This window comes from Amycolatopsis sp. NPDC047767, assembly GCF_040704195.1.
Classification (GTDB): Bacteria; Actinomycetota; Actinomycetes; order Mycobacteriales; family Pseudonocardiaceae; genus Amycolatopsis.
On record NZ_JBEYSJ010000003.1, the window covers coordinates 280935 to 337578 of the forward strand.

Here is a 56644-nt window from a genome sequence, read left to right on the forward strand (position 1 = left end):
GTTGCCCCGGCCGCTGCGCGACGCGCTGTCCGCGCGCTCGACGGCGTTGGACGCAGCCGCGGCCGAGCTCGCGCGGCTGCCGGGTGTCACGTACTCGGCGATGACACCCGACCTGCTGCACGAGGGCACGTTCGCCGAGGACCGCTTCCACCCGGGGCCGATCGGGTACCGCGATTGGGCCGCGGCGCTGGCGCCCGCGGTGGTCGCCGGCCTACCCGGGGTCACGGTCGATCCGCATCCGAGGGAGCCGCGCCAACCCATCTGATCAGCGGAGACGAAATGTTCCCAGAAATCTTCGCTCTCCGTGTATCTGGGGGGACCCTTGTTGCGTCCTATGGGGCAGCCGAGGGAAAAGGGAGACCCAGATGCCCGCCGAGTCCACCGAAGAGAACACGCCGACCACCCCCGCCCCGCCGGTCACCACCGGCAAGCCGCCGCACGGTGGCGGTGGCACGACGCAGCCTGACGGCGCTTTCGACCCCTACGACGAGCCGACCACCTCGAAGTAGCGAGACCGGGCGGCGCCCGGGGGCCGAGGGGGCTGCCGGACGCCGTCTGCCGGGCGGGTTCAGGGGAGGAGCCGCCCGGACGGGTTCGATGGGGAGCGGACCCGTGGAAGAGGGAGGGGAGCGCCGGCCGGTGCGGGTGCACGCCCGCGCCGGTCGGTGCACGAAGCCGCACCACCGGGCCGACCCACGGGGGAGCCGCCCCGGCGCGGCTACAAGGGCCGGTCCACCGGATCGGCCCACGGAGGCCCGGTGCGGCTGGCGATCCGGTGCACCACACCAGATCGGGTGAGCGGCCAGGGCGGATCACGGAGCGGGCCGGAGGACCAACCGGCCCGGGTCGGCGGTCTGGCGCACCACGCCGGATCGGGTGATCAACCGGACCGGAGGACCAGACCGGTCCACGACGAGCCGGCCCGCCACCGCGGACCACGAGGACAGGAACCGGCACACCACGCCGGCTCACGGCGAGACCAGGTGACTGAGGACCGACCCACCAGGTCGGGCCACGGAAGCCGGACCCGACGAGGGGGAGGACCGGCGTACCGAGCCGGCACGACCGAGGACCGACCCGCCAGGCCGGAGCACCGCGACACGAGGGACCGACCCGCCAGGTCGGCCACCGGCAACTGAACCGCGAGGACGAGGACCGGCGCACCGAGCCGGCGCACCGAGACGGCGAGGACCGAGACCGAGGACCGAGAACCGAGGACCGGCCCCACCAGGTCGGGCCGCGGAAACCGGCCGCAAGGGGCTGGCCCACCAGGCCGGCCCGCCCACGATCGGACCACCCAGCACCCGACCGTGAGCCACCGATCCACAGCACCGATCACCACCACTCCGCAGCACCACTCCGCAGCACCGACCCACCACGACGGCCCACCACCCGAGTAAGTGACCCGATGTATCCCAGCCCTTCCTGCCTGCTCCTTCCCCGAGAAGGCCCCCGAGACAGACCCGCGACACCGCCGCCGAACCCAACGCGCCTCGAGAGCGAGGCAGATACGGTGACCGACGTGCAAACCACCGAGGTAGACCCGCCATGGGAAGGCCTGACCGGCGTCGACCTGCACGCTGCCTGCATGGAGGCGGCGCGGGCCGGTGACCGGCGGGCGATGGCGAAACTCGTCGAGGAGCTGACGCCGCTCGTCTGGCACGTCGCGCGCGCGAACGGGCTGAACCGCCAGGTCGCCGAAGACGTAGTGCAGACGGTGTGGCTCGCTCTGTTCAGCCAGCTGGAGAAGCTGCGCGATCCGCGCGCGCTGGCCGCGTGGCTGATCACCACCGCGAGACGCGAAGCTGCCCACCCGTACGGGCGCCGCGTCCAGCCGGTGCCGTTGAGCGAAGAGGTCGCCGAGAACCTCGAAAGCACCCACCCCGCGCCCGAGGACGAAGCCGTGCGCGCCGACAACGACCGACGGGTCTGGCGCGCCTTCCTCCGGCTGCCCACTCGCTGCCAGGAACTGCTTCGCCTCACCGTTCTCGCCGGCCGCGCCGAATACCAGGCGGTGGCCGAAGCGATGCGGATGCCGCGCGGCAGCATCGGACCCACCAGGGGTCGTTGCCTCGACACGATGCGCGATCTCCTCGCAGGAGAAGGGGGTGGCCGATGAACGACATCGGCGCGCCGGGAAGTGGCAGCGCTCTGCCGGACGACGAGACGCTGCTTGCCGATCTAGGCCGTTTCCTCGACGAACTGGACCCGCCACCGGACGATCTGGTGCAGCGGGTCCAGTTCGCGCTCGAACTGGAGAACCTCGACGTCGAGGTCGCGCGGTGGGAGCGCGCCGGCGAGCTCGCCGGCGTCCGCAGCACGGCCACGGGCACGATCACGTTCACCGTCAGCGACCTGACGGTGATGATCAACTTGACCCGCGTCGGCAAGCTGCACCGGATCGACGGCTGGCTCGCGCCCGCCGGCGAGTACGAGGTGGAGATCCGCGTGGCCGACGAGGGCACGTTCGCCACCGTCGCCGACGAGGGTGGCCGGTTCGTGCTCGAGAACGTGCCGTGCGGGACCACGCAGATCCTGGTGCACCTCGGTGAGGGGCCGCGGCGCCGGACTGTCGTGACTCCCACGGTCGTGCTCTAGAACCCGGACGGGCGTTACGGCGTGTCGCTGGAGTGTGCTCAGATAGAGGGTGTGTCCGAGCAGCAATCCGCCTCCGATCGGGTGATCGCGGCGGCGGCTGACTTCTACACGAGGGGCCGCGCCGCAGCCGCCGACTTCCGGCCGGGCGCCGCGGTACGCCTGTTCCACCAGGCGCTGAACCGGCTCGCGCGGGCTCCCGAGCCGGTGGGCGACGTCCTCGAGCTGCACACCCGCGTGCTCATCAGCCTGGCCTCGGCCGAGGCGGAGGTCACGTCGACCGAGGCGGGCCTGGCGCACCTCGAGGTCGCCGAAACCGTGCGGCTGCGGCTTCCGGAGGGCGCGGTGCGCGGCTCGTTGCGGCTGATCATCAGCCTGCAGCGCGCCGTTGTCGTGATGCGCGCGGGCCGCTCCGCCGACGCGCTGGCCCTCTACGACCTCGTGCTGCCGTCCATCGAGTCCGAAGTGGACGACGGCTTCCTGCTGCTCGTGCGGACGCTGAACAACCGCGCCCTCGTGCACATGGCGATGAACAAGCCGGACGCCGCGCACCGCGACCTCAGCCGTGCGCTCACGCTCGCCGTCGAGCACGGTCACACGTTGCTCGAAGGGAAGATCCGGCAGAACCTCGGCGACCACGCCCAGCTCGTCGGCGACGTGCCCGAGGCCTTGCGCAACTACGAGGAAGCGGCGCGGCTCTACGGCACCGTCAGCCCCGGATCGCTGCAGGTCGTGCGCCTCGACCAGGCGCGGGCGCTGCTCACCGCGGGCCTCGGCGAGGAAGCGGCGCGCCACCTCGACGAAGCGCTCCCGCAGCTGCGGGCCAACCGCACGGGCCAGTACGTCGCCGAAGCGGAAGTCGCCCGCGCCGCCGCCGCGCTGCTGGAGGGAGACTTCGAGCTGGCGCGCAAGTTCGCGTCCGCCGCGCGCCGCCGGTTCCTGCGCCGCGGCAACACGACGTGGGCCGAGATCGCCGGCCTCGCCCGGTTCCGCGCCGACGCGCACAAGATCCTCAGCACGCGGGGCGCCCGGTCGACCCCGCGGCTGCCCGCCGAACTCGTGGCGCTGGCCGAACGCCTGTCGGGGCTCGGGGTGCGTGACGAGGCGGCCGTCGCGCGGCTGCTCGCCGTCCGGCTCCTGTTGCGGCGCCGGGAAATCGACGAGGCCGCGAAGGTGCTGGCCCGGGTGCCGAAGCCGCGCGAGACGACGCCGATCGACCACCGGATGCTGTTCCGGCTGTGCCGCGCGGAGCTGGCCGTGGCCACGGGCCGGCCGCGGTCCGCGCTCGCACAGGCGCGCGCCGGGCTTCGTGAGCTGGGCATGATCCGCGACCGCATGGGCGGGCTCGACCTGGTGTGCGGCACGGCCGTGCACGGCGAAGAACTGGGCCGGCTCGCGATGCAGCTCGTGCTGCGCCGCGCCCGCAACAACGCCGCGGGCGCCCGCCGCATGTTCGCGTGGCTGGAGCGCACGCGGGCCCAGGTCTACCGCTACGAACCGCTGCCGGTGATCGAGGATCCGGTGCTGTCGAAGCACATCACGGAGATGCGGCACCTGCAGCGCACGATCCAGCGCGCCCGCGCCGAGGGCGAGCCCGTGAAGGCGCTGGAGCAGCGCTATTCCGCACTGCAGCACGAGGCGAGCCGGCTCGGCTGGCACACGAGCCCGTGGGGCCGGCCGCGGCCGGTCGCGACGCCGGACGAGGTCGTGGCGCAGCTCGGCGACCGTGTGCTCGTGAGCCTGGTGCCGTACAACGGGCAGCTGTACTCGGTGGTCGTCGACCGCGGGTCGTTCCGGCTGCTGAAGCTCGGGCCGTACCACGACATCGTGGAGACGGCGAAGCAACTGCACGCCGACCTCGACGCCCTTGCACCCGACCACCTGCCGCCGATGCTGGCCGAGACCGTGGCGGCGTCCGCCGTCCGGCGCGCGGACAAGCTCGACGCGCTGATCTCCGCGTCGCTGGTCAAGACGCTCGACGACCGCGAACTCGTGATCGTCCCGATCGGGCAGCTCTACGCGATGCCGTGGGGCGCGCTGCCGTCGCTGCGCGGCCACGCGGTGTCCATCGCGCCGTCGGCCACCGCGTGGATCACCGCCAAACGCGCTACCGACGCCGACGCCGTGCTGCTCGCCGGCGGTCCCGGCGTGCCCGGCGCGGTCGGCGAGGTGAGCAAACTGCGTTCGGTCTACCCGGACGCCCGGCTCGTCGACGGCTCCGGCGCCACCAGCTCCGCCGTCCTCGCCGCGCTCGACGGCACCCGCCTGGCCCACCTCGTCGCCCACGGCGCCCACGAGCCGGCCAACGCGTTGTTCTCCCGCCTCGAACTCGTCGACGGCCCGCTGTTCGCGCACGAGACCTCGCGCCTCGCGAACCCGCCCGAACGCGTTGTCCTCGCGGCCTGCGAGCTGGCGATGAGCCACATCCGCCCGGGTGAGGAAGCCCTCGGCTTCGCCGGCACGCTGCTCGCGAGCGGCTCTCGTACGGTGATCGGCGCCGTCGCCCGCGTCGGCGACCGCGCGGCGGCGGACACGATGGCGGACCTGCACCGGCGGCTGTCCGACGGTACGCCGCCCGCGCTGGCGCTGGCGGAGGCGATCGCCGTGGACCCGCTGCGGCGACCGTTCGTCTGCCTGGGCGCGGGCTGACCGACTAGCCCAGGAAGTCCGCGAGCGGAACCGGCGTCAGGCCGTCTTTCTTGGCCTGCGCGAGAAAAGCTTCGTAGTCTTCCTTGAACGTCTTGCGGAAGTGCATCAGCACGATGTCGCCCGGGCGCAGCTTGTCGCCGACCTGGAACTGGACGTGGCCGTCGTTCACGGCCGCGGACCACAGCACGGCGACCCGCATGCCGCAGAGCTGGGCGGCGTGCAGCGTGTTCTGGTCGTAGTTGCCGAACGGTGGCCGGAACAACACGGGCCGCACGCCGAGCTCGCGCTGGAAGTCGTCGGCGTCGTCGCAGATCTGCTTTTGCTGGTAGGCCAGCGGTTTGCCCTTGAGGTTGGGGTGGTCGACGGTGTGGTCGCCCAGCGTCGCGCCCGTCGAGTCCAAAATGGACTTGAAGTAGGCCTGGTGGCCCTTCACGTAACGCTGGTTCAGGAACAGCACCGGGTGCCCGCCCGACTGCTGGATCAGGCCCGGCGCCGAGGGGTCCTTGACGGCGCCGTCGTCCATGGTGATGAACACGTACGGCTTCGTGGTGGTGATCCGGCGGACCACGCCGACCTTGCCGTCGGCGATGGCGGGTGCCTTCTGCTGCACCGTGCCGAACGGGTACGGCCCCGGCGGAACCGTCGGGTGCACCGCGCCGGGCGCGGGGTTCGGCTGGCTGGGCGACGGCGCCACAACCGGTGCCGGCGCGGAACAAGCCGCCACCGCGAACAACCCGGCCACCACCACACCCAGCTTCGTCACACGCTTCACACGAGGGGAGACGTCGCGCCCGGGGCCGGAGTTGAACCGCTGTGGCCCAGCGCACCCCGGTCAGCGCCCGGAGTCGGCCGCTTTGACCAGTTGTGCCGACAGAATCCGGATCGCACCGCGGAGCGCGGCGGCGGCGAAGGCTCCGGTGCCGGGCACGGACTCGGTGAACGAACCCGTCCAGCGCAGGTCCGTGCCGCCCGCGGAATTGGGGGTGAAGAACACCTCGGCGCGGTAGTCGCGGACCGGCCCGGAGCCGTCGAACGTGTAGACGTGGCGCCGGTCGGGCTCGTACTCCACCGTTTTCTCGCGCAGCAGCACCGGCCACAGTCCCACCTCGCGGACGGCGCCGACGCCGTTGGGATCGTCGTCACCCCGCCGTGCCCAGCGGGCCTGAACGATCAGCGGCCGGCCCCACGTCGACCACAGCGGACCCTCGGTTTCCAGGCGGAACAGGACTTCCGGCGGCGCCGTGCTCACGCGGTTGACCTCGAACGAGAACGTACGGCCCGGCATCGTCGGCCCCTTCCGTCTTGTTGACAGGGTGATAATTAACCCGAGACGCTCAGCGTAGGTCAAGATGGGTGCGTGAGCCGCCCCGACTTCGCCGCGCCGCACTGGCTGGTCCAGCTCCTCCGCTCGAAACCGGTCCCGGTGCCGTGGAACATGGTCGCCCGCGCCGTCCTCGCGCTCGCCACGCCGCTGGCTGTCGCGTACGCGGCCGGCGACATCGCGGTGGGTGCCCTGGTTTCCACCGGCGCGCTGCCCGCCGTGTTGTCCGAGGCCGCCGGGCCGTACCGCTACCGCGCGCGCCGGCTGGGCGGCGCGACGCTCGCGGCGGCCGGCGGGTACCTCGTCGGCCTCCTCACGGGCGCGGTGCCGGCGTGGTCGATCCCGGCGATCGTGGTGATCGCCGCGGTGTCGGCGCTGATCAGCGCGGCCGGCAGCAACGCGTCGGTGGCGGCGCTGCAGATGTTCGTCTTCTGCGTGCTCGGCACCGCGCAGCACGCGACGGGCCTGAAGGTCGAAGAGCTGTTCGGCTACTTCTGCCTCGGCGCGGCCTGGAGCCTGTTCGTGGCGCTGGTGACGTGGACGGTCCGTGGCACCAGCCCCGAACGCACCGCTGTCGCGCAGGTCTACATCGAGCTCGCCGCGATGCTGTCGGCCACCGACGAGCCGACGTCGCGCGTCGCCCGCAACCAGCTGACCACGGCCATGAGCACCGCGTACGACCGGCTGCTCACCGCGCGCTCGTGGCTCTCGGGTCGCGATGCTGCGTACCGCCAGCTGCTGAACCTGTTGTCCGCCACCACTCCTGCCGTCGAGGCGTCCGTGGCGATGGTCAACGCCGGGCACCGGCCGCCGCCCGAGGTCATCGACTACCTCGCCGGCGCGGCCGCGTCCGTGCTCGCGACCCAGCCGCTGCCTGCGCCGCCGCCGATGCCCGAGGACGACCTCGACCCGGTGGAGTCCGCGCTCTACGCCGGTCTCGCGCGCATCGAGAAAGGCGACGACCGGCAGCGCCGCAAGCCCGCGTCGCCGGCGCAGCGCTTGCGCGAATGGCTCGGTTCGCTCGCTTCGGGTCCCTACACGTGGCTGGCCGCCCTGCGCCTCACGGTGTGCGTGGCGGTCGCCGAGGTCGTGGCGCTGCTGGTGCCGTTCGAGCGTTCGTACTGGATCACGCTGACGGTCGGCGTGGTGCTGAAACCCGACTTCGGCTCGGTCTTCGGCCGCGCGCTGCTGCGCGGCATGGGGACGATCGCCGGCGTCGGCCTCGGCGCGATCGTGCTCGCCGTCGGCGCGCGCGGCTGGGTGCTGGTGGTGCTGATCGCCCTGTTCGCGGGCGGTGCCGCGATCGGGAAGGTGCGCAACTACGGCATGCTCGGCACCTTCGTGACGCCGCTGATCATCCTGCAGATGGACCTCGCCCAGACGGGCAGCTGGTCGGTCGTCCTCGCGCGGCTGCTGGACACCGTCACCGGCTGCGTGATCGTGCTGCTGATCGGCTACCTGCTCTGGCCCGGCTCCCGCCGCCCGCGTGTCGGCGGCCGGCTGGCGGACAGCTTCGACACGGTCGCGGATTACGTGCGTGCGGCCTTGGTCCTCAACTCGACCCCCGAAGCGCGACTGGCCCGGTCACGCTCGCGCCGCGCCGCCTACCGCGCTCTCGCGGACCTGCGCACGGCGTTCCAGCAGGTGATCGTGGAGCCCTCACCCGCGGGCCGGCACGCCGTGGCATGGTGGCCGGTGATCGCCGGGCTGGAGCGCGTGGCCGACGCCGTCACGGAGGTCGCCGTGACACTCGGCCGCGGCGTGCCCGCCCCGTCGCCCGCGGAGATCTCGCTGATCACCGACGCCTTGGCCGAGCTCGCAGCAGCCGTGCGCGAACAGCGTGAGCCCGGATCCGTGCCCCTGCCGGACAGCGCCCAGCTCGCCGGCGTCGTCGACCAGCTCGGCTCGACCTTCGACGCGGTGCGCGGTCCGGACCTCGTCGAGACCACGCCGCTGCGGCTGGTGCGCCGGTTCCTGCCCTACCACCGGCGCACCTGACCGGCCGCCTACTGCTGCGGGGGCTGCTGCTGACCGTCGCCGGGCTTGTCGGTGCCGGCGAGCTTGCCGAGGAAGTCCTTGGCCTTTTCCACCCCGCCGTCGATCTGCGCGTCGTGGCCGCTCGTCTTGGCCTTGGCGAACCCGGCCGCCTTGTCGAGGCCCTGCTCGATCTTGTCGCTGTTGTCTCGCAGCGCCTCGGTGGCTTTGTTCTTGAGCTCGTCGAAGTTGATGCCCATGCTCGCTCCCCAATCCCGGAGTTCAGACGCCCCCATCGTCACACAACGGACGCCCCCGGCAACTCCGGCGAATTCCCTGGGGTCAGTTGACTTCCCCGGCGGCCACGCCGTCTTCCAGCGCCGTGATGCGGCCGCCGCGTTCGCCCAGGCCGATGAGGGCTTCGCGGGCGTCCGGGGCGGACAGGGTGATGCGGACGCCCGAGCGGGCGGCGTCGTGGGCGGCGGCCCAGGCCAGGGCGCCGTCGTGGCCGGCTTTGATGGTGGCGGCGAGGCCGCCGGTGGAGGCGAGCGAGCCGCGGGCGGCGCCGAGGCGGCCGAGGGCCTCGTCGACGATGGGCAGGAGCGCGTCGCGGTTGCCTTCGGTCATGGCGCGGACCAGTTCGGGGCTGGAGCCGGCCACGCGGGTGCCGTCGCGGTAGGAGCCGGCGGCCAGGGACATCGCGAGCGGGCCACCCTGGGCGCCGATGGTCGCCAGGATCGCGGCGAACAGGTGGGGCAGGTGCGAGATCCGCGCGACGGTCTCGTCGTGCGAGTCGGCGGGCAGCGGCACGGCGAACGCGCCGACGTCGAGCACCAGCCGGGTCACCTCGGCCCACGCCTCCAGGTCGGTGTCCTCCTCGACGCCGACGACCCAGGCCGCGCCCTCGAACAGCGAAGCGTTGCCCGCGAGCCAGCCCGACTCGGCCGTGCCCGCCATCGGGTGCCCGCCGACGTAACGCGTGTACGGCGCGCGCCGGCGCACGGCGTCGAGCATCGGGCCCTTCACGCTGACGACGTCGGTGAGAATGCAGTGCGGTGCGTGCTGCGCGACCAGCCGCAGCAGGTTCTCGACGGCCGGCAGCGGCACGGCGAGCACGATCAGCGCCTCGGCCGACTCCGCCCGGTGCAGCGCGGCTTCCACGTCGGTGGTCACGTCGTAGCCGGCGCGGCTGGCGGCGTCGGCGTCCACTTCGGACACCGCGGCGCCCCACGTGGTCCTGCCGCCGGCCACGCTCGCGCGCAGCAGCGACCCGCCGATGAGCCCGAGCCCGATCACGCACACATCTCGCACGGGCCTCATCCTGCCAGTGGCCGCAACCCGGCTACAGCGTGGCCGCCAGGCGCGTGCCCTGGTCGATGGCGCGTTTCGCGTCCAGCTCGGCCGCCACGTCGGCGCCGCCGATGAGGTGCACCGGCGTCGAACCCAGCGCGTCGGCCAGGTCCCGCACGGGCTCCTGACCGGCGCAGACGACCACCGTGTCCACCTCCAGCAGCCGCGGCTTCCCGTCGACGGTGACGTGCAGCCCGGCGTCGTCCACCCGCTCGTACGTGACGCCGGAGATCCGCTCCACGCCCTTCGCCTTCAGCGCGGCCCGGTGCACCCAGCCCGACGTCTTGCCCAGCGACGCCCCGATCGGCGTCTTCTTGCGTTGCAGCAGGTAGACGGTCCGCGGCGACGGCGAAGGCCGCGCCACCCCGAGCCCACCCGGGGCCAGGTCGGGGTCCGTGACGCCCCACTCCGCCATCCACTCGTCGCGATCCAGGGGCGACGACGTGAGGAACTCGCTCACGTCCACCCCGATCCCGCCGGCCCCGATCACGGCGACCCGCGACCCGACCGACGCGCCACCTCGCACGACGTCCACGTAGGACACCACCTTCGGATGGTCGATCCCCGCCAGCGTGGGCACCCGCGGCACGACGCCCGTGGCCAGCACGACCTCGTCGAATCCGGTCAGATCCGCCGCCGAGGCCCGCCGCGAGAGGTGCACCTTCACGCCCGTGACCTCCAGCCGCCGCGCGTAGTAGCGGATGGTCTCGGCGAACTCCTCCTTGCCGGGGATCCGCCGCGCGATGCCGAACTGGCCGCCGATCTCGTCGGCCGCCTCGAACAGCTCCACGCGGTGGCCGCGCTCGCCCAGCGCCGTCGCGGCCGCGAGCCCCGCCGGGCCGGCACCCACGACGGCCACGTGCTTCGCCCGCCGAGCCGGCGACAGCACCAGCGTCGTCTCGTGCCCGGCGCGTGGGTTGACCAGGCACGACACGGGTTTGCGGCGGAACGCGTGGTCGAGGCAGGCCTGGTTGCACGCGATGCAGGTGTTGATTTCGTCGTCCCGGCCCTCCGAAGCCTTGCGGACCCACGCCGGGTCGGCGAGGAACGGCCGCGCCAGCGACACGAGGTCCGCATCGCCGCGCGACAGCACCTCTTCGGCGACCTGCGGCATGTTGATCCGGTTCGAGGTGACCACCGGGATCGACACGTGCGGCTTGAGCTTCCCGGTCACCCACGTGAACGCGGCGCGCGGCACCGAAGTCACGATCGTCGGCACACGCGCCTCGTGCCAGCCGATGCCGGTGTTGATGATCGTCGCGCCGGCGGCCTCGACGTCTTTCGCGAGGGCCACGACGTCGTCCCAGCTCTGGCCGCCTTCGACGAGGTCGAGCATCGAGAGCCGGTAGATGATGATGAAGTCCGGTCCCACCTTTTCGCGCGTGCGCCGCACGACCTCCACGGCGAACCGGCGGCGCTTTTCCGCGGAGCCGCCCCAGCCGTCGGTGCGCTTGTTGGTGCGCTCGGCCAGGAACTGGTTGATCAGGTAGCCCTCGGAGCCCATGATCTCGACGCCGTCGTACCCCGCCTCGCGGGCGAGGGTCGCGCAGTCGGCGAACGCGCGGATCGTCCGCCGGATGCCGTATCCGGTCAGCGCACGCGGGCGGAACGGGTTGATCGGCGCCTTGAGGCTCGACGCCGAGACGCTCAGCGGGTTGTAGGAGTAGCGGCCCGCGTGCAGGATCTGCAGTGCGATCTTGCCGCCGGCCTCGTGCACGGGTGCGGTGAGCTGCCGGTGTTCCCCGGCCTCCGCCGTCGTCGAAAGCTTCGACGCGAACGGCAGCAGCCAGCCCGTGCGGTTCGGCGCGAACCCGCCGGTGACGATCAGGCCGACGCCGCCGCGGGCGCGCTCGGCGTAGTACTCGGCGAGCTGCGGGAAGTGCGCCGCGCGGTCTTCGAGGCCGGTGTGCATCGAGCCCATGAGCACGCGGTTGCGCAAGGTGGTGAAGCCGAGGTCCAGGGGTTCGAGGAGATGCGGGTAGGGCGTCATCGGGCGTCCTTCTCGTCGTGGTGCAGTGCGGTCAAGACCTCGTCGAGCCACTCGACCTGGCCTTCTTCGGCCCGGATTCCGCCGCGCAGCACGAGGTACTGGTGCCGGGCGCGGCCGCTCACGGGTGCGGGGAAGTCGCGTTTCTCGATCCGGCGGTACGCGTCGAGCCGCTCGGCGTGGGCGGCGCGGTGCCGGGCCAGCTCTTCGGCCACGGCCTGTTCGTCTCCGAACGACGCCCCGCGCAGCTTCACCGCCAGCTCCTGCGGCCCGGCCGACGCGTTGGGCTCCGCGAGCCACCGCCGCAGCTCGGCGCGGCCGGATTCGCTGACGGTGTGCACCTTCTTGTCCGGCCGCCCGTCCTGCGCGACGGTCTCCACGGCCACCCAGCCGGCCTCTTCCATCCGCTTGAGCACGCGGTAGATCTGCTGGTGGGTGGCGCTCCAGAACAGGCCGATGGACTTCTCGAAGCGGCGCGCGAGCTCGTAGCCCGAACCCGAGCGTTCGGACAGCGAGACGAGGATCGCGTGCTCCAGTGCCATGGCGCTCAGGGTGCTATGCAACTAGGTGCATTGCAACCCGGTGCAACGCAGGTCACCCGGCAGGGTGGGGCAAATCGGGTCGACGAATGGCGTGAACCGACCAGGATGGACACCGTGCACCCGGTTCTGGAACTGATCAACGAGCGGCTGGCGTCGGGCAGCGTGCCGGGGGAGCGGAGTGACGACCGCCGCCTCGTGCTCGCGATCGAAGGGGGCAGCAGCCGCGGCACGTACTCGAGCGGCATGGTCCTGGCCCTGGACGAGATGGGCGCGACACCCGCGTTCGACGCCGTCTACGGCTCGTCCGCCGGGGCTCTGAACGCCGCGTGGCTGCTCTGCGGACGCTCGCAGACGGGCGTGCGCACCTGGTGGAACCCCACCGTGATGCGCCGGATCATCAACCCGCTCCAAGCGCTGCGGGGCAAGTCCGTGATCGACCTGGACTACCTCGTGCACCAGGTGTATTCGGTGCTGGAGCCCATGGACTTCCCGGCGATCCTCGCCAACCCCGTCACCTTCCACCCCCTGGCGACCGACGCGGACACCGGCGAGTCCACCGACCTGCACCCGTTCATCTCCGAGGTTGCCGACATCAAAACCGCCCTGGCGGCCTCGTCGTGCATGCCCGTCCTCGCCGGCCCGCCCATCGCGATGGGCGGGCATCGCTTTGTCGACGCGGGCGTGGCGGAGCCGCTGCCCTTTCGGACGGCCCTCGCCCAGGGCGCGACGGACGTGCTGGTCCTGCGGACGCGCCGCTCGGACGAGCTCCCGGCCCCACCGCCCCGGGTCCAGGACGTCGTCGTGCCCCGCTTCCTGCGCCGCCACGCCCCGGGCACGATCAACGCCTGGCGCGACCAATACGCCCACGACCTCGACGACGAACGCCTGCTACGCGAAGACCCCCGCCTGGCGAGCATCCGCCCACCCGCCGGCTCCCCGGCCGTCGGCGCCCTGGAACGCGACCCCTCCGTCCTGCGCCGCGCGGTGGAACTGGGGCGGGACGCGGTGTACAGCGCGTTGGAGCAGCTGAGGGAAGCTTCCTGAAGCTCAGCTCCGACGCGCTCGCCGGCGAACGCGTTCGATGCGCTCCTCGGCGGCTTCGGGCGTGGTCATTCCCTTCCGCGCCCGACGCGCGAGGCGGTACACGACGTCGTCGGCCAGTGGCGCGTCGCGGAACTTCCGCCAGCGCTTGGTGAACCAGTGCGACTTCTTGACGCCGAGTCGCTCGTCCGCCTGCTCGGCGGCTTCGAGATCGACGGGACCGGCTGCCGCGTGCGTCACCAAGCGGTCGTGGCGCCGGTCAGCGCGGTTGGGCGTGCGCTTGTTGCGGTGGATGTTCTTGCGTGAGCTCTTGTCGTTCTCGCCGTAGTTGTTGCGCCGGTCCTTCTCGTAGCTCAGGGCCTTCTTCTCCTGCGGGCTCTTGCGCACCACTGCGTCAGACCGCCACGACGTGGTTGGCCCTCGACTGGACCACCAGCCGCTGCGCGCCCAGCGAAACCGCGAGGTACAGCAGGATCGAGGCGCTCCCCAGGCCCTTGGCCGGGCTGTTCGCGTCGATCACGAAGTCCAGTCCGATGTGGACGGCGATGGCGACCACCCACAGGACGACGGTGAGCCACGTGCCCTGGCGCCAGAGCTGGCTGTCGGCGCGCCAGAGGCGCACGGTGTAGGCGCGGACGAGGCCGAAGAGGGCCGCGACGACCAGGCTGCCGATGAGCAGCAGGACGGCGGGCGTGCCCGGGGTGGTGCCCTTGAAGAAGGACGCGAGGGAGACCACGCCGAGCACCGCGAGGATGAGCAGGACGGTCGGTTTGCGGTCTTCGCGCACGAGGCGTTTCTGCGTCTGTCGCCAACACAGCCACGCCAGCACGACGAGTCCGATGAGGATGTTGACGGTGTTGCTCACGGTGGTCCCCTCCAGGCAGAACTCCAGGTGAGCACCAGCTTGGCGGGCGGCGGGCCGGGAAGCGTCAAACCCAGGGTTGATCCCGGGTCGGTTTCACCCCACCGGGGGCGGCGAAAACGGTCAGAGCGACGGTTTCCGCGCCACCCCGCCGATCACGCGCGACTCCGAAGGCGCCTTCGCGAACACGGAGTTGCGGTCCGGGTGCCACGCCGGCGCGTAGACGAGGCCGGGTTCCAGCAGCGGCCACCCGCCGAAGAACCGGGAGAACTCCGCCATGGTCCGCAGGACGCCGGGGTTGGTCGTGGACTCGTAGTACTCCAGGAGGTCGGCCAGCGCCTGGCGTTCGTCGTCGTCCACGGGGTTCTCGTTGGTCATCTGCGAGAGCACCAGCAGCGAACCGGGCGCGACGCGTTCGCGGTAGAAGGACAGGATGCCGTCGGGGTCCTGGTCGTCCTTGATGAAGTGCAGCACCGCGTTCACGATCAGCGCGACGGGCCGGCGCACGTCGATCACGTCGGAGTCCATCACGCGGTCCCACAGCTCTTCCGGCTGCAGCAGGTCGGCGGCCACGGCTTCGTGGCGCTCCGGGTCGGCGGTCTGGTCGAGCAGGATCTGCGAATGCGCGAGCGCCACGGGCTCGTTGTCGATGTAGAGCACGTTCACGTCGTGCTCGCGGCGCTCGTTGTCGGCGACCTCGTGCACGTTGCCGGCCGTCGGCAGGCCCGAGCCGATGTCGATGAACTGCCGGATGCCGGCGCGCACGGACTGGCGCACGGCGCGGCCCAGGAACTGCCGGCTGGTCAGGCAGTAGTCGCCCATGAGCGGCAGCCGCGCGCGCACCTTCTCGGCGAACTCGCGGTCGATGGCGTAGTTCGTGTGACCGCCGATGAAGTAGTCGTAGATCCGCGCCGCGGACGGCCGGTCGATGCTGCCTTCGACAGCGCGCAGGGCTTCGTCTTTTTCGATCATCGCCGTCCTCACCGCCGGAGTTCGCGCCCATGCTAACCACGGCCGGCGGCGCGCGGATCAAGCCGTGGTCAGGGCCTCCCGATAGGCGTTCACGGATTCCGTCAACTGGTCCATCGAAGTGCGCAGCCGCACGATCGTGTCGAGGTCGAAGCCCAGCGCCCGGCCGATGTGCGGCGGGATCCGCTCGGCCTGTTCACGCAACGCCTCGCCTTGGTCGGTGAGCGTGATCCGCACGGACCGCTCGTCGTCGGCCTGGCGCTCACGCGTGACGAGGCCGGCCTTCTCCAGGCGCTTCAACAGCGGCGACAACGTGCCCGAGTCGAGGTTCAGCGCGGCGCCGAGCTCCTTGACCTGCTGGGCGTCGTGCTCCCACAGCGCCAGCATCACGAGGTACTGCGGGTACGTGAGGTCGAGCGGTTCGAGCAGCGTCCGGTAGAGCGACGTGACGGCGCGCGACGCGGAGTAGAGCCCGAAGCAGAGCTGGTCGTCGAGCAGGAGCGAGCCGGTTTCGCCGGGATCCTGGCTGGTCATGGGTACCTCCTCTGCAAGGTGTAACTCTCGATGATCCCCGAGATGTGCCCGTCCGGGCAACTCAAGTGCCTTAGATCTCATTGTCCTCCGTTTAGTTGTGCACAACTGAGTTGCGTAATAACTTCTTAAGAGTCAGCAACGGACACCGCCTGGAGGAGACCCGAGATGACCACCCCGAACCCGCAGAACCTCGCCCTCGAACCCGCCGCGCAGGCGTTCTCCGAGGCCACGGCCGCGCACCCGTTCCTGTTCGAGCTCCCGCCGGCCGAAGGCCGCAAGGCCGTGGACGGCGTGCAGGACGGCCCCGTCGAGATGCCGCCCGCCGACATCGAGGTCGTCCAGGTGCCGGGTGGCCCGAACGGCGACGTCGAGGTCCGCATCGTCAAGCCCCAGGGCGTGACCGGTCCGCTGCCGATCCTCGTGTACGTCCACGGCGCCGGCTGGGTCTTCGGCGGCTTCCACACCCACGAGCGCCTGGTCCGCGAGCTCGCCGCCGGCACCGGCGCGGCCGTGGTCTTCCCCGAGTACAGCCTTTCGCCCGAGGCGCGCTACCCCGTCGCGATCGAGGAGAACTACGCGGTCGCGAAGTGGGCCGTCGAGCACGGTGCCGAGAAGGGGCTCGACACCTCGCGCGTCGCCATCGCCGGCGACTCCGTGGGCGGGAACATGACCGCCGCGCTCACGATCATGGCCAAGCAGCGCGGCGACGTGCGCTTCCTGCAGCAGGTGCTCTTCTACCCGGTCACCGACGCCAGCTTCGACACCGAGTCCTACCGCCTGTTCGCCACGGGCTACTTCCTGCAGCGCGACGCCATGAAGTGGTTCTGGGACCAGTACACGACCGACGAGGCCCAGCGCGCCGAGATCACCGCGTCGCCGCTGCGCGCGTCGCTCGAAGAGCTCGCCGACCTGCCGCCGGCGCTCGTGATCACCGGCGAGGCCGATGTGCTTCGAGACGAGGGCGAGGCGTACGCGGCGAAGCTGCGCCAGGCGGGCGTCGCCGTGACGGCCGCGCGCTACGGCGTCGCCATCCACGACTTCGTGATGGTCAACGCGCTGCGCGAGACCGGGGCCGCCGATGCCGCGATCAAGCAGGCGATCAGCGTCCTGCGTACCGCCTTCGGGGCCTGAAACCGCAGCTGAGACGCCCGGCGGGCTACCCTCTTGATCTTGTGACGGCGCTCACCTGATCACAACGGGGGTGGCCCGCCGAACGTTTCTTGTACAGGGGTTTGTACAGCGGGTTCGATCTTCCGGACACGCGCCGGAGGAGGGGGTCCCGTGCACCTGAGCAGCATCCGGCTGGACTCGCCGGTCGAAGTGATCGTGATCGGCGTGCTGGCCGTGCTCGCGGTCGTGGCCGTCCCGTGGTTCTGGGACCGCTGGCGCAAGCGCAAGCAGCTCGGGCGCAGCGCCACCGTGCTGACGGCCGTGGTGCTGGTCGTGGTGAGCGTTTCGCTCGTGGGCAACCTGATCGGCGGCTTCTTCCCGACGCTCGGCTCGTTGCTCGGCACGGGCGTGTACGCGGCCGAAAGCGTCGATGCCGAGGCAGGCGACAACGGCGCGGACCTCGACAGGATGCGCGACCTCGGCGTGGTCCACGCGCGCGAGGGCAAGGGGACCGTGCTGCACATGAAGGTCACGGGCCGGCGTACCGGGCTGGTGCGCGACGTCGCCGTGTACCTGCCGCCGCAGTACTTCCAGCAGGCGTACCACTCGCTGAAGTTCCCGGCGATCGAGTGGATCCCGAACTACCCGTCGGGCCCCGAGGTCGCCACGAGCGGCTACCACCTGCCCGAACAGCTCGACGCGGCGATCGCCAAGCACGTGCTGCCGCCCACCGTCGTCGTGATCCCCGACCCGACGGGCGTCCCGAAGGTCGGCCACGACACCGAATGCGTCGACGAGGTCGGCGGCACCCCGAACGACACCTACCTCGCTGCCGACGTCCGCGAGTGGGCGATCCAACGGCTCGGTCTCAACCCGGCGCGCGGCGCGTGGACCATCGCGGGCTGGTCCTCGGGCGGCTACTGCGCCATGAACCTCGTGACGCGCCACCCGCAGTGGTTCGCGCAGGCGGTCAGTGTCAGCGGCTACGACCGGGCCCAGGTGGACTCCGAAACCGAAGACCTCTTCCACGGCCGCCACGACATCGACGACGCCAACAACGTCCGCGTGAACGTGCGGCTGCATCCGTCCCCTGTGGACATTCTCGCGATCTCGGGGGACAAGGAGAACTACGAGAGCTTCGCCATCGACCAGATCCGCGCCGCCGCGCAGGCCCCGATTCGCTTCTCCTCGTGGCGCATCCCGGATGCGGGCCACAACATGAACACGTTCAAGTCACAGCTCCCGGATGTCCTGGCGTGGATCGGCGCGCGCATCCCCGCGCCGTCCGCGGCCGGGCGGCAGGTCGACGTCAGCGGCGGTGTGCGGCCGTGGCCGCTGCCGAAGTCGGGGGCGCGCGGCGCGTTGTCCGCGATGGACGAGTGACGGTCACATTCCCAGCAGTGGCAAGAGGTTCTTCACGACGGACGTGATCTGCGCCGACGCGGTGGCGTAGCCGACCGACTGCGGCTGTTCGGTGAGGACGGTGACGAGGTAGCGGTCGTTCTTGCCGACGGTGCCCGAGGTGTGGAGCATGCGGGTCGGGCGGCAGCAGGACCAGCCTTGCTTCACGGCGAAGTTGCCGGCGCCCAGGGCGTCGGGAATGCCGAAGTACTGGCGGAAACCGTCGGCGCCGAACTCGGTGGCGCCGTGCAGGGCGGCGAGGATGATCGTGCGTCGTCGGCGGGGGCCTTGGTGAACAGGTAGCGGTAGATCTTCGTGATGTCGCCGGCCGTGATCTCCGTGTCGCCCCAGCGGCCCGGGCTGGCGGGCGGGTGCGTTCCGGTGAGGCCCATGCGCTGGATTGCGCTTTCGACGATGTTCGTCTCCCCGTTGGCAACCCACAGCGCGCTGGCGGTGTCGTCGTCGCTGCGGGACAGCATTTCCTTGACGACACCGGCCTGCGTGCCGTTCTCCAGAGCGGACACCGCGATCATCAGCTTCACCAGCGACGCCGTCGTGTAAGTACGGTCCGCGTTCACCGAAAGCAGGGTGGTCCCCGCCGTGCGGTCGTAGACCACGACGCTCACGTGCCCGCGCGGGACGAGCGCCTCCAATGCTTGGGCGGTCGTCCCGCCGGACTTGGCGCCACCGGACGACGGAGTGGTTTTGCCGGACGGCGTGGGCGACGGGGAAGACGGGGTATCCGGAGCCACGGAATCGGTCGAGCTCTCCGTGCCGGCCGCCGCGACCGGTGTCGGTCCCAGCGCGGTGACGATGTGGCGCTGCGGCTCCGCCACCACGAGCACCAGCGCGACGAGTGCCCCCAGGCACAGCCCCACGAGGAAGAGGATGTTCACTTTGCGCATGACCGGACTTGTCCGGTCACCCGTTCGGTGTTGCCGAATCGGGGGCCTTTTGTGGCATTGATCTCGAACAAGGCCGAATTCGGTGACGCTCCGGGGGCCTGCGGGCAAGCACCGGCGTTTCACTCCGGGTGAAGACGGGGTACTCCCTCCGCGTGAGTCAGCTCACCACGGGAAGGACTGAAGTCATGGTTCATGCGCACGGAGCCCGGATCCGGGTGGAGGGTCTGCAGCCCGCGCAGGTCCTGGCCGCCCTGGTGGGCATCGCGTTCCTCGTCTACGGCGTCATCGGCTTCGCGCGGACCGGCGTCGGAGCCTTCACCGGGCACCACGACGCGGGCTTCTGGCGGTTCTCCGGCAACCCGATGAACAACCTCGTGCACGTCGTGACCGGCGTGATCGGCGTGCTGCTCGCGTTCGGTTCCGGTCGCGCGCGGACGTTCGGCTGGCTGCTCTTCGTCGGCTACGGCGTGCTGTTCGTGTGGGGCCTGATGATCACCGGGATGGTCGCGGCCAACCCGTTCGCCGTCGCCGGCAACCCGCTGGACCTCACGACGCCGGACAACTGGCTGCACCTCGGCATCGCCGTGCTGGGTCTGGTGATCGCGATGGCGCCGGCGCGGCGCAAGGTGCGGCTGCCGGAAGAGGACGTGGAGCCGATCACGGCGGATCGGGCTCAGACGAGCGTGATCGAGCGGGTCGAGGACGACGACCACACGCCGACGCGGGAGACGACGCGGGAGACCCAGACCCGGGAGATCCCGGCCCGGGACAAGCGCGGCCCAGGTCTGGCGCACTAGTCTCCCGGCGCGCCAACGTTTTCAGGCCGAAGGCCCGGCAACCCCCGCGGTTGCCGGGCCTTCGGTGTTCGGGAACCGCCCCTCCTTCCGCCGCCCGTGGCCGGTTGTCCAAGCGACGCGCTGTCGGGGCGCGGCGCCGGGTCTGGGGTCAGTAGCTGTACGGGTCGCTCGGCGCGGCCGCCGGGGCGCTGGTGGCCGGGGCGCTCGTGGTCGGCTTGGCGGGCGCGGTTCCGGTGCTCGTCGTGGTGCCGGACTTGCAGCCGTTGGGCTCGATCACGAACCAGGTGCCCTTCACGCCCATGCCGTTGGCCTGGCCGGGCGCGGTGTCCTTCGAGTACCGGTACAGCGGCCAGCCGCCGAGCGTGGCCTGCGTGGTGCCGTCGGCGCGCTTGACGCTGCCGAGCAGCTTGGCGTCGATGCCGTCGAGCGCGACGTCGCCGGTGGTCAGCACCGGCGGCCACAGCTTGGCGCAGTCACCGTTGCAAGTGGACTTCGAGGGTTTCTTGCTGTCCTTGGTGAACAGGTAGAGCGTGCGGCCGTCCTGGTCGACCACGGCCGCGCCGACGCCGTCGACCTCGCCGGCGCTGAGCTTCACACCGTCCGAAGTGGACTTGCCGGCTTTGCCGCCGGTCGGCGTGGCCGCGAACCAGGTGCCGTTCACGCCCTGGCCGGTGGCGTCGCCGGGCGTGGTGTCCTTGGCGTAGGTGTAGAGCGGCCAGCCGTTCACGGTCACCTGCTCGGTGCCGTCGGCGCGGGTCACGCTGCCGACGAGGCTCTTGTCGACGCCGTCGAGCTGCACGTCGCCCTTCGACAGCAGCGGCGGCCACGCCTTGGCGCAGTCGTCCACGCACGCGGACTTCGGCGGTTTGGCGGTGTCCTTGTCGAAGCGGTAGAGGGTGTGGCCGTCGGCGTCGGTGAGGACTTTGCCCAGCCCACCGACGTCGGTGGCCGCGAGTTTGACGGCCGTCTCGGTCACGGCCGCGGCGTTGCCGACCTGACCGCCCCCGGTCCCGCCGCCGGGCGCCGGCGCGGGTGGAGCGGTCGTGCCCGAGCAGGCGCTCAGCAGCGTGAGCCCTGCGGCCGCCGAGACGACGATGACGCCCGTGCGGAACCTGCGAAGCATGGAACTTCTCCTTGGGTACGTGGTCGCCGCGCCAGGCGCAGCTGCCGGTACCCCCCGCGTTCCGCGAGGAACGCTTCCCACCCTCCTACACGGGAGGTCGCGCGAAGCGGTTCAGCAGAAGTAGCAACTACTTTCCGTCACCTTCGAGGGCGAGGTCGACCAGTCGCCCGGCCGCGCCCGTGTACTGCGCGGGATCGAGGAGGTCGTCGAGCTTCGCGGGGTCGAGGACGTCGGTGACCTCGGGAACCTCGGCGAGAACCTCCCGCAGCGGCCGGTTCTCGCCGACCGCCCGCTTCGACGCTTCGCCGAGCACGTCCTTCGCCCGCGCCTTGCCGAGCAACGGCGCCAGCGCGGCCGACAGCCGCTCCGACACGATCAGCCCGTGCGTGAGGCCGACGTCCGCCCGCATCCGCTCCGCGTCCACGGTCAAGCCGCGCGCCAGCTCGACGGCCGTGTGCGCGGCCCCGCCCGTGAGGCGCAGGCACTCGCGCAGCAACTGCCACTCGGCCTGCCACACGCCGGCGGACCGCTCGTCCTCGGCCAGCCCGGACTGCGTCACGCCCGCCGCGAGCACCGGTACCTGCAGCGCGGCCGAACGGATCAGGGCCGACAACACGGGGTTGCGCTTGTGCGGCATCGCCGACGAACCGCCGCCAGTGGGTTCGGCGACCTCACTGATCTCGGTGCGCGTGAGCACCTGGACATCGACGGCGAACTTGCCCAGCGCCGTGGCGGTTTGGGCGAGCGCGGCCACGAGATCGGCGACGGGCGTGCGGTTCGCGTGCCAGGGCAACGTCGTGGTGGCCAGGCCGGTCTCCTCGGCGAAGGTCTCGACGAGCCGTTCCGCGTAGTCCGCGGTGCCGTCGCCGTACTCGACGTACGCGGCCAGCGTCCCCGCCGCGCCGCCCAGTGACACGGGCAGCTCGAGGAGGCGCACCCGCTCGGCCGCGTCGAGCACGTACTGCCGCCAGCCCGCGGCCTTGAGCCCGAACGTCGTCGGCACGGCGTGGGCCGTGAGCGTCCGGCCGGGCATCACGGTGTCGCGGTGCGCCCGAGCCAGGTCCGCGAGGGCCGCGGCGGTGGTCGCCAGGTCGTTGCGCAGCAGCTCCAGCGCATCCTTCGCGACGATCATCAACGCCGTGTCGACGATGTCCTGGCTCGTCGACCCGCGGTGCACGTAGTCGGCGTGCTCGGCACCGACCGCCGCCGTGAGCTCCTTGACCAACGCGACAACGGGGTTCGCCGTCGCCCGCGCCGCCTTCGCCAACGCCGGCACGTCGATCTCCCGCGCCACCTCGGCGGCCTTCGCGGTGATCGCCTCCGCCGCCCCGGCCGGCACGGTTCCCAGCCGCGCCTGGGCCCTCGCCAGCGCCGCCTCGGCCGCCAGCATCGCCCTCACCACGGCGTTGTCCCCGGTCACGGCCTCGACCGGTGTTCCGGCCCGCACGGGCGACAACAACCCGGAATCAGGATCGACGCTCATGGCGCCCAGCATCGCACGCAGGCCCCGCCGCCACCGTGCTCCTGTGCGGAGCCTCGCATCGGGTCAGTGGCCCACCGTCCCGTCGAGGGATTCGCGCAGCAGGTCGGCGTGGCCGTTGTGCCGTGCGTACTCCGCGATCTGGTTCACCAGCAACCAGCGCAGCGTGAACGGCTCACCGGTCACCAGCGACGTCCCCTGGTCCTCCAGCGACGAAGCCGCCGCGACGATCTCCCGCGAGCGGGCGCACTCCGCGCGCCACAACGCCATGGCTTCAGTGACGTCGCCGTCGAGGGAGTCGAAGTCCTGGTTGGGGTCGTCGTCGGAGTAGTGGAGCAGGGGCACGTCCTCGCCGGCGAACTGTTGCCTGAACCACCACCGCTCGACGCCCGCGAGGTGCCGCAGAATCCCGTGCAGGGAAAGGCCCGACGGGGACACGGCCTTGGTCGACAGGGCCTCCTGGCCGAGGCCCGCGCACTTCAGCGCGAACGTCTCGCGGTGCCACTCGAGGAACGCGACCAGCGTGTTGCGCTCACTCGCGAGCCGGGGTATCGCCTCTCGCGTGCCTTCGGCCGTGGGCGAGAAGTGCTGGGGAATCTCCATCCGCCCACGGTCTCACCCGGCACCGACAATTCCGGCTCACCGGGCAACGAGCCGCGAAACCGCCGTGGCCAGGGCCGTTCGCTGCGAATCCGGCCACAACGCGGCGTTCCCGGCCTGCGCGATGTTGCCGTACGTCAACGCCAGGATCAGGTCGAGCAGAGTGGCGGCCGGCAACGACGCCGACACCGTCCCCGAAGCCTGCGCCGCCGCGATGCCCGCCACCTTGTCGGCCATCGCGCGCTCGACGGGAGCCAGCGACGGCAGCAGATCCGGCCGTTCGAGGGCCTGCCACAGGTTGAGCCGCACCATCCGCGGATTGGCGCGGTAGAAGTCGAACACCTGGCACGCGTACCCCGGCAGGTCCGCGGCGTCGAACGTCACCGCGGCCTGCGCCTGCAGCACCTTCTCCGTCAGCACGGCCTCGAACAGCCCGTCCTTGCTGCCGAAGTACGCGTAGATCATGCGCTGGTTCGCGCGGGCCCGTTCGGCGATGCGGCCGACGCGCCCGCCCGCGAGCCCGGCCTCGGAGAACTCCTCGATGGCCGCGTCGAGGATGCGGCGGCGGGTGGCGGCGGCGTCGCGGGCCGGAGCCTCAGTCACGGGCGTCCACCGAGCGGCTCAGCTCCTCCCACCGGTCCAGCTCGGCGAGTTTCCGCTGCTCCGCGGGCCGGATGAAGTCCACGGCCTCGCCCGAGAGCGGCAGCCACAACGGCGGGTCGGTCAGCTCGAACACACTCAGGATCATCGCCGCCGCCCGCGCCGGTTCGACGCCCGGGGCCCGCCCCGTGGCGTGGGCCGTGCGCATCGGCGCCAGCACGGAGGCGTACGCGGCGCTCGGCTCGGGCGCGTCCATCGACGAGTACAGCGACGTCGCCATCGACCCCGCCTCCACCACCGTCACGCGGACGCCGAACCCGGCCGTCTCCAGGGCCAGCGCCTCGGAGAACCCCTCCAGCGCGAACTTCGCCGTGACGTACGGCCCGAGCCCCGCCGCCGGCGCCAGCCGCCCGCTCACCGACGAGATCTGCACGACGTGCCCCGCGCCCTGCGCGCGGAACACCGGAAGGGCGGCGCGGCTGACGTGGATCGCACCCCACAGGTTCGTCTCGACCTGGTCGCGGAAGTCGGCGAGCGGGGTGTCCTCGAGGCTGGAGACATTGGCGTACCCGGCGTTGTTGACCACGCCGTCCAGCCGGCCGAACTCGTCCACCGCGACCTGCACGGCGCTCGCGGCGGCCTCGGGATCCCGCACGTCGAGGGCCACCGCGCGGGCAGATTCGGGGTAGGCCGAGACGAGGTCCGCGACTGCGTCGGTTTGGCGTGCTGTGGCCACGACTTGGTGGCCGGCATTGAGGGCGGTGACCGCGAGTGCCCGGCCGAGGCCGCGGGAGGTTCCGGTGATGAGCAGGGTGCGTGGCATGGTCGTCCTTTGGGTAAGTAACTGGATACTTACTAACGTAGCGGAGGTTCCTCCGGATTGCCAGGGATGGGTCTGTCCTCGCAGGGCGTGTTGCGTTGGGCGTGCACCCCGAAGCTGGATTGTGTTGACGGCCGGTGACGCGTTGTCAAGGCGGGAAAGCGTGCCTTGACAACGCGTCGCCGGCCGCAAAGAGGCTTCGGATCGGGGTGCGGGGACGGGGCTGGCTACATGCGCCCCGCGGTGAGTTAGGGCCCGTTGCGTTGGCGGGGTGGTAGTCCGTCGCGTTGGTGGGTGGTTGTTCCTTGCGCCGGTGGGCGGTCGTCCGTCGCGTTGGTGGGTGGTAGTTCCTTGCGTTGATGGGGTGGCGGGCCCTCGCCGTGGGAAGTGCGGCCCGAAGCGGCAGCTCAACGCAAGCTGTCGTGCTCGGCCGGGGGTCAGCTCTGAACGGTCGCCCGGAGTACCTTCCGAAGGATCTTGCCGGCGGCCGACTTCGGGATGGCGTCCACGAATTCCACCTGCCGCACCTTCTTGTACGGGGCCACCCGTTCGGCCACGAACGCCTGCACCGCGGCCGCGTCCAGCTCTGGTGACCGGCGTACGACGAAGGCCTTGGGTACCTCGCCGGCCTCGTCGTCGGGGACGCCGATCACGGCGGCGTCGGCGATGCCCGGGTGTGTCAGCAGCAGGGCCTCCAGTTCGGCGGGCGGGACCTGGAAACCCTTGTACTTGATCAGTTCCTTGAGCCGGTCGACGACGTGGAACACACCACCGTCGTCGACGGTCACGATGTCGCCGGTGTGCAGGTAGCCGTCGCTGTCGATGGTCGCGGCGGTGGCGGCGGGGTTGTTGAGGTAGCCGCGCATGACGTTCGGGCCGCGTACCCACAGCTCGCCGCGTGAAGCGTCTTCGCCGGTCACGGGGTCGACCACGCGGGCCTCGACGCTCGGCATCAGCAGCCCGATCGACCCGCGGTCGACGTCGGGCCGGTCGGCCGGGATGCCGTGGGTGCAGGGGCTGGTCTCGGTGAGGCCGTAGCCCTGCAGGACCGTGACGTTCAGCCGCGCGGCCAGCTCCTGGGCGATGCCGGCGTCGAGCGGCGCGGCGGCGCTCATCACCACGTCGACGCAGCCGAGGTCGTAGTCGGTGACGAACGGGACCTTCGCCAGCGCCAGCGCGATCGGCGGCGCGATGAACAGGTGGTCCACGCGGTGCTCGGCCACGGCGGCGAGGAAGCCCTTGAGGTCGAACCTCGGCATGGTCACCACGGTCGCGCGGTTGAGCAGGCTGATGTTCATGATCCCGTTCATGCCGTAGATGTGGAACAGCGGCAGCACGGCGATCGCGCACTTGCCCGGGCGCAGCTCGGTCAGCGGCTGCATCTGGCTGAGGTTCGCGGCGACGTTCCGGTGCGTCAGCAGCACGCCCTTCGGCAGCCCGGTGGTGCCCGAGGAGTACGGCAGCACGGCGAGGTCGTCGGCGGTCGGTTCGGGCGGCACGGAGGCGGAACTGGTCAGCAGGTCGTCGAGCGACGGCACGCCGTCGGCCGCGTCGAGCACCACGAGCTCTTCGACGCGTACGCCTTCTTCTTTCACGGCGGCGCGCGCGGTGCCGAGCCCGGCGGACGTGGTGAACAGGATCCGCGCGCCCGCGTCGCGCAGCTGGTGCGCCAGCTCGGCGGGGGTGTTGAGCGGGTTGGCGGGCGACACCGCGGCGCCCGAGCGCAGCACGCCGTGGAACACCACGGGGTACTGGGCGCAGTTCGGCGCGGCGAGCACGGCGACGTCGCCCCGGCCGATGCCGCGTTCGGCCAGCGCGGCGGCGAGGCGTTCGACGCCCGTGGCGAGTTCGCCGTAGGTCAGCCGCTTGCCTGAGCCGGCGTCGATGACCGCGGGGTACGCGGCTTCCTCGGGAGTGAGCGAACCCAGCAGCAGACCGGGCAGGGATCCCTCGGGGATGACGACGTCGGGGTAGGTGCTGCGAATGACCATCGCTCCTCCTGGGCAGGCCGGGGGTTCAGCGCACGGGCTTGGGTTCCTTGGGCAGCCCGAGCAGCAGGTCGCCGACGATGCCGCGCTGGATCTGCGAAGAGCCGGCGTAGATCGTCCCGGCGCGGGAGTTGAGGTAGACGCTGGTCCACGACGCGGTCGAGTTCGGCGCGCCGGGATCGTCGGTGTGGTACCAGTTCGGCGACGGCCGCCCCGACGGCGTCAGCGCGTCGAGACCCAGCACGTCGAGCGCGAGCTCCGTGACCACCCGATGGTACTCGCTCCACAACAGCTTGAAGGCCGCCGCGCGCGGCCCGGGCTCCTCGCCGTCGATCAACTGCGCGGCCGTGCGGAGGCCGTGGCAACGCAGCTGTTCCACCTGCACGTGGCACCACGCGACGCGGCGGCGGATGTCCGGATCGGTGTCCAGCCCTCGCTCGCGGACCAGGTCGACCAGCCGGTCGAGCTCGGCGCGGAAGCGGATCGGGGCGTGCAGCGCGGTTTCGCCGCGCTCGAAGCCGAGCAGGGTCATCGCGACGGTCCAGCCGCGGTCGACGTCGCCCACCACGAGGTCGCGGTCGGTGGTGGCGTCGGTGAAAAAGACCTCGTTGAAGTCGGTGCCGCCGGTGATGTTGCGAATCGGCCGGATTTCCACCCCGGGCTGGTCGAGGGGGACCAGCAACATGCTGATCCCCTTGTGCGGCGCCGCTTCCCGGTTGGTGCGGGCCAGCACGAACATCCAGTTGGCCACGTGCGCGCCCGAGGACCACAGCTTCTGGCCGTTGAGCCGCCAGCGGTCGCCGTCGGGCTCGGCGCGCAGGGCGAGCGACGCGAGGTCGGACCCGGCGCCGGGCTCGGAGAAGCCCTGGGCGAACACGTATTCGCCGGAGACGATGCGCGGCAGGAATCGCTGGAGCAGCGCGGGTTTCGCCCAGTGGAGCATGGTGTTGCCGAGCATGCCGATGCCGAACGCGTCGTTGTCGGAGCCGAACGGGATCCCGGCGGTGGACAGTTCTTCCACCAGCACCACGAGTTCGGCCGGGCTGAGGCCGGCACCGCCGTATTCGACGGGCCACGCGGGCGCGACCCAGCCGCGTTCGGCCAGCGCCGCGCGGGCCCGGGTGCGGAACTCGGCGTAGGCGTCGCCTTCGAGGCCGCCGATGCCACGCCAGCCGGGCGGCACGAGGGCGGCGACGAACTCGCGGACCTGCTCGCGGAAACTTCCCACGCGGCCTCCTGCCTGGGTGACAACTCTGTCCTGACCTCAACAGTTGCGTAGATAGACCCGATAGTCAATGCTTCGATACGGGCCTGGTTCTTCGAGGAGGCGTGATGGGTTACGCGACGACGGACGAACAGCGCGAGCTCGCCGCGTCGGTGCGGCGGATGCTCGCCGACGCCGCGCGCACGGCGCCGCTGCCGCCCGCGTGGGAAGCCGTGGGCGCGGGTCTCGACGGGGCCCTGTGGAAGACGTTCGCCGACGCCGGTCTGCTCGGGTTGGGCGTGCCCGAGGAGCGCGGCGGGTCCGGTGGTGGTTTACGTGAACTGTGTGTCGTGGCCGAGGAAGTCGGGGCCGCGTTGCCACGGATCCCGTTCGCCGCGGCGGTTTCCGCGGTGGCCGTCCTGAGTTCTGTGCACAGTGTGGACAACATTGTGGATGGTTCGGTCTTGGCGGTGTCGGCGTGGGAGACGTTCCCCGTGTTTCCCGGGCACCGTTCGCCGTTGCGACTGAGCGGGTCCACTGTGGACGGCGTGCTGCGCGTGGTGCCGTTCGGCCTCGACGCGGACGTGCTCGTGGCGGCCGTCGAGGGCCGGTTCGTGCGGATCGACCTGACGTCGGCCGGGGTGCGGCGGGAGTCGGTGGGGGCGTTCGACGTGATCGAGCCGGCCGCGGCGGTTTCGCTGTCTTCGGTGCCGGCCCTCGAGCTGCCCGGGGCCGACGTGTCGGCGCGGGTGCTCACGGTGCTCGCGGCGGAGCTGGTCGGCACGGGGCGGCGGGCGCTCGACGGAGCGGTGGAGTACGCGAAGCAACGGCAGCAGTTCGGGCGGCCGATCGGGTCGTTCCAGGCGCTCAAGCACCTGCTCGCCGACCGGTTCGTGCAGCTCGACGCCGCGCGGCTGCTGGTCGAGTGGGCTGCCTCCACCGTGGATTCCGGCGTCGACGGCCTGGCCGCGGCGCGCACGGCCGTGGCCGCCGCGAGCGACGCCGCCGACGCCGCGACCCGTGACGCCCTGCAGGCCCACGGTGGGATCGGCTTCACCTGGGAGCACCCGTCGCACGTGCACCTCAAGCACGCCCGCGCGCGGCGCCAGCTGCTGGGCTCCACGGCGCGCCAGCTCGACGCGGTGGCGGAGCACGTGTTCGCCTGAAACCTGGGTGCCTCCTTGATCCGGTTCGGGTAGGTTTCCGACCCGGAAAGAGGGGGAAAAATTCATGCGGGTTGTCGTGATCGGTGCTGCGTTGCTCGTGGCGTTGGCGGCATGCAGTTCCGGGCCGCAGGCGAGTGCGCCGGCGGGGCCTGAGGCGCTGGGACCCGACGGCTTGCGCGGCCTCGCGCCGGGCGTCGCCAAGGCGGCCACGGGCACCACGCTCGCGGCCGAGCCGATGTCGGGCTTCGACGGCTGCAAGGCGTACACGTTCGCGGGCGGGCCGGCGCCCGAGCCGGGCGCACTCGAGGCCGAGCAGCAGGCCGTGGCCAAGGCCGACGACCTGAACCGGAAGGCCCGGGACGCCGACGCGCACGTGCTGGATCCGGGGCTGCGCGGTTCGGCGGCCGACTACGCGAAGTCGGCCGCTCAGTCGGCCGCGGCCGCCAAGCTGAGCGCGCAAGCGGCGGCGGCCACCGTCGTCGTCACCGAGCTGCGCGAGGAACGCGCGGCCGAGCTCGCGGCGGGTGGCGGGGCGGTGTTCGCCGGGGACAAGGTGCGCTCGGTGGTGGCTCCGCCGCAGGTCAAGACGCCGGAGGGAGCCGGGGCGGGCACGCCGCTGGCCGATCTGCACCGGCTCTACGACGCCAAGGGACTCAAGCCGACGCCCGAAGGTCACTTCGCGGTGGCCGTGCCGGGTCACCCGACGTGGACGTACGACTTCACCGCCGTCGGTACGAAGGTCACGTACGTCGCGTTGCTGGACGCCTCCGTGAAGTGCCGCTGACGGTCAGTTCTCCGGGTACGAGGGGACACTCGCGACCGGCTGTCGTCGACCGGGTGGCACCGCGCGTGGTCTGATCGGCTTCAGGAGTCCTTGCTGAAGGAGAGCGCGTGACGAGGTTTGAGTTTCCCGGGTCTCAGGGCACGTCGCTCGCGGCGCGGCTGGAGCTGCCGGAGGGCAAGCCCAGGGCGTACGCGCTCTTCGCGCACTGCTTCACGTGCAACAAGGACGTGCTCGCGGCGACGCGGGTCGCGCGGGGGCTCACGGCGTTCGGCGTGGCCGTGCTGCGGTTCGACTTCACCGGGCTCGGCGGGTCGGAGGGCGAGTTCGCCAACACGGACTTCAGCTCGAACGTCGGCGACCTGGTCGCGGCCGCGAACCACCTGCGCGACGAGTACGAGGCGCCGCAGCTGCTGGTCGGGCACTCGCTGGGCGGGGCGGCCGTCCTGGCGGCGCGGCACGCGGTGCCGGAGGTGCGGGCCGTGGCGACGATCGCCGCCCCCGCGGATCCGCAGCACGTGGCGAAGCTGCTGGGCGACTGCCGTGACGAGATCGAGCGCCACGGCGAGGCCGAGGTGGTGCTGGCGGGGCGGCCGTTCCGCATCCGCAGGCAGTTCCTGGAGGACATCGCCGCGCAGCCGCAGGCCGAGCGGATCCGCGGGCTCAAGGCGGCGCTGCTCGTGATGCATTCTCCGGTCGACGCCGAGGTGGGTGTGGAGAACGCCCGCCTCATCTTCGACACCGCCCGCCACCCGAAGTCGTTCGTCGCGCTCGACGGGGCCGACCACCTGCTCACCGGCCGCGCGGACGCCGCGTTCGCCGCGGACATCCTCGCCACCTGGGCCAAGCGCTACCTGGTCTGACCCACGCCCCCAATGTGGCGTTCGGTGCGTTGAGCGCACCGAACGCCACATCGGGTGCGTTCAACGCAACCAACGCCGCATCGGGGTGGGTCAGCCGAGCACGTCACGCCACTTGTCGGCGAGCGAGGTCAGGAACGCCGGGTCGCTGGTGGCCACCTTGGGGAAGGTGGCCAGGCGCTCGAAGGGGCGGCAGGCGTCGATGATGGCGCGGCTGTTGTAGGCGGGAGAACCGTCCACGTACAGCGGGTCCAGCTTGCTGCCCCACGTCTGCTTCATGATCTCGATGTCGCGCGACGGGTCGCTGCGGGTCGACATGGCCCAGATGACCTCGTCCGGGTCGGCGGGGTCGACGTCGTCGTCCACGACGACCACGTAGCGGTTCATGTACGCCGCGGCGGGGCACTGGGCGGCCAGGTACGCGACCTGCCGCGCGTGTCCCGGGTACTTCTGCTGCAGCGAGACGGCGATGAACAGCCGCCCGCCGCCCGATTCGTGTGCCCACGCCTTCACCACACCCGGCACGCCGGTGGCGGCGAGCTCGTCGTGGATCATCGCCGACTTCATCACGGTCCGCATGTACGAGTAGTCGTGCGGCGGTTTCCCGGGCGGCGCGCCGAGCAGGATCGGGTTGTCGCGGTAGTACATGCGCGTGATGTCGATGGCCAGGTTCGGCCGGCGCTTGCCCGAGTAGTACCCGGTCCACTCGCCGAACGGGCCCTCGTCGCGCTGGTGGTCCGGCCGCAGCCAGCCCTCGATGGCGATCTCGCTGCCGGCGGGGATGGGGAGCCCGGTGTCGGGGCCGAGCACCACCGGCACCCGAGAACCCAGCACCGCGCCCGCGTACTCCAGCTCCGAAACGCCGCCCGGCACCTCCGTGCCGCCGAGGACCAGCAACAGCGGGTCGTGGCCGAACGACACCGTGACCGGCGCGCGGCCCTCTTTCTCGAACCACGCGCGCACGTTCTGGTCACCGTGCTTGCCGGGGACCATGGCGACGGTGACGCCACGGCCGTCGTCCTGGACCTCCATGCGGTAGCAGCCGCCGTTGTGGACGCCGGTTTCCGGGTTGGACGTCACCACGAAGCAGCCGGTGCCGATGAAACGGCCGCCGTCGTCCGCGTGCCAGCGGGGCACGGGGAAGTCGAGGAGGTTGACCTCGGATCCGGGCACTGAGTTGGCCAGCAGCGGCGCGTCCGTCACGGGCAGCACGGGGAAGTCCCGCGCCGTGGCCGACCACTGCGACGGCTTGCCGCGCAGGGCGTCCACCACGCCGACGGAGTCGAGGTCCTCGCCGAGCCGCAGCGTGCGGCCCAGCCGGCGCGGTGAACCCGTGCTGCCCGTCAGGACGCGCAGGCCACTCGCGTAGCCCTTGATGTCGTCGAACAGCAACGCGGGCGGCGGGTCCATCCGGTAGCTCAGCTCGGCGATGCCGCCCAGCTCGAGGTCCCAGTCGGCGCCCTTCACCTCGCGCAGCTCACCGTAGCCGGCGATCGCGTCGAGGTGGGTGCGGAGGCTGAGGAGGGGTTCGTCCGTCACTGCGTGCCGCCGAAGAACGAGGCGAGCGTGGGCCACAGGTCCGGTCGCTCCAGCAGGCTGAGGTGCCGCGTCTTCTCCAGCACCCGCAGCTCGGCGTTCGCGATACCCGCCGCCAGTGCCTCGGACATCGCGGGCGGAGTCGCGTAGTCCTCCTCGCCGACGACCACGAGCGTCGGGGCCTTCACGTCGCCGAGGCGGGTGCGTGCGTCCAGACCGCCGAGGGCGCGGCAGGCCGCGCCGTGAGCCGCGGAGTCGGTCTTGAGGAAGATCTCGCAGACGCGCTCGACCTCGTCCGGGTGGCCGGTGAGGAAGGGCTCGGCGAACCACCGGTCCCGCTGGAAGTCGAGCTGCTTGTCCCGGGGCACCGTCGTCGCGCGCTCGGCTCGCTCCGCCCAGACGGGCACGGCGTCGTCACCGTAGTAAGCCGTGCCGTCGGCCAGGACCAGCCGGTGCACGAGTTCGGGCCGCGTCGCCGCGAGGGCCAGCGCGGTGCTGGCGCCCATGGACAGGCCGACGACGTCGGCGGGACCGGCGTCCGCGGCTTCCAGAACCGCCGCCGCGTCCGCCGCCATGTCGTCGACGGTGAAGTCGGCACCGTTCCAAGTGGACTCGCCGTGGCCACGTGCGTCCAGCGCCAGGACCTGGGCCTTGTCCTCGAAGAACCGCGCGACCGGGTCCCAGACCGCTCCGGACAGCGCGAGCGGGTGCAGGAGCAGCAGCGGCCGGCCGGACGTGCCCGTCCGGTGGACGTGCAGCGTGCCCTGCGAGGTTTCGACGTTCACGCGGTGGCCCTTTCGTTCCTGGCGGCCCGGCGCGTGGCCGCGGCCTTGATCGCGGCGTGGATCTCGGAGTACGTGCCGCAACGGCAGATGTTGCCCTCCAGGTGCTCCACGACCTCTTCGTCGGTCGGCTGCGGGTTCTCACCCAGCAGCTCGTGGGCCATCATCACGAACCCGGGGATGCAGTAGCCGCACTGCATCGCGCGGTTGGCGACGAACTCGTCCACCACCTCGTCGTCGTCCGGCAGGCCGTCGGCGGTGGTGATCTCGGCACCGTCGAAGCGCGCGGCCCGCGAGAGGCACGTCGACACGCTCTTGCCGCCGACCAGCGCCGTGCAGGCGCCGCACGCGCCGACCCCGCAGCCTTCGCGCACGCTCGTGGTGCCGAACTCGCGGCGCAGCACGTCGAGCAGCAGCTCGTCGTCGGCCACGCCCAGCTTGCGGCGCAGGCCGTTGACCTTCAGTTCGATCTCCCTCACGGCTGTTCCTCCAGCGCGGTCAGGACGCGTTCGGGCGTCAGGGGAAGCGTGGTGATGCGCACGCCGGTCGCATCGCGCACGGCGTTGGCGATGGCCGGCGCGAGCGGGATGATGGTGGTCTCGCCGACGCCCTTCGCGCCGAACGGGCCCGTCCGGTGTGGACTCTCGATGATGATCGGCGTGAGCTTGTCCGGCATGTCCTTGATGGACGGCAGCTGGTAGTCCAGCAGCGTGCCGTTCACGATCTGGCCCTCGTCGAACACCATCTGGTCGAACAGCGCGTGCCCGATGCCCATGATCGCCGCGCCGGAGAGCTGCTGCTCCACCATCGCGGGGTTGATCGCGCGGCCCACGTCACCGGCCACGGCCAGGTGCTCGATGTGGATGCGCCCGGTCGCCGTGTCCACGGTGAGCTGCACCGCGGCCGCGCCGGCGAACCAGTGCTCGGTGACCTGCGGCGACAGGCCGTTCTCGTGGTCGTACGGCTGCCACGACGTGGTGAAGTTGGCCTCCGCGGTCAACGTCGTGCCCCGCGCACCGAAGTGCCCGTGCAGCAGCTCCGACACAGAGACGGTTTCCTGCGTCTGCGCGCTGACGAGACCGTCGGACGTGAGCTTGATGTCCGTCGCCTCCACGCCGAAGCGCTCCGCCGCCAGCTCCACGAGCTTGTCGCGCATGTTCTCCGCGGCCAGGCGCACGGCGTTGCCGGTGTGGTAGGTCGAGCGGCTGCCGGCGGTGATCGTGTCGTACGGCGTCACGTCGGTGTCGGCCTGGATCACGCGCACGTCGCCCTCGCCGAGGCACAGCACCTCGGCCGCGATCTGCGCCATGATCGTGTCGCTGCCCTGGCCCATGTCGATGGTGCTGATCAGCAGCGACGCCGAGCCGTCCTGGTTGAGCTGCACCACGGCGTTGGAGATCGTCGGCGTCAGCACGGCCTTCACGCCGACCGCGACTCCGCGGCCGCGCACCAGCGTGCCCTCCTGCTTGACGAACGGCGTGCCCCACTCGATCGCCTCGGTCACGGCGTCGAGGCTGCCGAGGAAGTCGGCGCTGTGCATCGGCGTGCCGACGGGTGCGATGTCGCCTTCGCGCAGCATGTTTCGGCGCCGGAACTCCACCGGGTCCTCACCGAGCTGCCGCGCGAGCTCGTCGGCCAGCGACTCGTGCGCCCACGTGACCTGCGGCACGCCGAACCCGCGGAACGGCCCGGCCGACGGCTTGTTCGTGTACACGCACCGCGACCGCACGCGCACGTTGTCCACTTTGTACGGACCCGGCGCGACCAGGCCCGACTTCGCGGTGATGCGCGGGCCGACGTCGGCGTACGCGCCGGTGTCGTAGCGAACGTCCGAAGTGGACGCCACGATCATGCCGTTCTCGTCCGCGGTCATGCTGCCCGCCACCGCGCAGCCGTGGCGCGTGGTGAGGAGGAACGCCTCTTCGCGGGTCGCCGTGATCTTGACCGCCGCCTTCTGCGTCCACGCCAGCGCCGCGACCAGCGGTTCCAGGCGGTCGTACATCTTCGCGCCGAAGCTCCCGCCCAGCGGCGCGGTGCGCACGCGGACGCGGTTCAGCGGCAGGTCCAGCAGGTCGGCCAGCGACTGGCGCACGTACGACGGCGTCTGCGTGGTCGCCATCAGCTCCAGCCGGTCACCCTCGCACCAGGCAGCCGCGTACGGCAGCTCGATCGGCACGTGGTGCGTCGGCGGGCACCAGAAGTCGTACGACACCGTGGTGCCGCTGACGCTCGACGGGTCGCCCTTGCGCAGGTTGTACTCGTAGTTGACGTTCGTGTCGCGCTTGCCGCGCAGGTGCTTCAGGTCGCCGAACACGATCGACGGCCGCAGCTCGTCGTGCACGAACGGTGCGCCCTGCACGGCCTTGTCGACGTCGTGCACCGGCTCGAGCTCGTCGTAGGAGACCTCGATCAGCTCGGCCGCCTCCCGCGCCTGCTTGACGCCGTGGGCGATCACCGCGGCGATCGGCTCGCCGACGTAGCGCACCTTGCCGTAGGCGAGGCACGGCTGGTCGGAGAACGCCGGCCCGGTCATGAGCCGGTCGCCGAACTCCGCGTACAGGTCGGCGCCGGTCACCACGGCGACCACGCCCTCGGCCGCGAGCGCGCGGCTCGTGTCGATGGCGGTGATCGTCGCGTGCGGGCGCGTGCTGCGGTGCACGGCGACGTCCAGGCACGGTCGCACGGGCTGGTCTGCCGCGTAGCGCAGCTCGCCGCGGACCTTGGCCCGGCCGTCGACACGCGCCCAGCGCTCACCGACGGCGGCGACCGAAGATCGAGACTCGACGGTGGTCATCGCTGCCCTCCTTCCAGGACTTGCGGATGGCTTCTTCGACGGCCACGAGACCGAGGCGCCGTTTGTAGTCGGAACTCCCGCGCACGTCGGGAAGCGGGTCGAGCAGTGGCGTCGCGGCGTCCTTCGCTGCGGTGACGACGTCGTCCACCGACGTGTCGGTCGCTGCCTCGAACTGCAGGAACACGGGCACGTGGCTCAACGCGCCGAGGCCGAGCCGGACGTCGCGCTTGCCGCGCGAGCGTTCCACGACGAGCGCCGCCGCCGAGGCCGCGGGCCAGTCGTTGGCCGCGAGGCTGGAGAGCTTCGCGAAGTGCGCGCCGGCGGATTCGGGCTGGCTGGGGATCTCGATCGCCGACACGAGCTCGCCGTGCTCCAGCGCGGTCTGCTGGAAGTCGACGAAGAACTCGCGCGCGGCGACCTTGCGCGAGCCGCGGCGCGAGGTGAGCTCCACGGTCGCGTCGAGCACCATCAACGCCGTCGGCGGGTCGAGCCGGTAGTCGCCGTGGGCGATGTTGCCGCCGACGCTCGCCGTGTTGCGCACGCGCGGGTTGGCCACCCGGCTGTACACCTCGGCCGCGAGCGGGGCGACCCGGCGGACGATCGGGCTGGTCTCCATTTGCCGCAACGTGACCAGCGGGCCGACGCGCAGCCCCTTCGAGGTCTCGGTGATCTCGGCCAGGCCCGGCACGCCGCCGATGTCGACCAGGTCCGTGGCGAACAGCACACCCTGCTTGAGCAGGATCTGCACGGCCGTGCCGCCGCCGTAGACCATCGTGTCCTCACCGTCGTCGAGGAGCGCGCACGTCTCGTCGAGCGTGGTGGGGTAGTGGTAGGCGGTCACTTCTTGCCGCCGAACAGCTTGGCGAGCAGGCGGCGCCACCACGATTCCTTCGCGGGCGCGGCGTCACCGGCCGGCGTCTCGGCGACCCGCTTCTTCGGGCCTTCCCGCTTGGCGATCACGCTCGCCAGGCCGGGGTTGTCCGGCCCGGGCGGGCCCGCGGCGCAGATCTCGGCGAACGCGGCCACGAACTCCCGCTCCACCTCCTGCGAGCGGCGCCGGACGATCGACTCGCCCATGCGGCCGATCTTGCCCCAGATCGCCACGTCGAGGCTGTAGTCCACTTTGGACGAGGAGGCGCCGTCGGGCTGCACGCCGAGCCGGGCGTCGATCTTGATCGAGCTGCCGAGCTTGTGGTCCTCGCCCTTCAGGAGGGCCTTGACTTCCTCGGGCTCGGTCAGCTCCGTGATCTCGGCGGAGAACCCGGCGCTGAACTTCACGTGCGCGATCTCGTTGACCAGCTTGCCGCGGTAGTGCGTGCTGTCCGAACGGACCAGCTCCGCGGCGCCGGGGATGGCGACCCGCATCGTGTCGGGGTCGAGGAAATGGGCGAACACGCGTTTGTGGTCCGCGGGGACGACAAAGGAGGATCCAAGCTTCATAATGACCACCATAGAGGACTAAGTGTCTGCTCCACAGGACGTTACTGTATCAATGGTTGCTGATCCAGCCACAGTCACGGCCGGATGACCTTGTCGCGGCGGTTGCGTGCCGTAGCGGGGTCGGCCTGCTTTTGGCCGGACCAGCAACAGGTCCTGGCGAGTCCGGAAAGGGCTCGGCTACCGTGCGCTCAAGCAGAATGGCGAGGGGTGACGGATCATGAGCGACGTTCCGGCGGTGCTGAACGCGGTGCGGCTCCTGGAGCGAATTGCCCGCGATTGGCCGGAGCCGGTGTCTTCCGGGGCGCTGATCGAGGAGCTGGGGCTCAACCGCAGCACGGCGTACAACATCCTCGGCACCCTGCAGCGAGCCGGCTGGACCGCGACGCGCGGCGACCGCGGGGGCTGGTCGCTGGGGCCGCGGCTGCTCTCGATGGCCCGCGTGTCCGAGGACTGGATGACCGACATCGTGCAGCAGGAGCTCGATTCGCTGAGCCAGCGCACGGGCTTCATCGTCTTCGCCGTGCAGCGCCACGGTGCCGCCGAGTACTCCGTGCTGGCCAAGGGTGACCGCGGCAAGGGCGTGCGGATCACCGTCGGCATCGGCGACACGTTCCCCTTTTCCGCGCCCGCGATCATGCGCGCGTTCTACGCGTGGGAGGACCCGGCCAACGTCGAGCGGCTCGCGGATCGTTACGGGCTGGAGGGCTTCACAGCCGAAACCGTCACCACGCGGGCCGCGCTGCGTGCGGAGCTGGCGGCCACGCGCGAGCGCGGCTACAGCGTCAGCATCAGGGAGTTCGACCTCGGTCAGTCCGGGCTGGCGGCGCCGGTGTTCGACGCTCAGCGGCGCGTGTCGATGGTCGTCTGCACGCTCGCGTTCTCCTCGGAGCTGAACGAGTCCACTGTGGATCAGCATGGCTCGCTGATCCGCGAATGCGGACTCAGGATCACCGATCGCACCGGAGGTGCGGTGAAAATCGAAGAATAGTTCCGCATCTGCGGAAGTATTCCGATCTTGCCTGGTCGCGCGTTTCTTGACCGCTGTCGACCGGCTCGCTTAATGTGCCGCATGCGGGACTCAATGTCCTCAATAGAGGACAACGTGTCCCGCCCTTCGAATCTCGATCCGGCCCATGGCGGCCCGGAAAGGAGATGGCCATGAGCGACGTAGCCGTCAAACCCACCTCGTGGACCAAGACCCTGACCCGCACCCAGTGGCGGTCACTGATCGCAGCCAACCTCGGCTGGCTGTTCGACGGCTTCGAGACCTACGCCCTGATCCTCACGGCGGCGGTGGTGCTCAAGCGGCTCGACCCCGGCGCGCCCGCGAGCCAGGTCGCCTTCCTGACCGGCGCGACCATCGCCGTGACGCTCCTGGGCTGGGGCTTCGGCGGCATCCTCGGCGGCGTCTTCGCCGACTACTTCGGCCGGCGCCGGGCGCTGCTGACGTCGATGGTCCTGTACGCGGCGTTCACGGGCCTCACCGCCGTGTCGTGGTCGTGGACGTCGTTCCTGGTCCTGCGCTTCATCACCGGCTTCGCGCTCGGCTCCGAATGGGGCACGGGCACGTCGCTGGTCGCCGAGACCTGGCCGGCCAACGCGCGGGCCAAGGCCGCCGGGCTCATGCAGTGCGGGCTCGGGCTGGGCTTCTTCATCGCGTCGGCCTGCTGGCTGTTCATCGCGCCGCTGGGTGCGGACTCGTGGCGCTACATGTTCCTCATCGGCGTGCTGCCGGCGGTGTTCGCGCTGTGGCTGCGCAAGTCGGTGCCCGAGTCCGAGAACTGGAAGAGCGCGCACAAGCGGCGCAAGGAACTGAAGGAACGCAAGGGCGAGGCGCTCACCGAGCACGAGCAGTCGTTCACGCGGCTCACGTTGCGCCAGATCATGATCGACCCCAAGCTGCGCAAGCTGACCATCCTCGGGTCGCTCATGTCCCTGGTGACAACGCTGGGCTGGTGGGGCATCTCCACCTGGGTGCCCGCGTACGTCTCTTCGGTCGCGGCCCAGAACGGTGCTTCGGGCCAGTCGTGGGCCAGCGCGGCCGGGATGATCTACAACGCGGGCGCCATCGCCGGGTACATCTCGTTCGGCTTCATCGCCGACCGCTTCGGCCGAAAACCCGCGGTGCTGTTGTTCTTCGGTGCGTCACTGGTGCTCACGCCCGTGCTGTTCCTGTGGACGCACAGCCTCGGCCTGATCGTGGTCGTGCTCGTGGTCAACGGCTTCTTCACCCTCGGCCAGTACACGTGGATGCCGGTGTGGCTGCCCGAGTTCTACCCGACGCACCTGCGCGCGACCGGCGCCGCGTTCGTGTTCAACGCGGCGCGCTTCGTCGCCTTCCTCGGCCCGCTCACCGCGGGCGCGATCATCTCGCAGCTCGGCGGGTACGGCGTCGCCGCCACCGTCGTCGGGCTCATCTACATCCTCGGCCTCGTCGTCGCCCCGTTCTGCCCCGAGACGCGCGGCCAGCAGCTGCCCGACTGATCCTCGTTCCTCCCGACCCCCGCGAAAGGCCCCCGCATGTCGACCGTCCGCATCTCCGCCCCAACCGGCGGGGGCACCGGCGTCCACCCGGCAACCGCGCGCATCCTCATCTTCGCCTTCCTCGGCACGCTCTTCGACGGTGCGGAGCTGAACCTCGTCGGCTACCCGCTGGCGTACCTGTCGGAAAGCCTGCACGTGAGCACCATCCAGATCGTGCAGGTCGCGACGCTGCAAGGCTTCGCCTCGATCGCGGGCGGCATCCTCGTCGGCTGGCTCGGTGACCTCTACGGCCGCCGCTGGACCTACACGGGCTCGGTGGTCGTCTTCGGGCTCGCCGCGCTGCTGGGCGGGCTGGCGCCGAACTACCTGCTGTTCCTGCTCACACGGCTGCTCGCCGGCGTCGGCATGGGTGGCCTGTTCGGCCTGTCGTACTCGATGTTCGCCGAGGCGTGGAAGACGAGCAAGCGCGGCCTGATGGGCGGCTCGATCCAGTCGATGTACATCGTCGGGCAGATCGTGACCGAGGGCGTCATCTACTTCTGCATCGTCCAGTTCGGCACCGCGACTGGCTGGCGCGCGGGCTACATCGTCATCGGTGGCGTGACGCTGCTGATCGGTGTGCTGTCGGCGATCATGCTGCCGGAGTCGGAGCAGTGGCGGACCTATCAGCGGGAGCTTCGCGAGGGCCGCGTTCCCGAGGACAAGCGGCGTACCAAGGTGCCGATCTTGGACCTGTTCCGCAACGGCTATGCAGGCGGCACCATCCTGTTCATGGGCATCGCGACGGCGCTGTTCCTCACCACGAACTCGATGATCTCGTACCTGTCGACGTTCCTGATCAAGGTGGAGAAGGTGCCGCTGGGCACGGCCAGCCTGATCGTGCTGCTCAACCTCATCGTCACGGCGGTCACCTATCCGATGGCCGGCGCGCTGTCCGACAAGATCAAGCGCAAGTGGGCCATGTTCGTCGCCGGCGCGTTCGGCGTGGTCGGCTTCGCCTGGTTCCTCATCCTCGTGGTGGGTCACAACGCGAAGATCGGGTCGAACTTCTGGGGTGCGCCGACGTTCTGGGCGCTGATGTTGTGCGCCGCGGGTGCCAGCGGCTTCGGCGTGCTCGGCGTGTGGATGGCCGAGTTCTTCCCCACGCGCGTGCGCTCGACCGGCTCGAACCTCAGCTACTACGCCGGCCGCGGACTGGGCGCGGGGCTGTTCCCGCTCATCGCGCTGTCGATCGCCGGCACGGTGCCGCTCGCACTGGCGTTCGGCATCGTCGGCCCGGTCGCGGCGGCGGTGCTCTCCCTGGCCGCGCCCGACTCGACCGGGCGGCGGATCGAAGCCGTCGAATAGGTCTTCAGCTGTGGTGCCTTGCCCGGTCCGTCGTCACTCGGCGGACCGGGCAAAACGCTGTCCTGCAAGGGATGGACCCTAGGCCGGCTTGGTTGCGACCAGCTTGGCCACGGAGAACACGCCGGCGGCCCGGGCCGCGTCGAGCGCGATTTTCGAGTCGTGGAAGAGATCGTTGCGGTCACCTTCGTAAGTGAGCCACTTGTCCCGCTCCTCCTCGGGCGTCGAGCCCCAGCAAGGGCCGGACGGGAAGAGGTCCACCGCTTCGCGCACGTCGAACCCGGCGGAGACCAGCATGTCCCGGTACTGCTCGACGGTGGCGTGGTACGGGATGCAGAACCCGCGGTTGACCTCGGCCATCACCGCCTCGATCTGCTCGGGGCTGCGGTGATCGCCCCACGGGCGCTGGATCCAGTCCACGGCGGCCAGCGTGCCGCCCGGGCGCAGCACCCGGAACGCGGCGTTGAAGAAGGCTTGTTTGTCCGGCAGGTGGACCACCGACTCCTGGTAGGTGATGGCCGCGAACGCGGCGTCCGGCCACGCCCCGAGCGTCCGGTACTCGGTGTCCCCGACGGAGTGGAAGAACGCCTTGTCCGCCAAGCCGCGCGCCGCGGCCAGCCGCTGGGCTTTCGCCGTCAGCGCGTCGTTGTTCGAGATGCCGACGAACCGCGCGCCCGACATCTCCGCCATGTTGACCACCGCGCCGCCGACCCCGGAACCGAAGTCGAGCACGAGGTCGCCGGCGGTGATCCCGGTCGCGGCGACCAACTGGCGCTGCATGTCCAGCGCGGCTTCCTCCGAGGACAGTCCCGCGTTGTGAGCACGCTCGTCGCCGTGATGCCAGGCATCCTGGGGCATCATCACGGCATAGGCGTCGATGGCTGCGTTGTAATAGCCACGCACGGACTCTTCGACTCCGCCAGTGTTTGTCACTGAAGTCACTTCTGCACCCCTTCGGACCCGCCTGATGGCGCGGATGATGATGGCATCGGCCCCGGAACGCGTCCAGCCGCCAACCGGGCTGCGCGCCGGGCACCGACTCGCGTGTGCGCGCCCGCGTACCTCCAGTACGGCTTCGTGTCGATGCGTTGTTCAGGTGAACTCTTTGGCCCCGCAGGCACACTCAGACACAGCTTTTCGTGGCCGGATCGCCCCGTCAGACGTAGCGGCGCAGTATTCCTCCGTCTAATCTATCGACGGCTCTCTTGTCTGCCCGCCAACTGGCGGTGGCAGCGTTAGGCCGAATGCGCAAAGCACGAATGAATGGTGAATACGGCGTCATGGTCGGAGCGAGTGTGTCGATGGCTGATTTATCGATGTACACCCACCTCAGCGGACAACTCGAGCGGCTTTGTGAAGTAGTCGGTTTCGACGGCACGGACGGCCGTCACCTGGGCTTATTGCGCGGCCTGCTGGGCCCGCAGGGAGAAAAAAGCCTGGCGACACCTCCTGAATTCCCCTCGAATGTGGCGGACGACACAACTCCCGTCGAATTCTCGCTCGCCTTCGACACCACGGGCGAATGCGTGGTGCGGGTCCTCGGCGAGACCGTCGGGTCGAGGAGTCCCCGCGAGTTCCTCGACCAGGTGGCCGGCGAGTACGGCCTGGTCACCGACCGGCTCGACGCCGTCGCCGACCTGTTCCTGCCGCACGAGGAGCGGCAGGGACCGTTCACGCTGTGGTACTCCCTGATTTTCCGGCCCGGCCGCGCGCCGAAGATCAAGGTCTACCTGAACCCGCAGATCAGCGGCCCCTCGATGGCCGATTCTCTGGTCAGTGAAGGGTTGCGCCGGCTGAACATCGACGAGGCGTTCGATCCCATGATCGAGCACGCGCTGCGCCGCGGCGAGCGGGACAACTTCTCGTTCTTCGCGCTCGACCTCGACGACGATCCTCTCTCGCGGGTGAAGGTGTACGTGTCGCACGAGGCCGCGGACTCGTCCGACGTCGAGTTCGCGGGGGAGCTGGTGGCCGGCGCCGACCCACTGCTGATCCGCGAGTTCCTCGCCGTGCTGGGCGGCGGGAAAGGTCCGTTCGAAGGCCGGCCGCTGGTCTCCAGTTATTCTTTCGTCGAGGGATCAGGAGCCCGGCCGGCCAACTACAGCGTCTATCTTCCCATTCGCAGCTATGTGCCCGATGACGAAGTGGCGAACGCCCGCACGCACGCCGTTCTCGCGCAGTACGGCTTCGACGGGACAAAACTGGACAAAGCCCTGGCAGCGGTTTCGCAGCGGCCTTTGAGTGCCGGTGTCGGGCTGATCGCGCACGTTGCTCTGAGAATGGGGGAATTCGGCTCGGGAATCACCGTCTACCTGTCGTCCGAGGCATATCAGGTTCTGCCGGCTCGAAAGAGGCCGGTCCTCGGACCGGTTTCGTGACTGCGGTAGTTTTTCACCGACACCAGACAGTGGAGGAAATACCTGATGCGGACCTTCCCGCCCTACCGGGCCCAGGTTGTCGCCGAAATCCCGGTCACCACCCGCGCGGAGCGTGAGCGCGCGCTCGCCGCGGCCGGCTACAACGCGTTCAACCTGCCGGCCAACATGGTCTCGATCGACCTCCTCACGGACTCGGGAACCGGCGCGGTCTCCGCGAAGCAGGAGGCGGCGGCCGCGGCGGCGGATCGCTCTTACGCAGGCTCCGAGTCGTTCTTCCGCTTCCGCGAGGCGCTGAGCGAGCTCACGCACTACCCCCACCTCTTGCCGGTGCACCAGGGCCGTGCGGCCGAGCGCGTGCTGTTCACGAACGTGCTGGGGCCGGGCAAGATCTCGGTGAGCAACACGCACTTCGACACCACGCGCGCCAACGTCGAGTTGCTCGGCGCCGAGGCCCGCGACCTGCCGTGCGCGGAGTTCGGCGACCTCGACAGCCTGGAACCGTTCAAGGGCAACATCAACCTCGACGTTCTGGAGCAGCTGCTCACCGGCCCGGAGGCCGACCGGGTCGGCATGGTGCTCGTCACGATCACCAACAACGGCGGCGGTGGCCAGCCCGTGTCGATGGCGAACCTGGCCGCCGCGAGCCGCCTGGCCCGCGCGCACGGTGTGCCGATCTTCCTCGACGCCGCGCGGTTCGCGGAGAACGCCTGGCTCGTGGTGCAGCGCGAACAGGGCTACGCGGGCAAGACGCCGCGCGAGGTGGCCGAGGAGGCGTTCGGCCTCGTCGACGGCTGCGTGGCCAGCCTGAAGAAAGACGGCATCTCGCCGATGGGCGCGTTCATCGGTCTGCGCGATCCCGAGCTCGCGCAGCGCTGTGAGGCGCTTCTCATCGCCACCGAGGGGTTCCGCACCTACGGCGGCCTCGGCGCCCACGATCTCGACCGTCTCGCCAGGGGTCTGCAGGAGGTGCTCGACCCGCACTACCTCGAGGCGCGGGCGGCCGAGGCCGCGCGGCTGGCGCAGCTCGCGAACGACGCGGGCGTGGACATCGTGCAGCCGCCCGGCATCCACGCGCTGTACCTCAACGCCGGCCGCCTGCTGCCGCACCTGCCGGCGAGCCGGTTCCCGGGCCACTCGCTCGCGTGCGAGCTGTACCTGGCGGGCGGGATCCGTTGTGCGGAACTGGGTTCGCTCTACATCGGTGAGCTCGACGAGAACAACGAGCTGGTGACGCCGGCGCCGTTCGAGCTCGTCCGGCTGGCGCTGCCGCGCCGGACCTACTCCCGGGGCCACTACGACTACGTCGCCGAGATCCTGAGTGACATCGCGAAGAACCCGGAAAGCGTGCCGGGCTACCGGATCGTCGAGGCGCCGAAGATCCTTCGGCACTTCAACCTGACGATGGCACCCGTCGTCTGATCCAGTCCACAGTGGAGGGTTACTTCCGGTCGGGAGTGACCCTCCACTGCGTTCCATGGAAGCCGGTGTCTCACGCAGGCTGCGGAACCACGGTCATCGCGTGCTTGACGAGGCGGATCAATGCGATCTTGCTCGAGTCCCGCTGCCGCGCGTCGCACATGACGATCGGCACGCGGTCGGGCACGACCAGCGCCTCCCGGATCTCGTCGGCGGTGTAGCGCGGGGCGTTGTCGAAGCAGTTCACCGCGACGATGAACGGGATCCGCCGGCGCTCGAAGAAGTCGACGGCCGCGAAGCTCGTCTCCAGGCGGCGCGTGTCCGCGAGCACGATGGTCCCGATCGCGCCGCGCGCGAGGTCGTCCCACATGAACCAGAAGCGTTCCTGGCCCGGCGTGCCGAAGAGGTACAGCACGTGGCGCGGTGAGATCGTGATCCGGCCGAAGTCGAGTGCGACCGTGGTGGTCTTCTTGCGCTCGACACCGGACAGGTCGTCGACGCCGTGGCTCGCCTCGGTCAGCACCTCCTCGGTGGACAGTGGCGGGATTTCGCTGACCGAGCCGACCATGGTGGTCTTCCCGGCGCCGAACCCACCGGCGATGATGATCTTGACCGGTGTGGGGACCGAGTCGGCGCCCTTGCCGTCAGAGCTTGATGAGGCCATCGAGAACCGCCTGGAGAGTTTCGTGGTCCGGCGCCTGGGCCGGCTGGTGGGACGGGGACCGCGTGATGACGAGGCCGCGCTCGATCAGGTCGCCGCACAACACCCGGACAACACCGAGCGGCAGCTTCACGTAGACCGCGATCTCCGCGACCGACAGCGGCCGCCGGCACAGCCGGGTGATCGCCAGGTGCTCCGGGCCGAGGCCGGCCGGCTCCTGTTCCGACTGCAGGGTCATCACCTGCGTGGACACGTCGAGCTGCGCGCCTTCGGACGGCGTGCGGCCGCTGGTGATCGTGTAGGGCCGCACCAGCGGTCCGGCGGCCTCGTCGTACCAGTTGTCGTCTGTCATACCGCCTCCGCGGGAACAGGTAGGTCGGCAGTCGTCACGTGGCTTCCCTGAGCATGGTGGCGGCTTCGCGCGGCGCCGAGGCGAGGTAGTCGCCGACGCGCTTGACCAGCCGGTTCATCTCGTAGGCGATCATCTCCACGTCCACATCGGCGCCGGCCAGCACCGCGAGGCACGCGCCCTGGCCGGCTGCCGACACGAAGAGGTACCCGCCCTCCATCTCGATCATGTTCTGCAGCACGGGACCGCGGTTGAACTGCCGGCTCACCCCCTTGGCGAGGCTCTGCAGGCTGGACGCGATCGCCGACAACTGGTCGGAGTCGTCCTTGCTCATGCCGCTCGACTTGCCGAGCAGCAACCCATCGGCGGACAGCACGATGGCGTTCTGCGCGCCGACGACGCGGTGGACGACATCGTCGAGGAGCCAGTTGAGGTCGGGTTTGGAGTTCCCGTACTCGTTCATGCGGAGAGACCTTGACTTTCCTGTGTGGACTTTCCTGTGTGCTGTCGCGGACTAGGCATCGTCGGTGCCGCCACGGGCGCGGCGGGTGCCCTTGTGGAACGCCAGCAGCGTGCGGGCCGTGGCTTCGCCGGTGCCTGCGACGTCGACGTCCTGGTCACCCGGGTCGTCCTGCTGCAGTTGTGCGACGAGGTTCTGCTGCGGCTGCCGCCGGGGCAGCCGGGGCCGGTCGTCGCCGACCAGCAGGCTCTGATCGGGCTCGCGGGCCGGTTCCGCCGGCGCGGCGACCGGCACCTGGACCGGCGGTTGCGGTTGCGGGGGTTCCGGCTCGCCCGGGGTGTACGCACGAGCCGGGTACGGCCTCGGCTTGGCGTCTCGCCTCATCGGGATCTGGCCGGTGAACGAGCTGGTGGGTTCCATGACACGCGGTGAGCTTTCCAGTGCCGGACGCGCGGCACCGCCCACCGGCTCCAGCACCCCGGCTTGCTCACGCGGGGCTTCGGACCGGAACTCGGCGTTGCCGACGGCGTCGACCGACTCGTTGCCGGCCAGGTGTTGGGACGGGATCAGCACGGTGGCGCGTGTGCCGCCGTACCGGGACGGGTCGAACGTGACCGTGATGTCGAGGCGCGAAGCCAGGCGCGCGACCACGAACAGGCCCAGGCTCGAGTCGGCCCGTAGCGCCATGGCGTCGAACTCGGGCGCGTCGGCCATCATCGCGTTGGCCCACTCGCGCACGGCTTCCTTCATGCCGAGGCCCTGGTCGGACACGTCGACGACGACGCCGCGCGCGACCATGCGGCTGGTCACCTCGACCGGCGAGCCGGGCGGGGAGAACGACGTGGCGTTGTCCACGAGCTCGGCGATCAGGTGGATGGCGTCGGCCACGGCCGAGCCGACGATCGACACGTCGGGCACCTGCTCCACCTGCACCCGCGAGTACTGCTCGGTCTCCGAGACGGCGGCGCGCAGGACCTCCATGAGCGACACCGGCTTGCGCCAGCGCCGACCGGGCTGTTTGCCGCCGAGGATGATGAGGTTTTCCGTGGTGCGGCGCGCGCGGGCGGCGAGGTGGTCGAGCTGGAACAGCGACGCCAGCTGCGTCGAGTTCTCCTCGCGGCTTTCCATCTCGTCGAGGATCTGCAGCTGCCGGTGCACCAGCACCTGGTTGCGGTGGGCGATGCCGAGGAACACGTTGTGCACACCGCTGCGGGCCTTCGCCTCGCTCGCGGCCGCGTTGACGGCGGTCAGCTGGGCGGCGTTGAAGGCCTCCGCCACCTGGCCGATCTCGTCGCGGCCGTGGTCGAGCTGCGGGAGCTCTGCGCCGACGTCCACGGCTTCGCCGTTCTTGAGCCGGTCGACGATGTTCGGCAGGCGGTTGCGCGCGAGGTCGAGCGAGTCGTTGCGCAGGCGCGCCAGCCGCGTCATCAGGGTGCGGTCGACGAGCGATCGGGACACGCGCACGGCGACGATGATCGCGACCAGCGAGGCGATCAGGGCCGCGATACTGCCGATGATCGCGTTGCGCAGCTGCGAGTCGCCGGAATCGATGGCGGCGGCGGACACCTCGTCGCCCTGGGCGATCGTCAGCTGGGTGAGGCTGTTCGAGACCTGGCCGGTGAGGGTCAGCCAGTCCGCTGAGGTGACTGGCACCGTGTCCCGGTCCTCCGGCGTCCACGGGCCGTGCTTCACCAGTGCGCTCTCCGCGTCGGTGAGCTGTTTCCAGCCGGGGCTCGCCACGAGCGCCTGGTAGTCGTCGCGCACCGCGGGCTCGAGGAACGGCGCGATCTGGCTGACCTGAGTGCGGTAGAAGCCCGTCAGCTGCGTGAACTGCACGAAGTCGTCGGGTGCGAAGGTGCCGCTCGCGAGCGCGCTGGTCACCAGCGAGGTTTCGCGCGACATCAGGTCCGTCGCCCGGAACAGCGAGGTCGCGGAGATCGCGCCCTGCACGGCCGTCGCGTCGGGCACGATGCGGGCCTGCGTGTCGAACAGCGTCGACGCCGTGTCGAGCACGCCGTTGAAGTAGCTGTTCACCTGCGCCCGGCCGATGGTGCGGAAGTTGATCTGCGAACGCAGCACCGGCAGCTGGTCGAGCTGGGTCTTCAGCGCGGTGACCTTGTCGGCGATCTCGGCGGGCGCGCTCGAGATGGTGGACGCGAAGGCGTCCTGCATGCCCCTGAGCTTCTCGTCGGTGCCCTTCTGCAGCTGCTGGAGCTCGCCGATCCCCGCGTTGGGGGTGTCGAGGAACTGAAGCGCGACTTGGCGCTCCTGCTGCAGTGACGACAGCGCCTGGATCGCGGGGATCGACACCTCACGCACGGAGACAGCGACGAGGCGCACGTACAGGCCGTTGATGAAAAAGTACGACGAGACCGCGGCCACCAGCACCAGCAGCGTGATGCTCGGGATGAGAACGGTCCTGGTCAGCCTTTTCCGGATCGACTTGTCGTACGCCTTGTCGGACTCATCTTTGTTCTCCACGACGATTCACGAACTCCTGAGTCACAGTCGGCGAAAAGCCGGAAGCCGGCAGGGGAAGCGGACACGACGGTGGGACCGGGGCGGCCGTCGTCACGAGTCCTCGACTCACCCTTCGTTTCACCACGGAACAGATCAGGGTCCGTTTTTTACCATGAACCGGGCCATCATGGTGCCACTGATCGGAAGCTCGACCTGCCGATGAGTGGCCCACCGTGACCCATCACTTCGCGTGAGGAGTCGATTACCGGCATTTCTGGTGGTGATGACCCCAGCAGGCAACCTCTTGGACGTGTGCTGAGCTGAACGGGTGAATGCGAAATCCGGGGGAAGGTGGTGAATCCCACTGGCCGGGTAGTCGCCGAATTGATTTGTCGACATACGAGTCGACTGTGTCCGAGTGTTCGGTGGGCTGGGCGGGTCAGTGTCCTGTCCGGATTGGTTCGGCGGGTAGCCAGGCCTGCATCAGCGCTGCGTATCGACTTGACTGGACCAGTAGTTCGGCGTGGCTGCCGAGCAGCGTCTCTCGTCCGTCGAGCACCAGGACGCTGCGCGCCCGCATGGCTGAGGACAGGCGGTGCGCGATCACGACCAGCGTGCCGCCGCGGTGGGTGAAGGCGCGTTCGGCGCGGGCCTCGGCGGCGGGGTCCAAAGTGGACGTCGCTTCGTCGAGGATGACGATGCGCGCCGCGCTCGCGTGGACGCGGGCGAGGGCGATGAGCTGGGCCTCGCCGCCGGAGAGCCCTTCGGCTTCGTGGCCGAGCTCGGCGTCGAGGCCGCCGAGGCGGGTGAGCAGCTCCTCGGCGCCGACGGCTCGGGCGGCGTCGAGGAGGTGCTCGTCCGACGCGGTGGGAGCGAAGAGGCCCAGGTTGTCACGCAGCGTGCCGGCGAAAACGTAGGCCTGCTGGGGGATGAGAGCGATGAGCTCGTGCCGGTTGGCGGCTTCGGCGACGGGCACGCCGCCGAGCAGCACCCGGCCGGCCTGGGGTGTGAGCAGTCCCGTGAGCAGGCCCGCGAGTGTCGACTTGCCGATCCCGCTCGGCCCGACGACGGCGAGGTGATCGCCCGCGCGCAGGTCGAGGTCCAGTCCACGCACGACGGGTTCGGGCGCGGCACCCCAGCGGAAGGTGAGGCCGCGGACTTCGAGGTCGGTGCCGTGGGCTTTTCGGGTTTCGGGTTTCGGCGGTGGTACTTCCGCGGTCTCGGCCAGCCGCTTGAGCGCCACGATGAGCCGGAGCACGACGGTGCTCGCGGTGGCGGCCAGGCCTCGCAGCGCCGGTTGCATCGTCGTCGCCAGGTAGACCAAGGCGCCGAGCGCCGCCCCGGCTGTCAGCTGCTTGCTCTCGACCAACCCGGGCGCGACCGCCAGGCTCGCGATCAACGGCACGAACGCCCCGAGCGAGATCACCAACGACCTCGCCGCCCCGGAATACGCCACCTTGACGGCAGCCTCAGCCTGCTTCTCGACGGCGTCGTACACCGCCAACGCCGCCCCTGGCTCAGCCCCGCAGGCCACCACGTCCCGCATCCCGCCGAGCACGGCGCCGGTGGTCTCGGCGGTCCGCTCGTCCGCCAGCACCAACGCCCGCTGCCTGCGCGCGAGCGACGGCAACAGCACCGCGAACCCCGCGACGGCGACCACCACGGGCACCGCCACCGGCAACAGCAGCTGCCCCGCGACGGTCGCCAGCCCCACGATCGCCGCCGCCGTCGTCACCACCATCGCGCGGGCCTGCACCAGCAGTCCCGCCGTGGCGTCGCGCACCACCTCCACGTGCTGCGTGATCCTCGCGACGCCACTCGCATCAGCCGCATTCCGCGGCGGGCTGGGGTCGTGCAGGACGCCGCGCACCACCGCCGTCACCAGCGCGTCCCGCAACGGCTCCACCACCCGGCCGAGCTGCCGCCACACCAACCGCGACCCGAACGCCCCGGCCAGCGCCGCCACCCCGAACAACGCCAGATAACCAACGCCCACCCCCGGCGCCCCCACCGCGAACCCCCGATCGACGGCCAGCTCCACCAACCGCCCGGAGAAAAACGCCGGCGCCCCTTCGAGCGCGGAGCAGGCCAGGAGCACGAGCCCGCCGCGCCATTGCCGGAGGAGAGTCGTGCGGTAGAGGTGAGTGACGCTCATCGTGCTGCCTTCGCGGGGTACTCGGCCGCGGCTTGGTGTGGGCGGTCGGCTGGTTTCGCGTGGGCGTGGTGGCCCTGCGGCGTCGTGGGTTGTGTCGCGAGTGGCAAGGCGGCGCAGGGTTGGCGCGCGGGCGTCGTGTGGCGGAGGTCGATGGTCATTCCGCCGCCTTCGCGTTGTGGTCGGCTGGGGTTTGTGTGGCCGCACTGGCCCTGCGGCACCGTGGGTTCGGCCGCAAGCGACGGGGTGATGCGAAGGTGGCGGGTGTTGTGCGGTGGAGGTCGTTGCGTCGCCGGGCGGCTGATTTCGCGCGGTCGCGTTGGCCTTGCGGCGTCGTGGGTTGTGTCGCGAGTGGCAGGGCGGCATGGAGTTGGCGAGCGGGCGTCGTGTGGCGGAGGTCGTTGGTCATTCCCGCTGCCTTCGCGTTGCGGTCGCGCTGGCCCTGCGGTACCGCGGGTTCTGCCGCGAGTGGCAGGCGGCGTGGCGTTGGCGGGCGGGCTGTTGTGCGGTGGAGGCCGTTGCGTCGCCGGGCGGCTGGTTTCGTGTGGGCGTGGTGGCCTTGCGGTGCCGTGAGCGGCAGGGTGGCGTGGCGTTGGCGAGGGGGCGTTGTGCGGCGGAGGGCGTTGGTCATCCCGCCTCCGTGAACACGGCGCGGTACCGCGGGTCTTGCCACAGGGCGTCGTGCGGGGCGATGGCTCTGACGTGGCCGTCGTCGAGCCAGATGACGGTGTCGGCGCGGGAGGCGAGGGCCGCGCGGTGGGTGACGACCACCAGGGTTCGCGCGGCGACGGCGGTGAGGACGGACTGTTCGGTGACGGTGTCGAGGCCGGCGGTGGCGTCGTCGAGGAGGAGGACGCGCGGGTTGTGCACGATGGCGCGCGCGAGGCCCACGCGCGCCGCTTCGCCGCCCGAGAGCGGGGTTTCGGCGAGTGGCGTGTGGTAGCCGTGGGGGAGGCGGGTGATGACGTCGTGGATGCGGGCGGTGCGGCAGGCCGTGCGGACGGCGGTGTCGCCGGCCCAGCTGCCGTAGCCCACGGCGTCGGCGACGGTGGCGCCGAGCAGGTGCGGCCGGGCGAAGCCGTAGCCGACGACGGCGCGGAGTTCCTCGGGGCGCAGGGTGGTGAGGTCGCGGCCGTCGAGGTGGGCTTCGCCGGCGTCGGGGGTGGTGAGGCCGCCGAGGAGACTGACCACAGTGGACTTCCCGGAGCCGGATTTCCCCACTATGGCGGTGAATGTGCCGCCGGGGATGGTGAGCGTAGTGGGGTGCAAGGCGCCTGGGACGGTGGCGTTGCGGAGGGTGAGCGTCCCGTTGCCCGGCAGGAGGCCGAGCTTGCCGCGTTCGGGGGTGGGGACGTCGAGCACCTCGGCGACGCGCTGGGCGCAGCCGCGGGCGCGCGAAACCGTGGTGAGCAACGGGATTTGCGTCACGAGCCCCATGCCGAGGGCGACGTAGCCGAGGGCGGCGAGCACGTCGCCGACCGTCAGCCGGTGGTCGAGCACCCCGAACCCCGCCGCGGTGAGCGCCGCCAGCTCCACGGCCGGCAACAGCAACGCGGCGCGCCACACCATCTTCGCCTGCGTCCGCCACATCCCGCGCCCGGCAAGACTGAGGCGGGGCAACGGTTTCAGCACCCGCTCGGCCTCCCGGCCGGCGGTCCCGGAGGCGGCGATCGTGGCCAGGCCGGCGCCGGCGTCGAGCAGTCGCGCCGCGAGCTCGCCGGAGACGCGCTGGTAGGTGAGGACGTCGTCGGCGGTGTTCTTGAGGTGTGACCGCGCGAGGAGCAGCGCCACGGGGATGCTGCCGAGGAACACGAGCGCCAGCCGCCAGTCGAGGACCGCCAGCAGCACGATCGCCCCGACGGAGATCACCGCGGCGGACACCAGCTGCACCACGACCGGCACGATGCCGCCCGCCCCCACGGCGTCCCCGGCCATCCGGCTCACCGCATCCCCTTCGGCGAAGGGGGTTTTCGTCTTCTGGGCGAGCAGCCGATCGATCATCCTGCGCCGCAACCACGCGCCGGCGCCACTGGTGACCCGCACGACGACCACCCCGCCGACCACGTCGGCCACAACCTCGGCCCCACCGACGACCACCAACCAGCCGATCTGTTTGGCGGCACCGCCACCGCTGATCACGGCATCGGTGGCCCCCGCCAACGCCCCGGGCAACAACAAACTCGCCCCCACCGCGACAAACCCCACCACGACGAGCACCCCCACCCGCCACGGATCCCGCTTGGCGACTTCGCGCAGCAACCGATCCCCGGGCGAGGTTGGTTTCGGCGCCTTTCGCGCCTTTCGCCCGCGGCTTGCCACAGGCTGTGGCAAGTCGGCAGGTGGTTCGGCAACTTGCCGTACAGTTCCGCCGGATGCCCGCCGGGTTCGTGCCGCTCGGCTGCGGTGTGCCGTTGGCTGTGGCAAGCCGGGTGATGGTTCGGCAACTTGCCGTTCGACTCCGCCGCGTGCCGGTCGTGCGACACGGTCGTGGCGTGCCGTCGGCCGCGGCAAGTCGGGTGGTGTTGCGGCGTCTTGTCGCGCAGTTCCGTCGGATGCCCGCCGGGTTCGTGCCGTTCGACGCTGGCGTGCCGTTGGCTGTGGCAAGTCGGGTGATGGTTCGGCAACTTGCCGTTCGACTCCGCCGCGTGCCGATCGTGCGGCACGGTCGCGGCGTGCTTTCGGCCGCGGCAAGTCACGTGGTGTCGTGGCATCTTGCCGGGCAGTTCCGCCAGTTGCCGCCCGCGCTCGTGCCGCTCGGCCGTGATGTGCCGTCGGCTGTGGCAAGTCGCCATTCGACTCGGAGACCTGCCGTCGCGCTCGGTTGCTTGCCGCTTGCGGGGATGCCGTCGGTGCGGCGCTTGCCGGTGGTTCGGCAACTTGGCGCTCGGCCCCGCCAGATGCCGGTTGAGCTCGTGCCGATCGGTCGTGGCGTGCTGTTGGCTGTGGCAAGTCAGCCCGGGGATTGGCAACTTGTCGCTCAGGGCGGCCAGTTGCCGGGCGGGGTCGTGCGGTGGGGGTGGGGTGTGCCGTTGGTCGTGGCAGGTCGTTGTGTGGGGTGGCAACTTGACGTTCGGAACGGGTGCTTGCCGGTGGTGGGGCGGGCGTCGAGTGGCGATGTGCCGTGGGGTGTGGCAAGGCGAAGGGTGTTGTGGCAACTTGCCACTCGGAACCGGTGCTTGCCGAATCGGTGCGGGGCGCGGCGGGGCCGGTGGTAGGCACCGCGTCGACGGGATTGTCGGAAGGTGCTCCGTACCCGGGCATCTCACTCCTCGTCCAACGAGCCAACCAGCCCAACCTGCCGCCAACCGCGCGGCAGAACCCAGCGAACCCGGTGACCAAACCCGCAGCCCCGGGGCAGAATGGTGAGGCGGGAGCGGCGCACTTGGCCTGCGCCGCTCCCGCACCCGGTCCGTGACGCCCGGCGCAAGGCACCCGGGAGCCGAAGCACCCGAGAACACCCGAACCGCCGGAAGAACGTCAGAAGGTCGACAAGGATCGAAGGGTCAGTAGGTCAGCTAACTCAGTGGCAGGTCAGCAGGCTGAGCGTGCTGTGCGCGCACGACGCCAGCAGGCTCAGGTTGCTCGGCGCCCCGTGGCCGTGACCGTGGCCGCCGCCGTGGCCTTCGAGGGCTTCGGGGGCTTCCAGGGCCTGCAGGTCGAGAACCAGTTCCATGGTGATCCCTTCTCGTGTTCTTCCGCCGGCCATCAGCGGCCGGAGGTGTGGGGGGACGGCGTGGCGCCCAGGAAAGGCAGCACCTCCGAGCCGTCCAGCAGGGCCGACAGCGCGAGCAGCACGCCCGCGCTCCCGGTGGTGACGTCGGTCGACAGGCGCAGCAGCTGGTTGCCCGGGAAGGCCAGGCCGCCGCGGTACGGGACGGCGTGCCAGGCCAGGCGCGCCAGGTGCAGGTCGATGGCCGAGCGAACCCGGTCAGAAGGCGCCTCGGAGAACGACAGCGCCGCCATCAGGCCCGCGCGGCCGTGCAGCAGGCCGGGCTGGATCACGAACTCGCCGCGGCACGCCTCGCGCAGCGCGGGCAGGTTGGAACACGCCAGGGCGGACGGCGAAACCCGCGCGAGCTGCTCCAGCACCAGCAAGATCCCGGCGCTGCCGATCCCCGCATACGGCAGGGTCCGCCGCTCGCCGTCGCGGACCTGCAGGGAGCCGTCGTCCGCCGTGGCGCATTCTTCGAGGTCGCGGCGCAGTGCCTGGTCCGCGAACGACAGCCACGCGGGCTCACCGGTCCGTTCGTACAGCCGGATGAACAGCAACGCCGGCCCCGACCAGCCGCTCAACAGCCCCGCCCGCGCGAACTTCCCCGGTGGCGCGGCCGTCTCCAGGGTTTCCGCCAAAGACACCGCGGTCGCCAAGGCCTGCCGCCCGTACTCGTTGTCGCCGCGTGAAGTCGTGAAGTGCAGCTGCGTCAGGGCGATCCCCGCGAGCCCGCCCTCGAACGCGTGATCAGTGGTCTGGTCCACCAGGGCCCGGGACGAGGCCAGCAAGGCCGAAGCCGCGTCGTGGTGGCCGAAGTGCTCCAGCACGTACGCGATCCCGTGGCTGCCGTCGAGGAACCCCGGCCGCGCGGGCGGCTCGCGGCGCACGGCGTCGATCAGCCACTGCTCGTGCTCCGGAAACCGGCCGGCGCCCGCCACGTCCAGCGCCCACAGCACGCCCGCCGCGCCGAAGCCGAAACACGCGCCGCCCACCCGGAACTGCTCGATGTCGCCCGGGAACAACCGGTCCAGCCGCGACGGGGTGGCCGAAGCGAGAATCCCCTCCACGACCTGTTTGCGCACCAGCGTCCAGTCGGGCCGCTCCTCGTCGAGCGCGGTGTGGGTCACGCCGACGCCCGGCGAGCCCAGCACCCGCACCAGCTCGTCCGCGTACCCGTCCGGCAGCCCGAACCGCCGCTGCGCGAACTCGGCCGCACCGCGCAGCTTCGCCGGCGCCAGCTCCAGGAGCGTCGCCAACGGCAGGAACAGCCACAGCCGCAGCATCGCCAGCGCGTACCGGTCGATGTCGAACCCGTGCCGGTCGGCCGGCGCGCGGAACCCGGGCGCACCGAGCGCCGGCCGCGAACCCGAGGCGACGTCGAACGCCATCTCGAAGTCGATCAGCGACACGGTGTCGTCGTCGGCCACCAGCACGTTCAGCGCGTGCAGATCGCCGAACACCACCCCGCGTTCGTGCAGGTCGGCGACGATCCGCTCCACCTGCGCGAGCACCCCCAGCGCCCGGTCGCGGTACGCCAGCAGGTCGGCTTCGGTGCTGTCGCGGCGCGTGAGCGGGTAGTGCAGCGCGAGCCAGCTGCCCAACGACGTGCCCGGCATCCGCTGCATCGCCAGGTAGTGGTGCTCCCACACGGTGAAGTGCTCGTACGCGTCCGGAACGCCCGGAACGTCCGCCAGCCGCTGCAGCACGTCGTGCTCGCGCCGCAACCGTTCGACGGCGTCCACCAGCTCGCGGTCCAGCCCGGCGTGGGGCCGCGCCTCCTTGAGCACGACCGGCCGGCCGTGCTGTTTGTGCTCCGCGAGGTACACGCCGCCGCCGTTGGAGAAGTGCAGGGAGCTCGTCACGCGGTAGGGGAACTGCCCCGGATCGCCGCCTTTGCGAGCCGCGACACTCGCGTCCAGACACGCCGGAATCTTCACCCAATCGGGTACCGAGAAAACGGGCTCGCGCCGGTCGGGCACGGGTGTACCGTCGGGTTTGCGGATCGCAAGCACTCGAG

At 70.7% G+C, this 56644-nt stretch carries 52 protein-coding genes (2 of these 52 only partly in view); 18 read left to right on the top strand and 34 right to left on the bottom strand.

What is annotated here, in order from left to right:
• The 5 genes from AB0878_RS07490 to AB0878_RS07510 all read left to right on the top strand — a co-directional run.
• A protein-coding gene (locus tag AB0878_RS07490; protein WP_366577471.1) for an SGNH/GDSL hydrolase family protein crosses the window boundary here: on the top strand, window positions 1-265 show its final stretch. The gene continues 491 nt to the left of window position 1, outside the view; only the last 265 of its 756 coding nucleotides appear in the window; the start codon falls outside the window, past its left edge; the stop codon is at window positions 263-265.
• A 100-nt stretch (window positions 266-365) separates the two neighbouring features.
• Entirely contained in the window at window positions 366-509 is a 144-nt protein-coding gene (locus tag AB0878_RS07495; protein WP_366577473.1) for a hypothetical protein, read from the top strand.
• 1004 nt (window positions 510-1513) lie between these two features.
• Window positions 1514-2119 carry a sigma-70 family RNA polymerase sigma factor gene (locus tag AB0878_RS07500; protein WP_366577475.1) on the top strand — a complete coding sequence of 202 codons (606 nt, stop codon included), beginning with the start codon at window positions 1514-1516 and terminating at the stop codon, window positions 2117-2119.
• Window positions 2116-2598, top strand: coding sequence for a carboxypeptidase regulatory-like domain-containing protein (locus tag AB0878_RS07505; RefSeq protein WP_366577477.1), 483 nt, complete (start codon window positions 2116-2118; stop codon window positions 2596-2598). Before AB0878_RS07500 ends, AB0878_RS07505 begins: the two co-directional genes overlap by 4 nt.
• Before the next feature lie 174 nt (window positions 2599-2772).
• Window positions 2773-5244 (top strand): CHAT domain-containing tetratricopeptide repeat protein, encoded by a 2472-nt coding sequence (locus AB0878_RS07510; protein ID WP_366577906.1) that lies wholly within the window; start codon window positions 2773-2775, stop codon window positions 5242-5244.
• 4 nt (window positions 5245-5248) lie between these two features.
• Here AB0878_RS07510 and AB0878_RS07515 read toward each other — a convergent pair whose 3' ends face one another.
• Together AB0878_RS07515 and AB0878_RS07520 are read right to left on the bottom strand one after the other, a co-directional pair.
• Entirely contained in the window at window positions 5249-5938 is a 690-nt protein-coding gene (locus AB0878_RS07515) for a polysaccharide deacetylase family protein (RefSeq protein WP_366577908.1), read from the bottom strand.
• A gap of 138 nt (window positions 5939-6076) precedes the next feature.
• The gene (locus AB0878_RS07520) at window positions 6077-6529 is read right to left on the bottom strand and encodes an SRPBCC family protein (protein WP_366577479.1); all 453 of its coding nucleotides are present in this window, start codon (window positions 6527-6529) and stop codon (window positions 6077-6079) included.
• Window positions 6530-6601: 72 nt separating this feature from the next.
• On the opposite strand from AB0878_RS07520, the gene AB0878_RS07525 reads away from it, so the two are divergent.
• Window positions 6602-8563 carry an FUSC family protein gene (locus AB0878_RS07525; RefSeq protein ID WP_366577481.1) on the top strand — a complete coding sequence of 654 codons (1962 nt, stop codon included), beginning with the start codon at window positions 6602-6604 and terminating at the stop codon, window positions 8561-8563.
• A gap of 8 nt (window positions 8564-8571) precedes the next feature.
• On the opposite strand, the gene AB0878_RS07530 is transcribed toward AB0878_RS07525, so the two are convergent.
• The 4 genes from AB0878_RS07530 to AB0878_RS07545 all read right to left on the bottom strand — a co-directional run bounded on the left by AB0878_RS07530 (window position 8572) and on the right by AB0878_RS07545 (window position 12418).
• A complete protein-coding gene (locus AB0878_RS07530) occupies window positions 8572-8799 on the bottom strand; it encodes an antitoxin (protein ID WP_366577483.1) in 228 nt (75 codons plus the stop codon).
• Window positions 8800-8881: 82 nt separating this feature from the next.
• Window positions 8882-9859, bottom strand: a complete 978-nt coding sequence (locus AB0878_RS07535) for a prephenate dehydrogenase (protein ID WP_366577485.1) — start codon at window positions 9857-9859, stop codon at window positions 8882-8884.
• 22 nt (window positions 9860-9881) lie between these two features.
• Window positions 9882-11879, bottom strand: coding sequence for an NADPH-dependent 2,4-dienoyl-CoA reductase (locus AB0878_RS07540; RefSeq protein WP_366577487.1), 1998 nt, complete (start codon window positions 11877-11879; stop codon window positions 9882-9884).
• Window positions 11876-12418 (bottom strand): PadR family transcriptional regulator, encoded by a 543-nt coding sequence (locus tag AB0878_RS07545; RefSeq protein ID WP_366577489.1) that lies wholly within the window; start codon window positions 12416-12418, stop codon window positions 11876-11878. The genes AB0878_RS07540 and AB0878_RS07545 overlap by 4 nt, the downstream gene beginning before the upstream one ends.
• A 105-nt stretch (window positions 12419-12523) precedes the next feature.
• On the opposite strand from AB0878_RS07545, the gene AB0878_RS07550 reads away from it, so the two are divergent.
• The gene (locus tag AB0878_RS07550) at window positions 12524-13462 is read left to right on the top strand and encodes a patatin family protein (protein ID WP_366577491.1); all 939 of its coding nucleotides are present in this window, start codon (window positions 12524-12526) and stop codon (window positions 13460-13462) included.
• Between the two features lie 3 nt (window positions 13463-13465).
• Here AB0878_RS07550 and AB0878_RS07555 read toward each other — a convergent pair whose 3' ends face one another.
• The 4 genes from AB0878_RS07555 to AB0878_RS07570 form a co-directional block, all read right to left on the bottom strand.
• On the bottom strand, window positions 13466-13849 hold the full coding sequence (locus AB0878_RS07555) for a hypothetical protein (RefSeq protein WP_366577493.1): 384 nt from the start codon (window positions 13847-13849) through the stop codon (window positions 13466-13468).
• 4 nt (window positions 13850-13853) lie between these two features.
• Window positions 13854-14324, bottom strand: a complete 471-nt coding sequence (locus tag AB0878_RS07560) for a hypothetical protein (protein WP_366577495.1) — start codon at window positions 14322-14324, stop codon at window positions 13854-13856.
• 120 nt (window positions 14325-14444) lie between these two features.
• A complete protein-coding gene (locus AB0878_RS07565; protein WP_366577497.1) occupies window positions 14445-15293 on the bottom strand; it encodes an SAM-dependent methyltransferase in 849 nt (282 codons plus the stop codon).
• 57 nt (window positions 15294-15350) lie between these two features.
• Entirely contained in the window at window positions 15351-15824 is a 474-nt protein-coding gene (locus AB0878_RS07570) for a MarR family transcriptional regulator (protein WP_366577498.1), read from the bottom strand.
• Between the two features lie 165 nt (window positions 15825-15989).
• Here AB0878_RS07570 and AB0878_RS07575 point away from each other — a divergent pair, with 165 nt between their 5' ends.
• Complete coding sequence (locus AB0878_RS07575) at window positions 15990-16955, top strand: alpha/beta hydrolase (RefSeq protein ID WP_366577500.1); 966 nt, start codon at window positions 15990-15992, stop codon at window positions 16953-16955.
• 150 nt (window positions 16956-17105) lie between these two features.
• A complete protein-coding gene (locus AB0878_RS07580; protein ID WP_366577502.1) occupies window positions 17106-18317 on the top strand; it encodes an alpha/beta hydrolase-fold protein in 1212 nt (403 codons plus the stop codon).
• A gap of 3 nt (window positions 18318-18320) precedes the next feature.
• Here AB0878_RS07580 and AB0878_RS07585 read toward each other — a convergent pair whose 3' ends face one another.
• On the bottom strand, window positions 18321-18467 hold the full coding sequence (locus AB0878_RS07585; RefSeq protein WP_366577504.1) for a hypothetical protein: 147 nt from the start codon (window positions 18465-18467) through the stop codon (window positions 18321-18323).
• Window positions 18468-18499: 32 nt separating this feature from the next.
• The gene (locus tag AB0878_RS07590) at window positions 18500-19240 is read right to left on the bottom strand and encodes a hypothetical protein (protein ID WP_366577506.1); all 741 of its coding nucleotides are present in this window, start codon (window positions 19238-19240) and stop codon (window positions 18500-18502) included.
• Window positions 19241-19425: 185 nt separating this feature from the next.
• Here AB0878_RS07590 and AB0878_RS07595 point away from each other — a divergent pair, with 185 nt between their 5' ends.
• Entirely contained in the window at window positions 19426-20037 is a 612-nt protein-coding gene (locus tag AB0878_RS07595) for a DUF4383 domain-containing protein (RefSeq protein ID WP_366577508.1), read from the top strand.
• A gap of 148 nt (window positions 20038-20185) precedes the next feature.
• Here AB0878_RS07595 and AB0878_RS07600 read toward each other — a convergent pair whose 3' ends face one another.
• The 7 genes from AB0878_RS07600 to AB0878_RS07630 form a co-directional block, all read right to left on the bottom strand.
• Complete coding sequence (locus AB0878_RS07600) at window positions 20186-21160, bottom strand: SCO0930 family lipoprotein (protein ID WP_366577510.1); 975 nt, start codon at window positions 21158-21160, stop codon at window positions 20186-20188.
• A 127-nt stretch (window positions 21161-21287) separates the two neighbouring features.
• Window positions 21288-22643, bottom strand: a complete 1356-nt coding sequence (gene pcaB / locus AB0878_RS07605) for a 3-carboxy-cis,cis-muconate cycloisomerase (RefSeq protein WP_366577512.1) — start codon at window positions 22641-22643, stop codon at window positions 21288-21290.
• A 63-nt stretch (window positions 22644-22706) separates the two neighbouring features.
• Window positions 22707-23243 (bottom strand): DinB family protein, encoded by a 537-nt coding sequence (locus AB0878_RS07610; RefSeq protein WP_366577514.1) that lies wholly within the window; start codon window positions 23241-23243, stop codon window positions 22707-22709.
• Window positions 23244-23279: 36 nt separating this feature from the next.
• Window positions 23280-23843 carry a TetR family transcriptional regulator gene (locus AB0878_RS07615; RefSeq protein WP_366577516.1) on the bottom strand — a complete coding sequence of 188 codons (564 nt, stop codon included), beginning with the start codon at window positions 23841-23843 and terminating at the stop codon, window positions 23280-23282.
• Window positions 23836-24663, bottom strand: a complete 828-nt coding sequence (locus tag AB0878_RS07620) for an SDR family NAD(P)-dependent oxidoreductase (RefSeq protein WP_366577518.1) — start codon at window positions 24661-24663, stop codon at window positions 23836-23838. The genes AB0878_RS07615 and AB0878_RS07620 overlap by 8 nt, the downstream gene beginning before the upstream one ends.
• 434 nt (window positions 24664-25097) lie before the next feature.
• Window positions 25098-26651 (bottom strand): AMP-binding protein, encoded by a 1554-nt coding sequence (locus tag AB0878_RS07625; protein WP_366577520.1) that lies wholly within the window; start codon window positions 26649-26651, stop codon window positions 25098-25100.
• Window positions 26652-26676: 25 nt separating this feature from the next.
• Window positions 26677-27876, bottom strand: coding sequence for an acyl-CoA dehydrogenase family protein (locus tag AB0878_RS07630; RefSeq protein ID WP_366577522.1), 1200 nt, complete (start codon window positions 27874-27876; stop codon window positions 26677-26679).
• A gap of 104 nt (window positions 27877-27980) precedes the next feature.
• Here AB0878_RS07630 and AB0878_RS07635 point away from each other — a divergent pair, with 104 nt between their 5' ends.
• From AB0878_RS07635 to AB0878_RS07645, 3 genes are all read left to right on the top strand, one after another.
• Window positions 27981-29018: an acyl-CoA dehydrogenase family protein gene (locus AB0878_RS07635; RefSeq protein ID WP_366577524.1), complete on the top strand. Its 1038-nt coding sequence runs from the start codon at window positions 27981-27983 to the stop codon at window positions 29016-29018.
• A gap of 64 nt (window positions 29019-29082) precedes the next feature.
• On the top strand, window positions 29083-29802 hold the full coding sequence (locus AB0878_RS07640) for a hypothetical protein (RefSeq protein WP_366577526.1): 720 nt from the start codon (window positions 29083-29085) through the stop codon (window positions 29800-29802).
• Window positions 29803-29909: 107 nt separating this feature from the next.
• Entirely contained in the window at window positions 29910-30662 is a 753-nt protein-coding gene (locus AB0878_RS07645; protein ID WP_366577527.1) for an alpha/beta hydrolase, read from the top strand.
• 90 nt (window positions 30663-30752) lie between these two features.
• Here the strand turns inward: AB0878_RS07645 and AB0878_RS07650 are convergent, their stop codons facing one another.
• The 6 genes from AB0878_RS07650 to AB0878_RS07675 are packed head-to-tail and all read right to left on the bottom strand — an operon-like array spanning window position 30753 to window position 37211.
• A complete protein-coding gene (locus AB0878_RS07650; RefSeq protein WP_366577529.1) occupies window positions 30753-32198 on the bottom strand; it encodes a UbiD family decarboxylase in 1446 nt (481 codons plus the stop codon).
• Window positions 32195-32980 carry an alpha/beta fold hydrolase gene (locus tag AB0878_RS07655; protein ID WP_366577531.1) on the bottom strand — a complete coding sequence of 262 codons (786 nt, stop codon included), beginning with the start codon at window positions 32978-32980 and terminating at the stop codon, window positions 32195-32197. Before AB0878_RS07655 ends, AB0878_RS07650 begins: the two co-directional genes overlap by 4 nt.
• The gene (locus AB0878_RS07660) at window positions 32977-33456 is read right to left on the bottom strand and encodes a (2Fe-2S)-binding protein (protein WP_285970963.1); all 480 of its coding nucleotides are present in this window, start codon (window positions 33454-33456) and stop codon (window positions 32977-32979) included. The genes AB0878_RS07655 and AB0878_RS07660 overlap by 4 nt, the downstream gene beginning before the upstream one ends.
• Window positions 33453-35771 (bottom strand): xanthine dehydrogenase family protein molybdopterin-binding subunit, encoded by a 2319-nt coding sequence (locus AB0878_RS07665; protein ID WP_366577533.1) that lies wholly within the window; start codon window positions 35769-35771, stop codon window positions 33453-33455. Before AB0878_RS07665 ends, AB0878_RS07660 begins: the two co-directional genes overlap by 4 nt.
• Window positions 35728-36612, bottom strand: a complete 885-nt coding sequence (locus AB0878_RS07670; protein ID WP_366577535.1) for an FAD binding domain-containing protein — start codon at window positions 36610-36612, stop codon at window positions 35728-35730. The genes AB0878_RS07665 and AB0878_RS07670 overlap by 44 nt, the downstream gene beginning before the upstream one ends.
• Entirely contained in the window at window positions 36609-37211 is a 603-nt protein-coding gene (locus tag AB0878_RS07675; RefSeq protein ID WP_366577537.1) for an SRPBCC domain-containing protein, read from the bottom strand. The genes AB0878_RS07670 and AB0878_RS07675 overlap by 4 nt, the downstream gene beginning before the upstream one ends.
• Window positions 37212-37428: 217 nt before the next feature.
• On the opposite strand from AB0878_RS07675, the gene AB0878_RS07680 reads away from it, so the two are divergent.
• The 3 genes from AB0878_RS07680 (at window position 37429) to AB0878_RS07690 (ending at window position 41042) form a co-directional block, all read left to right on the top strand.
• Window positions 37429-38199 (top strand): IclR family transcriptional regulator, encoded by a 771-nt coding sequence (locus AB0878_RS07680; RefSeq protein WP_366577539.1) that lies wholly within the window; start codon window positions 37429-37431, stop codon window positions 38197-38199.
• Window positions 38200-38369: 170 nt separating this feature from the next.
• Window positions 38370-39695 (top strand): MFS transporter, encoded by a 1326-nt coding sequence (locus AB0878_RS07685; protein ID WP_366577541.1) that lies wholly within the window; start codon window positions 38370-38372, stop codon window positions 39693-39695.
• Between the two features lie 36 nt (window positions 39696-39731).
• Window positions 39732-41042 (top strand): MFS transporter, encoded by a 1311-nt coding sequence (locus tag AB0878_RS07690; RefSeq protein ID WP_366577543.1) that lies wholly within the window; start codon window positions 39732-39734, stop codon window positions 41040-41042.
• 78 nt (window positions 41043-41120) lie between these two features.
• Here AB0878_RS07690 and AB0878_RS07695 read toward each other — a convergent pair whose 3' ends face one another.
• The gene (locus AB0878_RS07695) at window positions 41121-41942 is read right to left on the bottom strand and encodes a methyltransferase domain-containing protein (RefSeq protein ID WP_366577545.1); all 822 of its coding nucleotides are present in this window, start codon (window positions 41940-41942) and stop codon (window positions 41121-41123) included.
• Window positions 41943-42283: 341 nt separating this feature from the next.
• On the opposite strand from AB0878_RS07695, the gene AB0878_RS07700 reads away from it, so the two are divergent.
• Window positions 42284-43417, top strand: a complete 1134-nt coding sequence (locus AB0878_RS07700; protein ID WP_366577547.1) for a tryptophan dimethylallyltransferase family protein — start codon at window positions 42284-42286, stop codon at window positions 43415-43417.
• A gap of 45 nt (window positions 43418-43462) precedes the next feature.
• Entirely contained in the window at window positions 43463-44836 is a 1374-nt protein-coding gene (locus AB0878_RS07705) for a tryptophanase (protein ID WP_366577549.1), read from the top strand.
• A 70-nt stretch (window positions 44837-44906) separates the two neighbouring features.
• Here the strand turns inward: AB0878_RS07705 and AB0878_RS07710 are convergent, their stop codons facing one another.
• The 8 genes from AB0878_RS07710 to lanKC all read right to left on the bottom strand — a co-directional run.
• Entirely contained in the window at window positions 44907-45497 is a 591-nt protein-coding gene (locus AB0878_RS07710) for an ATP/GTP-binding protein (RefSeq protein WP_285970954.1), read from the bottom strand.
• Window positions 45478-45846, bottom strand: a complete 369-nt coding sequence (locus AB0878_RS07715; protein ID WP_285970953.1) for a DUF742 domain-containing protein — start codon at window positions 45844-45846, stop codon at window positions 45478-45480. The genes AB0878_RS07710 and AB0878_RS07715 overlap by 20 nt, the downstream gene beginning before the upstream one ends.
• Window positions 45847-45880: 34 nt before the next feature.
• Window positions 45881-46306 (bottom strand): roadblock/LC7 domain-containing protein, encoded by a 426-nt coding sequence (locus AB0878_RS07720; RefSeq protein ID WP_285970952.1) that lies wholly within the window; start codon window positions 46304-46306, stop codon window positions 45881-45883.
• A gap of 51 nt (window positions 46307-46357) precedes the next feature.
• Window positions 46358-48784 (bottom strand): nitrate- and nitrite sensing domain-containing protein, encoded by a 2427-nt coding sequence (locus AB0878_RS07725; protein WP_366577551.1) that lies wholly within the window; start codon window positions 48782-48784, stop codon window positions 46358-46360.
• 418 nt (window positions 48785-49202) lie between these two features.
• Entirely contained in the window at window positions 49203-50918 is a 1716-nt protein-coding gene (locus tag AB0878_RS07730; RefSeq protein ID WP_366577553.1) for an ABC transporter ATP-binding protein, read from the bottom strand.
• 624 nt (window positions 50919-51542) lie between these two features.
• Window positions 51543-53138: an ABC transporter ATP-binding protein gene (locus AB0878_RS07735; RefSeq protein WP_366577909.1), complete on the bottom strand. Its 1596-nt coding sequence runs from the start codon at window positions 53136-53138 to the stop codon at window positions 51543-51545.
• Between the two features lie 1297 nt (window positions 53139-54435).
• Window positions 54436-54588, bottom strand: coding sequence for a SapB/AmfS family lanthipeptide (locus tag AB0878_RS07740; RefSeq protein ID WP_220245799.1), 153 nt, complete (start codon window positions 54586-54588; stop codon window positions 54436-54438).
• Between the two features lie 32 nt (window positions 54589-54620).
• Window positions 54621-56644, bottom strand: partial view of a class III lanthionine synthetase LanKC gene (lanKC, locus tag AB0878_RS07745; RefSeq protein ID WP_366577555.1) — the 3' portion only. Its footprint extends 523 nt past the window's final position; 2024 of the gene's 2547 nt are visible here — the last part of the coding sequence; the start codon falls outside the window, past its right edge; the stop codon is at window positions 54621-54623.

What these genes read in the sequence shown, in the direction of transcription:
- AB0878_RS07495 (WP_366577473.1), top strand. Translation starts at nt 366, where the DNA reads ATGCCCGCCGAGTCCACCGAAGAGAACACGCCGACCACCCCCGCCCCG.
- AB0878_RS07505 (WP_366577477.1), top strand. Translation starts at nt 2,116, where the DNA reads ATGAACGACATCGGCGCGCCGGGAAGTGGCAGCGCTCTGCCGGACGAC.
- AB0878_RS07520 (WP_366577479.1), bottom strand. Translation starts at nt 6,529, where the DNA reads ATGCCGGGCCGTACGTTCTCGTTCGAGGTCAACCGCGTGAGCACGGCG.
- AB0878_RS07530 (WP_366577483.1), bottom strand. Translation starts at nt 8,799, where the DNA reads ATGGGCATCAACTTCGACGAGCTCAAGAACAAAGCCACCGAGGCGCTG.
- AB0878_RS07535 (WP_366577485.1), bottom strand. Translation starts at nt 9,859, where the DNA reads ATGAGGCCCGTGCGAGATGTGTGCGTGATCGGGCTCGGGCTCATCGGC.
- AB0878_RS07540 (WP_366577487.1), bottom strand. Translation starts at nt 11,879, where the DNA reads ATGACGCCCTACCCGCATCTCCTCGAACCCCTGGACCTCGGCTTCACC.
- AB0878_RS07545 (WP_366577489.1), bottom strand. Translation starts at nt 12,418, where the DNA reads ATGGCACTGGAGCACGCGATCCTCGTCTCGCTGTCCGAACGCTCGGGT.
- AB0878_RS07550 (WP_366577491.1), top strand. Translation starts at nt 12,524, where the DNA reads ATGGACACCGTGCACCCGGTTCTGGAACTGATCAACGAGCGGCTGGCG.
- AB0878_RS07565 (WP_366577497.1), bottom strand. Translation starts at nt 15,293, where the DNA reads ATGATCGAAAAAGACGAAGCCCTGCGCGCTGTCGAAGGCAGCATCGAC.
- AB0878_RS07570 (WP_366577498.1), bottom strand. Translation starts at nt 15,824, where the DNA reads ATGACCAGCCAGGATCCCGGCGAAACCGGCTCGCTCCTGCTCGACGAC.
- AB0878_RS07575 (WP_366577500.1), top strand. Translation starts at nt 15,990, where the DNA reads ATGACCACCCCGAACCCGCAGAACCTCGCCCTCGAACCCGCCGCGCAG.
- AB0878_RS07585 (WP_366577504.1), bottom strand. Translation starts at nt 18,467, where the DNA reads ATGCTCCACACCTCGGGCACCGTCGGCAAGAACGACCGCTACCTCGTC.
- AB0878_RS07590 (WP_366577506.1), bottom strand. Translation starts at nt 19,240, where the DNA reads ATGCGCAAAGTGAACATCCTCTTCCTCGTGGGGCTGTGCCTGGGGGCA.
- AB0878_RS07595 (WP_366577508.1), top strand. Translation starts at nt 19,426, where the DNA reads ATGGTTCATGCGCACGGAGCCCGGATCCGGGTGGAGGGTCTGCAGCCC.
- AB0878_RS07600 (WP_366577510.1), bottom strand. Translation starts at nt 21,160, where the DNA reads ATGCTTCGCAGGTTCCGCACGGGCGTCATCGTCGTCTCGGCGGCCGCA.
- pcaB (WP_366577512.1), bottom strand. Translation starts at nt 22,643, where the DNA reads ATGAGCGTCGATCCTGATTCCGGGTTGTTGTCGCCCGTGCGGGCCGGA.
- AB0878_RS07610 (WP_366577514.1), bottom strand. Translation starts at nt 23,243, where the DNA reads ATGGAGATTCCCCAGCACTTCTCGCCCACGGCCGAAGGCACGCGAGAG.
- AB0878_RS07620 (WP_366577518.1), bottom strand. Translation starts at nt 24,663, where the DNA reads ATGCCACGCACCCTGCTCATCACCGGAACCTCCCGCGGCCTCGGCCGG.
- AB0878_RS07625 (WP_366577520.1), bottom strand. Translation starts at nt 26,651, where the DNA reads ATGGTCATTCGCAGCACCTACCCCGACGTCGTCATCCCCGAGGGATCC.
- AB0878_RS07635 (WP_366577524.1), top strand. Translation starts at nt 27,981, where the DNA reads ATGGGTTACGCGACGACGGACGAACAGCGCGAGCTCGCCGCGTCGGTG.
- AB0878_RS07640 (WP_366577526.1), top strand. Translation starts at nt 29,083, where the DNA reads ATGCGGGTTGTCGTGATCGGTGCTGCGTTGCTCGTGGCGTTGGCGGCA.
- AB0878_RS07665 (WP_366577533.1), bottom strand. Translation starts at nt 35,771, where the DNA reads ATGACCACCGTCGAGTCTCGATCTTCGGTCGCCGCCGTCGGTGAGCGC.
- AB0878_RS07675 (WP_366577537.1), bottom strand. Translation starts at nt 37,211, where the DNA reads ATGAAGCTTGGATCCTCCTTTGTCGTCCCCGCGGACCACAAACGCGTG.
- AB0878_RS07680 (WP_366577539.1), top strand. Translation starts at nt 37,429, where the DNA reads ATGAGCGACGTTCCGGCGGTGCTGAACGCGGTGCGGCTCCTGGAGCGA.
- AB0878_RS07685 (WP_366577541.1), top strand. Translation starts at nt 38,370, where the DNA reads ATGAGCGACGTAGCCGTCAAACCCACCTCGTGGACCAAGACCCTGACC.
- AB0878_RS07690 (WP_366577543.1), top strand. Translation starts at nt 39,732, where the DNA reads ATGTCGACCGTCCGCATCTCCGCCCCAACCGGCGGGGGCACCGGCGTC.
- AB0878_RS07700 (WP_366577547.1), top strand. Translation starts at nt 42,284, where the DNA reads ATGCGCAAAGCACGAATGAATGGTGAATACGGCGTCATGGTCGGAGCG.
- AB0878_RS07705 (WP_366577549.1), top strand. Translation starts at nt 43,463, where the DNA reads ATGCGGACCTTCCCGCCCTACCGGGCCCAGGTTGTCGCCGAAATCCCG.
- AB0878_RS07710 (WP_285970954.1), bottom strand. Translation starts at nt 45,497, where the DNA reads ATGGCCTCATCAAGCTCTGACGGCAAGGGCGCCGACTCGGTCCCCACA.
- AB0878_RS07715 (WP_285970953.1), bottom strand. Translation starts at nt 45,846, where the DNA reads ATGACAGACGACAACTGGTACGACGAGGCCGCCGGACCGCTGGTGCGG.
- AB0878_RS07720 (WP_285970952.1), bottom strand. Translation starts at nt 46,306, where the DNA reads ATGAACGAGTACGGGAACTCCAAACCCGACCTCAACTGGCTCCTCGAC.
- AB0878_RS07730 (WP_366577553.1), bottom strand. Translation starts at nt 50,918, where the DNA reads ATGAGCGTCACTCACCTCTACCGCACGACTCTCCTCCGGCAATGGCGC.
- AB0878_RS07740 (WP_220245799.1), bottom strand. Translation starts at nt 54,588, where the DNA reads ATGGAACTGGTTCTCGACCTGCAGGCCCTGGAAGCCCCCGAAGCCCTC.